General features: G+C 69.7%; 42 protein-coding genes and 7 pseudogenes (1 of these 49 running past the window's edge). 11 read left to right on the forward strand and 38 right to left on the reverse strand.

Going from position 1 to position 57,671, the window contains the following annotated elements; genetic code table 11:
• Positions 1-607: 607 nt before the first annotated feature.
• Complete coding sequence (locus tag ACIQFZ_RS32880; protein WP_402692938.1) at positions 608-985, forward strand: SMI1/KNR4 family protein; 378 nt, start codon at positions 608-610, stop codon at positions 983-985.
• 41 nt (positions 986-1,026) lie between these two features.
• Positions 1,027-1,596, forward strand: coding sequence for an AAA family ATPase (locus ACIQFZ_RS32885; protein ID WP_402692939.1), 570 nt, complete (start codon positions 1,027-1,029; stop codon positions 1,594-1,596).
• Positions 1,597-2,381: 785 nt separating this feature from the next.
• Here the strand turns inward: ACIQFZ_RS32885 and ACIQFZ_RS32890 are convergent.
• The 8 genes and pseudogenes from ACIQFZ_RS32890 to ACIQFZ_RS32925 form a co-directional block, all read right to left on the reverse strand.
• Positions 2,382-2,876 (reverse strand): hypothetical protein, encoded by a 495-nt coding sequence (locus tag ACIQFZ_RS32890; RefSeq protein WP_402692940.1) that lies wholly within the window; start codon positions 2,874-2,876, stop codon positions 2,382-2,384.
• Positions 2,870-3,037 (reverse strand): hypothetical protein, encoded by a 168-nt coding sequence (locus ACIQFZ_RS32895; RefSeq protein WP_376651633.1) that lies wholly within the window; start codon positions 3,035-3,037, stop codon positions 2,870-2,872. Before ACIQFZ_RS32895 ends, ACIQFZ_RS32890 begins: the two co-directional genes overlap by 7 nt.
• Before the next feature lie 411 nt (positions 3,038-3,448).
• Positions 3,449-3,981: pseudogene (locus ACIQFZ_RS32900) on the reverse strand (VOC family protein).
• Positions 3,982-4,160: 179 nt separating this feature from the next.
• The gene (locus ACIQFZ_RS32905; protein ID WP_402692941.1) at positions 4,161-5,474 is read right to left on the reverse strand and encodes an MFS transporter; all 1,314 of its coding nucleotides are present in this window, start codon (positions 5,472-5,474) and stop codon (positions 4,161-4,163) included.
• Positions 5,471-6,076, reverse strand: coding sequence for a helix-turn-helix domain-containing protein (locus tag ACIQFZ_RS32910; protein WP_365430136.1), 606 nt, complete (start codon positions 6,074-6,076; stop codon positions 5,471-5,473). Before ACIQFZ_RS32910 ends, ACIQFZ_RS32905 begins: the two co-directional genes overlap by 4 nt.
• 1,288 nt (positions 6,077-7,364) lie before the next feature.
• Positions 7,365-7,625, reverse strand: a complete 261-nt coding sequence (locus ACIQFZ_RS32915; RefSeq protein WP_365776047.1) for a hypothetical protein — start codon at positions 7,623-7,625, stop codon at positions 7,365-7,367.
• The gene (locus tag ACIQFZ_RS32920) at positions 7,622-7,918 is read right to left on the reverse strand and encodes a DUF6247 family protein (RefSeq protein ID WP_402692960.1); all 297 of its coding nucleotides are present in this window, start codon (positions 7,916-7,918) and stop codon (positions 7,622-7,624) included. The genes ACIQFZ_RS32915 and ACIQFZ_RS32920 overlap by 4 nt, the downstream gene beginning before the upstream one ends.
• 92 nt (positions 7,919-8,010) lie before the next feature.
• Entirely contained in the window at positions 8,011-8,187 is a 177-nt protein-coding gene (locus ACIQFZ_RS32925) for a hypothetical protein (RefSeq protein ID WP_402692942.1), read from the reverse strand.
• A gap of 151 nt (positions 8,188-8,338) precedes the next feature.
• Between ACIQFZ_RS32925 and ACIQFZ_RS32930 the strand changes: the two genes are divergently transcribed.
• From ACIQFZ_RS32930 to ACIQFZ_RS32940, 3 genes are all read left to right on the forward strand, one after another.
• Entirely contained in the window at positions 8,339-8,722 is a 384-nt protein-coding gene (locus ACIQFZ_RS32930; RefSeq protein ID WP_383063651.1) for a hypothetical protein, read from the forward strand.
• A gap of 32 nt (positions 8,723-8,754) precedes the next feature.
• Positions 8,755-9,747, forward strand: coding sequence for an IS3 family transposase (locus tag ACIQFZ_RS32935; protein ID WP_402692943.1), 993 nt, complete (start codon positions 8,755-8,757; stop codon positions 9,745-9,747).
• A 78-nt stretch (positions 9,748-9,825) separates the two neighbouring features.
• Entirely contained in the window at positions 9,826-10,095 is a 270-nt protein-coding gene (locus ACIQFZ_RS32940) for a DUF6193 family natural product biosynthesis protein (protein ID WP_402692961.1), read from the forward strand.
• A 108-nt stretch (positions 10,096-10,203) separates the two neighbouring features.
• Here ACIQFZ_RS32940 and ACIQFZ_RS32945 read toward each other — a convergent pair whose 3' ends face one another.
• The gene (locus tag ACIQFZ_RS32945) at positions 10,204-11,049 is read right to left on the reverse strand and encodes a hypothetical protein (protein WP_402692944.1); all 846 of its coding nucleotides are present in this window, start codon (positions 11,047-11,049) and stop codon (positions 10,204-10,206) included.
• Positions 11,050-11,175: 126 nt separating this feature from the next.
• Between ACIQFZ_RS32945 and ACIQFZ_RS32950 the strand changes: the two are divergent.
• Positions 11,176-11,328, forward strand: a pseudogene (locus tag ACIQFZ_RS32950) (IS5/IS1182 family transposase); the annotation flags it as partial.
• Between the two features lie 20 nt (positions 11,329-11,348).
• Here ACIQFZ_RS32950 and ACIQFZ_RS32955 read toward each other — a convergent pair.
• Positions 11,349-11,591, reverse strand: a pseudogene (locus tag ACIQFZ_RS32955) (IS110 family transposase); the annotation flags it as partial.
• Between the two features lie 83 nt (positions 11,592-11,674).
• Here ACIQFZ_RS32955 and ACIQFZ_RS32960 point away from each other — a divergent pair.
• On the forward strand, positions 11,675-13,243 hold the full coding sequence (locus tag ACIQFZ_RS32960; protein ID WP_402692945.1) for an ISL3 family transposase: 1,569 nt from the start codon (positions 11,675-11,677) through the stop codon (positions 13,241-13,243).
• Positions 13,244-13,383: 140 nt separating this feature from the next.
• Here ACIQFZ_RS32960 and istB read toward each other — a convergent pair whose 3' ends face one another.
• Both istB and istA read right to left on the reverse strand, forming a co-directional pair.
• Entirely contained in the window at positions 13,384-14,175 is a 792-nt protein-coding gene (gene istB / locus ACIQFZ_RS32965; RefSeq protein ID WP_402692946.1) for an IS21-like element helper ATPase IstB, read from the reverse strand.
• Positions 14,175-15,714: pseudogene (istA, locus tag ACIQFZ_RS32970) on the reverse strand (IS21 family transposase). The gene istB and the pseudogene istA overlap by 1 nt, the downstream one beginning before the upstream one ends.
• Positions 15,715-15,877: 163 nt before the next feature.
• On the opposite strand from istA, the pseudogene ACIQFZ_RS32975 reads away from it, so the two are divergent.
• Positions 15,878-16,147, forward strand: a pseudogene (locus ACIQFZ_RS32975) (IS5/IS1182 family transposase); the annotation flags it as partial.
• Here the strand turns inward: ACIQFZ_RS32975 and ACIQFZ_RS32980 are convergent.
• The 4 genes and pseudogenes from ACIQFZ_RS32980 to ACIQFZ_RS32995 all read right to left on the reverse strand — a co-directional run.
• The gene (locus tag ACIQFZ_RS32980) at positions 16,148-16,885 is read right to left on the reverse strand and encodes a hypothetical protein (RefSeq protein ID WP_402692947.1); all 738 of its coding nucleotides are present in this window, start codon (positions 16,883-16,885) and stop codon (positions 16,148-16,150) included.
• Positions 16,886-17,079: 194 nt separating this feature from the next.
• Positions 17,080-17,301 (reverse strand): integrase core domain-containing protein, encoded by a 222-nt coding sequence (locus ACIQFZ_RS32985; protein ID WP_376651624.1) that lies wholly within the window; start codon positions 17,299-17,301, stop codon positions 17,080-17,082.
• Positions 17,302-17,438: 137 nt separating this feature from the next.
• Positions 17,439-19,691 (reverse strand): carbohydrate-binding protein, encoded by a 2,253-nt coding sequence (locus ACIQFZ_RS32990; RefSeq protein WP_402692948.1) that lies wholly within the window; start codon positions 19,689-19,691, stop codon positions 17,439-17,441.
• 438 nt (positions 19,692-20,129) lie between these two features.
• Positions 20,130-20,534: pseudogene (locus tag ACIQFZ_RS32995) on the reverse strand (conjugal transfer protein TraA); the annotation flags it as partial.
• Between the two features lie 427 nt (positions 20,535-20,961).
• Between ACIQFZ_RS32995 and ACIQFZ_RS33000 the strand changes: the two are divergent.
• The 3 genes from ACIQFZ_RS33000 to ACIQFZ_RS33010 all read left to right on the forward strand — a co-directional run bounded on the left by ACIQFZ_RS33000 (position 20,962) and on the right by ACIQFZ_RS33010 (position 25,501).
• Positions 20,962-23,415: a WD40/YVTN/BNR-like repeat-containing protein gene (locus tag ACIQFZ_RS33000; RefSeq protein WP_383059496.1), complete on the forward strand. Its 2,454-nt coding sequence runs from the start codon at positions 20,962-20,964 to the stop codon at positions 23,413-23,415.
• A gap of 267 nt (positions 23,416-23,682) precedes the next feature.
• Positions 23,683-24,951 (forward strand): PucR family transcriptional regulator, encoded by a 1,269-nt coding sequence (locus ACIQFZ_RS33005; RefSeq protein ID WP_402692949.1) that lies wholly within the window; start codon positions 23,683-23,685, stop codon positions 24,949-24,951.
• A 7-nt stretch (positions 24,952-24,958) separates the two neighbouring features.
• Complete coding sequence (locus ACIQFZ_RS33010) at positions 24,959-25,501, forward strand: GAF domain-containing protein (protein ID WP_402692950.1); 543 nt, start codon at positions 24,959-24,961, stop codon at positions 25,499-25,501.
• Between the two features lie 9 nt (positions 25,502-25,510).
• Here ACIQFZ_RS33010 and ACIQFZ_RS33015 read toward each other — a convergent pair.
• From ACIQFZ_RS33015 to ACIQFZ_RS33120, 22 genes and pseudogenes are all read right to left on the reverse strand, one after another.
• Positions 25,511-25,649, reverse strand: a pseudogene (locus ACIQFZ_RS33015) (RNA-guided endonuclease TnpB family protein); the annotation flags it as partial.
• Positions 25,650-26,371: 722 nt separating this feature from the next.
• Positions 26,372-27,217, reverse strand: a complete 846-nt coding sequence (locus ACIQFZ_RS33020; RefSeq protein ID WP_383059492.1) for a thioesterase II family protein — start codon at positions 27,215-27,217, stop codon at positions 26,372-26,374.
• Between the two features lie 110 nt (positions 27,218-27,327).
• Positions 27,328-27,936 carry a hypothetical protein gene (locus ACIQFZ_RS33025; protein ID WP_365434902.1) on the reverse strand — a complete coding sequence of 203 codons (609 nt, stop codon included), beginning with the start codon at positions 27,934-27,936 and terminating at the stop codon, positions 27,328-27,330.
• Positions 27,890-29,218, reverse strand: a complete 1,329-nt coding sequence (locus tag ACIQFZ_RS33030) for a methylaspartate mutase (RefSeq protein WP_402692951.1) — start codon at positions 29,216-29,218, stop codon at positions 27,890-27,892. Before ACIQFZ_RS33030 ends, ACIQFZ_RS33025 begins: the two co-directional genes overlap by 47 nt.
• Complete coding sequence (locus tag ACIQFZ_RS33035; RefSeq protein WP_383059488.1) at positions 29,215-29,688, reverse strand: cobalamin B12-binding domain-containing protein; 474 nt, start codon at positions 29,686-29,688, stop codon at positions 29,215-29,217. The genes ACIQFZ_RS33030 and ACIQFZ_RS33035 overlap by 4 nt, the downstream gene beginning before the upstream one ends.
• Positions 29,689-29,704: 16 nt before the next feature.
• Positions 29,705-30,433: a 2-hydroxychromene-2-carboxylate isomerase gene (locus tag ACIQFZ_RS33040; RefSeq protein ID WP_402692952.1), complete on the reverse strand. Its 729-nt coding sequence runs from the start codon at positions 30,431-30,433 to the stop codon at positions 29,705-29,707.
• Positions 30,430-32,280, reverse strand: coding sequence for a serine aminopeptidase domain-containing protein (locus tag ACIQFZ_RS33045; protein ID WP_402692953.1), 1,851 nt, complete (start codon positions 32,278-32,280; stop codon positions 30,430-30,432). The genes ACIQFZ_RS33040 and ACIQFZ_RS33045 overlap by 4 nt, the downstream gene beginning before the upstream one ends.
• Position 32,281: 1 nt before the next feature.
• A complete protein-coding gene (locus ACIQFZ_RS33050; protein ID WP_365431951.1) occupies positions 32,282-33,256 on the reverse strand; it encodes a beta-ketoacyl synthase N-terminal-like domain-containing protein in 975 nt (324 codons plus the stop codon).
• Positions 33,253-34,389, reverse strand: a complete 1,137-nt coding sequence (locus tag ACIQFZ_RS33055) for a beta-ketoacyl synthase N-terminal-like domain-containing protein (protein ID WP_402692954.1) — start codon at positions 34,387-34,389, stop codon at positions 33,253-33,255. The genes ACIQFZ_RS33050 and ACIQFZ_RS33055 overlap by 4 nt, the downstream gene beginning before the upstream one ends.
• Positions 34,364-35,551: a beta-ketoacyl synthase N-terminal-like domain-containing protein gene (locus ACIQFZ_RS33060; protein ID WP_376651614.1), complete on the reverse strand. Its 1,188-nt coding sequence runs from the start codon at positions 35,549-35,551 to the stop codon at positions 34,364-34,366. Before ACIQFZ_RS33060 ends, ACIQFZ_RS33055 begins: the two co-directional genes overlap by 26 nt.
• Entirely contained in the window at positions 35,548-36,756 is a 1,209-nt protein-coding gene (locus ACIQFZ_RS33065; protein WP_365431942.1) for a beta-ketoacyl-[acyl-carrier-protein] synthase family protein, read from the reverse strand. The genes ACIQFZ_RS33060 and ACIQFZ_RS33065 overlap by 4 nt, the downstream gene beginning before the upstream one ends.
• A gap of 5 nt (positions 36,757-36,761) precedes the next feature.
• On the reverse strand, positions 36,762-37,019 hold the full coding sequence (locus tag ACIQFZ_RS33070) for an acyl carrier protein (protein ID WP_365776067.1): 258 nt from the start codon (positions 37,017-37,019) through the stop codon (positions 36,762-36,764).
• 64 nt (positions 37,020-37,083) lie between these two features.
• Positions 37,084-37,560, reverse strand: a complete 477-nt coding sequence (locus ACIQFZ_RS33075) for a 3-hydroxyacyl-ACP dehydratase (RefSeq protein WP_365776068.1) — start codon at positions 37,558-37,560, stop codon at positions 37,084-37,086.
• The gene (locus ACIQFZ_RS33080) at positions 37,547-37,981 is read right to left on the reverse strand and encodes a 3-hydroxyacyl-ACP dehydratase FabZ family protein (protein WP_402692955.1); all 435 of its coding nucleotides are present in this window, start codon (positions 37,979-37,981) and stop codon (positions 37,547-37,549) included. The genes ACIQFZ_RS33075 and ACIQFZ_RS33080 overlap by 14 nt, the downstream gene beginning before the upstream one ends.
• Positions 37,978-38,718 carry a 3-oxoacyl-[acyl-carrier-protein] reductase gene (fabG, locus tag ACIQFZ_RS33085; RefSeq protein ID WP_365776069.1) on the reverse strand — a complete coding sequence of 247 codons (741 nt, stop codon included), beginning with the start codon at positions 38,716-38,718 and terminating at the stop codon, positions 37,978-37,980. Before fabG ends, ACIQFZ_RS33080 begins: the two co-directional genes overlap by 4 nt.
• A gap of 65 nt (positions 38,719-38,783) precedes the next feature.
• The gene (gene sbnB / locus ACIQFZ_RS33090; RefSeq protein ID WP_365424918.1) at positions 38,784-39,791 is read right to left on the reverse strand and encodes a 2,3-diaminopropionate biosynthesis protein SbnB; all 1,008 of its coding nucleotides are present in this window, start codon (positions 39,789-39,791) and stop codon (positions 38,784-38,786) included.
• Between the two features lies 1 nt (position 39,792).
• Complete coding sequence (gene sbnA / locus ACIQFZ_RS33095; RefSeq protein ID WP_365424916.1) at positions 39,793-40,797, reverse strand: 2,3-diaminopropionate biosynthesis protein SbnA; 1,005 nt, start codon at positions 40,795-40,797, stop codon at positions 39,793-39,795.
• Complete coding sequence (locus ACIQFZ_RS33100) at positions 40,797-41,336, reverse strand: DUF3995 domain-containing protein (RefSeq protein WP_365424914.1); 540 nt, start codon at positions 41,334-41,336, stop codon at positions 40,797-40,799. The genes sbnA and ACIQFZ_RS33100 overlap by 1 nt, the downstream gene beginning before the upstream one ends.
• Before the next feature lie 51 nt (positions 41,337-41,387).
• Positions 41,388-41,645, reverse strand: a complete 258-nt coding sequence (locus ACIQFZ_RS33105; RefSeq protein WP_365424912.1) for an acyl carrier protein — start codon at positions 41,643-41,645, stop codon at positions 41,388-41,390.
• 88 nt (positions 41,646-41,733) lie between these two features.
• Entirely contained in the window at positions 41,734-41,952 is a 219-nt protein-coding gene (locus tag ACIQFZ_RS33110; protein WP_365424910.1) for an MbtH family protein, read from the reverse strand.
• A gap of 29 nt (positions 41,953-41,981) precedes the next feature.
• On the reverse strand, positions 41,982-56,987 hold the full coding sequence (locus ACIQFZ_RS33115) for an amino acid adenylation domain-containing protein (protein WP_402692956.1): 15,006 nt from the start codon (positions 56,985-56,987) through the stop codon (positions 41,982-41,984).
• Positions 56,969-57,671, reverse strand: partial view of an amino acid adenylation domain-containing protein gene (locus tag ACIQFZ_RS33120; RefSeq protein WP_402692957.1) — the 3' end only. The gene runs 8,516 nt beyond the window's last position; only the last 703 of its 9,219 coding nucleotides appear in the window; the start codon falls outside the window, past its right edge; it ends in the stop codon at positions 56,969-56,971. Before ACIQFZ_RS33120 ends, ACIQFZ_RS33115 begins: the two co-directional genes overlap by 19 nt.

The raw sequence follows: 57,671 nt of genomic DNA on the forward strand, positions 1-57,671 counted from the left end.
CAAACGTTCATGATCATGGTGGCCGTACCCATACCCTCACACCACCCCCGCAAGCCGCTGACCAGCCCAGATGCCGGAACTACAGCTGCGGTGACAGTTGCCGGCCGTTCTTGCGCGACAGCGGCGCCAGCAACCCACGGATGCACGCCTGCGCCCGCAGTCGCAGCTCCCACCGGCCAAAGACGTGCCCCCACCTCCACGAGCAGGTCCTCCAGCCGGTCCGACCACTCCTCAGCCCACTCCCGATCGGTCACGACCGACGAGACATCCAGTAACCCAGCCCGCATACACTGCAGTTACCCGACACGCCAGACCACCGAACTACAGCGCCCTCAAGGATCTCCAACTGAAGGGTCTGATGGCGATGGCATTCCAGTTCACTCGCACAGCACCCAACGGGCAGGAATACTGGGCCTTTTCCAACCTGCCGCCGGGCTGGACAGTTGTAATGAGCGCCTGACTTGGCAGGTGAGCGCTCGAGGTGTCGAGCAGTGGCTTGAGCTGCTGATGATGGGACAGCCGAGGTGTCCTTGAGTCACTCGACCCATCGGTTTGGCGCGGCTAAGTTGGCGGCGCAGATCCCCGCTGACCAGTCTTGGAGCAGTGCATGTCCTCGTTGGATGAGTTGCAGGCCCTGCTGGGCGAACCCGTCGGCCGGCAACCGAACCTGGACGACTGGAACGAAGTCGAGCAATACGTAGGTTCCGCTTTGCCCAGCGACTTCAAGGCGTTCCTCAATGCCTACGGCAGCGGGTCCATCTCCGGTGAGCTCGTTGTCTTCCACCCACATGGATCAAGCCCGTTGCTGGAGCGCATGCGCAAGACGCACCAGACGTTCACTGAGCGTCGAGACAGAGCCCTGAGCATTGGGGACTCCGAGCATGTCCCGTACCCCATTCACCCCGAACCCGGTGGACTGATTTCGTGGGGGTACGCCACATTCGAAAGCGGTGTGCTGGTCGAACGTGGCACGGTGGCGGCATGAACCCGCCGCCCCTCTCCCGGACGTCCCCTCACCGCGGTCAGGTGATCACCCTGACCGGGCCGCCCGGAGCCGGCAAGAGCACCGTGGCGCAACTGCTGGCAGATCGCCTGACTCCCAGCGTCCACCTGCACAGCGACGACTTTTGGCGCTATATCAAGCAGGGCTGGATCGCGCCTTACCTGCCCGAAGCACATCAACAGAACCAGGTAGTCCTCCAGGTACTGGCCTCGGCAGCGTTCGGCTACGCCGACGGCGGCTACCAGGTGATCTGCGACGGCATCGTCGGGCCCTGGTTCATCGACCTCTTCCGCCTGACGGCCCGGGAGCGCGCCCTGCCGCTGAGCTACGTCATCCTTCGGCCGGACCAACACACCACACTGGAACGGGCAACGAGCCGGGCCGGCGACGCTTTGACCGACCCCGAGCCGATTCGCTCACTGCATGGCCAGTTCAGCAACCTGGGCGCCTATGAGGCCCACGTCCTGGATTCCACCAACCTGACCGCTGAGGCAACCGCCGACAGCATCCTGCAAGGCGTCGCGAGGGGCGCCTACCTCCTCAACCCGAGCGACAGCGTCACCGACGCGAACGACTCGAACCACAACTCTTGACCATGGCTCAAGGTTGCAGGCTAAGGGCAACAACCTCGGCTCAGCGCACATCCCGGGGCACCGTGAATGATCCGTAGGCGGGTGCAGCGTCATCGCAAACCGCTCCTCCTGTTGGCTAGTCCACCGATTGCGGAAGTGCCACCGTGCTTGGCGGTACGCCTCTGGTGCGCGGGACAGCTCCCAATCGGCCGATGACCTGCACTTACACCGGGGGACGGGGCCAGGCGGTAGCACTGTTGGCCACAGGATGGCCGCGAGGTGCTACGGCTCGCCCGACGGGAGTCAGTGGCCAGCCTGCGTGTCACCACCCACGGGTCGTGTCCTCCTGTGGAGGGTGATCGCACGGTGGGCACACGCAACCGCCAGGAGCGCAAACCAAGTTCCTCCCAGGCATGGCCCGGGAAGAGCCCACCAGTCCACTACCGGCTCCGTAAGAACCCCCACGGCCCTCCAGACGTCGTAGGTCACGATGCCGGTCAGCACCACAGCCAGGAGAGCCGTCGTCCACCAACGCTCAGGCCAACCCTTGCTCACGTTTCCCCCGCCAGAATCGCCACTGCCGACATCGCCCCGTGTGCCGTGCCCCCCGCGTGCCCGTTCAGGCACGAGACTGTGGGGACCCACGGTGAATCACGAGTCCAGCCGCATTCTCTCCCTGCTCAAGCACTTGGCAGCTCAGCAGGGACCCGCGTACGCGATCTTCCAAACTGGTGCTCCAGGGTCCGAGTGCGGCAGCGCTTGACTGGGTCATTGAGACTCCACCGACCTCACTATCCGCTGCTGCGTCATGACCGATGCAAGGTCCTGTCACTGCGCAGCGGCATGAAGTCCCAGTACAGCCTCTGCTCCTCGTCGACTGCGGGCGTGTAGTCGTTGAGGGGCTGGTTGGTCTCGAGAGAGGCGGCGATCGCCTCCATGAGCACCGGCATGGACGCCCACATCTCGTGCGATTTACGCATAAGGCCTTGCTCGGCATCGGCTTCGTGGACGCGCCCCCGGTCGATCTCGGGGCGGTGGTCCAGTACGAGGCAGCCCCCGCGGACGTCCCGGGCGATGGGGATCAACTGCGGATGTCCGTACAGGACTTTGCTGGCCCCAATCTTCGTGAAGTCGTAGTCCGCCTCCTCTCCTTCCTCATCCGCCGTGCGCTTGTCGTAGAAACTGGTGAAGCGTTGCCACTCAGCCGCTATCTCGCGTGCACTCATCGGTCTGTAGAACCCTGGCATCAGCGAGAATCGCTGGTCGAGGAGACCGTCGTGCCGCGACAGCGACATCACCAAGGCATCACCAAGGGCTTCAGGAGTGGCCGACCGATGACGCGTTCGGCTGCAGCGATGTCCGCCGGATCCGCGGGCGGCGCCAACACGGCGTAGGTCGCCGGGGCACGCTCGGCCAGCCAATTCTCGATTCGCGTCCACGACTCACTGATCGGTGCGATCATGGCACGGCATCCTCCCACCTGGTGCTGACAACCTCCTGGGAACAGCCAGACGGTGGCCATGACGCCGATACATCCGACTGGGGCCGTCTCTGGGCCGTGCGAGGGGACTCTACGATGACAGGCGACGACGGCCGCCGACCGCTGACCCGCAGGTCAGAAGGGCGGTGGCTGGAGTGCGTGCAGGTCAGCAAGATGCCGCGTCACTTCCAGAAGAAGTGATGTCCTGGCTCGGCAACCTCGGCGGATTACAGGTACCACTCTCCTGACCAGCAGGGATGCTGTCGTTGTCTGTCGTCGTTGGTCGTTGCAGGCCTCCCTGGGGCGGCCCACAGACAGCCCCGCTTCGCCCGGGGTGGGGTGGCGTCAGGGGGTTTTCACGTACGCCTCGCCGGATTTGAAAGCGCTCATCGCTCAGCTCGTCGTCTTGACGGGTGCGCTGCTGCGCCCATGACGTCGCCCGCTGAGCTCGGCGTCGAGCGTCTCCTGAGCTACGCGCATGGCCTCGGCATATACGGGCGTCTGCAGCCGCTTCCACATCTCTTCCTCAGAGACGTCCTCAACGCAGCTGATTACCCACCAGATGTTGCCGAACGGGCCCTTGATACGCCCTCCGCGCTGCCCGAAGGCGTCGTCCGCGAGGGAAGTGACGGCCTGACCTCCGGCTGCGATGGCTCGCGAGAACGCCTCGTCCGCGTCGGCGACGAACACGCGCAGCAGGCTCGGCGTGGGGGCCAGTCAGCATGTCGGTCGAAGGCCAGCACGACGGTGTCGCCGACCCGGATCTCACCGTGGCCGATCAAGCCATCTTCGGTCGACACCCGCCCCAGCTCCTCACCTCCGAAAGCCTGGGTGACGAAGTCGAGGAAGGCCCCCGTGTCGTCGGTTACGACCCAGGGCGCAACGGTGGTGTAGCCCTCGGGAGCGGCGTTGGTCTGCTCGGGCATCGCGGTCCTCTCACTGATGTTGGTCGTCAACAGCGACGCTAGGTGCGATCTAGGCCAGTTACTCTCCTAGATAACGGCCGGGCTTCGGAGCGCAACCGGTCCCTTCCTCACAACTGCTCGCGCTACTCCCGCTCCATCCCTTGCCCCAACCTGGCCGCGTCACCTGAGGTTGAAAAGGCTCAATGACGAGGTAGGACCGGCTCGCCATCAGAATCCAGCGGAAGTTTGGAATTACTCGTTGGCTGGCGGGATGTCGGCAGGTCTCGGGACCGCCGGATCGGGGAGAAGAGCAGGATCAGTGCGGCGAGCGGGACCCCCGCTGTTGTAATGGCCATGGCGGTGCGGAGGCCGAGTGCGGTTCCGAGCGCGCCGCCGAGCAGTGCTCCGATGGGGATCGTTCCGTAGCTGAGGAATGCTGTGCTTGCGGTGAGGCGACCGAGGAGATCCGGCGGGCAGTAGCGTTGCTGGAAGCTCGCCTTGATGATGTTGCCGGCCACGACGCCCGCGGAGACGCTGAAGCCGCCGGTCACAAAGAGCAGGATCCCGGCTCCGCCGACAGTCAGCGGGATGAGTAGAGCGAGCATGGGAAGTCCCAGTTCGAACAGCAGTGTTGCGCGGGCTGTGCCGATCCGGTCGGCGACCCGGCGTGCGGCTAATGCCCCGGCCACGCCTCCGGCACTGGTAGCCGCGATGAGTGCGCCGACCGTCCCTGGGGGCAGGCCGACGCTCCGGACCAGGAAGACCACCTGGATTGACTGGTATCCCATAAGGGCCAGGTTGGAGGCGGCTCCGAAGAGTGTGAACGTGCGAAACCAGGGGTCGACGGCGATCAGCCGCAGGCCTTCGCGGACTTCACTGACCAGTGCTTTGGGGCGATGTTCGGTTCCGGTGACGCGTGGCTCGCGGTGCCGGATGCCTGCGAGGCAGAGGAGGGAGACGAGGAATGTCGCGGCGTTGGCGAACATCCCGTTCACCGCACCTGCCAACTGTGCGATCAGGCCGCCGGAGCCGAGCCCTGCAATCTGCGCGGCGGACGCGCTGCCGTGCAGTTTGGCGTTGCCCTCGGGCTGGTCATCGGGTTCCAAAATGCTGGGGAGGTAGGCGCTGTAGGCGGTCTGGAAGAACACCGCTGCCGTGCCCGTCAGCAGGGCGACGGCCAGCAGTAGTCCGATACTCAACCAGCCGGACCATGCGGTGACCGGAACGCTGGCGAAGAGTAAGAGGGAGACCGCGGCAGCGGCCAGCATGATCGGTCTGCGCCGCAGGCGGTCCACCCAGACACCGACTGGCAGACCGATGATCATCCAAGGGGCCCAGGTGGCGGCGCTCAGCAGGCCGACCTCGAACGTGCTGGCGTGCAAGGTGGAGACAGCAACCAGCGGCATCGCCACCCCGGTGACGGACGCGCCGAACTTGCCGGCGGTCTCGCCGCACCACAGCAGGCGGAAATCGCGGTGGCGGCGCAGGAGGCCACCGCGTATGCCATGGCTCATTCGGTGCCACGCTTCTTGCGGGGGAAGGACTGGAGTTGCACGACGACAGGGAGCGCGTCCGGGGCGGGCTCGGCGTCCAGCGCAGGGGTGTGGCGGGCGATGACAGCCATCAGCTCCGCGTTGAGTGCCTCCAGCTGATTCGGGGTCATCCGCAGGTCCCTCCAGTCCGAGACAGTGCCGGCGTTCCGCCACCTGTCGTCCCAGTCCTCGCTGATGTAGTTCACGACCCGACTGAAGTACTGCTGCACCAGTTCGTGCAGGTAGACCGACAGCGCGCCGCGGGTATCGGGATCGTCACGGAAATCGGCAGTGTTCAGCTCATTCGTGACGCCGACCCTCCTCCACCAGCGCTCGCGTTTCGTGCCCCGCCCGGTTTCCTCCTCGATGAAGCCGTGCTCGGCGAGGTGGCGCAGGTGCCAACTGATGGTGCCGGTGTTCTCCCCGAGGCGTTCAGCGAGCCCGGTGGCGGTGGCGGGGCCGTCCAGACTGAGCAGTTCAAAGATGTTCATACGCAGTGGATGGGCCAGCCCCCGCAGGCTGCGCGCATCAATGCGCCGCGTGGGCTTGGCGGGCTGTGGTGTGCACTCGGGTTCGTCGGACATGCCAGCAGCCTATGTTGCAGAGCCTCCTCTGCATAGGATTCTCTGCAGAGAAGACTCTGCAAATTTTCATCGCGGCTCGACGCGGTCTCCCTGCTGGCACAGTGGGGCCGTTCCGGCGGCAGTGGCCCTCGGGGAATATCGGCGCGGTGGGTAGCGGTTGGGTGTTCAGTTCGCTGAATGGCGAACCTGGCAGCTGCGGCTGGTGAGGGGCGACTGGCTGGGGAAGCTCCGTCGGGAGCGGCGGGTGCTGGCGCGGGTACGGCGGGCCGCGTGGCGGCTGGAGCAGGCCGAAAAGGAACGGGACTGGGCGCTCGCCTCGGCGCGGGCTGGTGGACGAGGTCGGCTGGATCCGTCAGTGCGCGGAGTGGATCGACCACCTGGAGCGGAAGCACTATCCGCCAGTGGCGAACCTGCGGCCGGAGGCCGATTTCCCGGACCGGCACCCGGTGGTGGTCGATCTGCCGCAGGTGGCGGCCGCACTACGGCGCATCGCCTACGACGTCGAGCTCGCCCGCGCCCGCAGCATCAAGGACCTCGACCAAGCGCGTACCCGCGACGATCCGCGGGCGGAGCGGCGCCGGCGCCTGGCCGAACCGGAGCTGACCTTCGCCGAGTTCTGCGCCCGCACCGAGACGCCGTCCCAGTCCATCCGCCAGGGCGAGGATGCCTGGGCCGCCCACCAGGCCGAACGCCGCCACCGCGGTGAAACGGACGAGGACCCCTACACGGCGTACAACCCCTTCCGCGACAGCAGGCTGGAATTACTGCCGCTCGCGACCTTCGTAGCCCACCGGCCCGTCGGCGCAGGCTGCACCATTCGCAAGAGACCGCGCACTGGGGGCCTGGCCGACGGCAGGCAACGCAGCCTTCCGCCAGCCAGCCCGGATGTTCACTGCCTCGCTCGCGCGCGACACGCGCGCACCTTGGGGCGGCCCGCAGCGCCAAGGCGAGGCGGTGAAGAAGAAGTTCCTGCCGCACCGCGAGAATCGGGCGATGACCGACCCCCGCCCGCTGGGCACCGGACCCGACCGCGCCGACGTCTCCCGCACGCGAGACACCGAGCTGCCGCCCACGCCACGCGCCCAGCTCGCCGCCGAACGCCTCCCCGCCACCCCGGACGCCGAGCCGAAATCGCGCCCACCGGCCGGGCGCCGCGTGCTCGGGGCCGGCCCCGCCGCGCCCGGACAGGCGACCGACACGGTGACACCGGATGGCTTTGTACGTGAGAACGAACGGGGTGTGACTCGGAGCGGAAGACCCACCGGGGTCAGGCCGCCTGCGCGGGTGGCTACCCGATCCAGATGATGTCCAGGACGGACAGGTGCCGGGTGAGCCGGTTGATCACGTAGACGACGGACATCTGTCCGACGGAGGCGGCGCGGACGTCCTCGCCTTCCGGGTCGCCGGTGTTCCACTGGGGCCAGCCCCACGGGGAGCGCAGTGCGATGTCCAGGACGTCGCGGACCGTCTCCTTCGCGTGCTCGGGGAGCGGGGTGAGCGTCTTCGCGGCCTGCGGGGACAGGCGCACCGCCCAGGCTTCACCGGTCACCGGCGGGCACCGAGGACGTCGGGCAGGTCCACGAAGCCGGTCTCATCCCGGCCGGATTCCATGTAGGCGTCGACGGCCGGAGCCGCGGCGAAGCGGACCTGCCAGGTGCGGACGACGTCGTGCAGGGGCGTGAGGCTGTAGGTGTGGCGGGAGTCCTCCAGAGCCTTGGCCCAGTCCCGCTCGAAGGCCGGCACCCACGTGTCGGCGCGGCGGTCCTCGCGTAGCTGGGCAAGCAGTTGGGCGGCGGCGGCCGGGGCCGGCGGGGCGGGGGCTTCATCGGGCTGCGCGCTCATCGGCACCTCCTGGCGGGTCGTATCGCCACCGTACGCGTGCTGCGGGACGGTGGGGACAGACATGCGCTGATCCCTTCCCGTGCTCGTGGGTGTCAGTCGACGCCGTAGCCGAAGACATCGTCGTCGATGTAGTCGTCGAGGATCTCGCCGACGGCCTGACGCAGCCGCTGGGCGATCTCTTCGGCGCCGTCGGGGCTGTACACGATCTGGCAGCCGATGTTGCGGAAGCCGGGGTCGTCGTCAGCCGGTACCTCTTCGGGGGTATCCATCAGCGCCGCTCCGGCTCCTTCTCCCAGTCGAGGGAGCCGGCGCCTTCCTCCTCGTGACGCTGGTAGTCGTTGGCCCTCTCTGACACCGTTGGGTGAGACGCCCTGAAATGATCAGATATTGTGGGCGGGCACGACAGGAGCATCACCCGCAATGGCCAGTACCAAGCCTTCCGAGCAGGATCCCGCGCCGCGGCCGAAGCGTCGCCGCTTCTCGGCTGAGTACAAGCTGCGCATCGTCGCCGAGTACGACGCCGCCCCCGCCGGGGAAAAGGGCGCGATTCTGCGCCGGGAGAGGCTGTACCACTCCCACGTCATCGAGTGGCGCCAGGCCAGAGACGCCGGCGCGCTGGAGAAGCTGACCGACCACCGCACCAGCCCCTCCCGCCCGAAGAGGCACCCCGCCGAGGCCGAGAACGACAAACTGCGGCGGCAGGTGGAACGGCTGGAGAAGGAGGTTGCGAAGCGGGATGCCGCGCTGGAGGTACTGGGAAAAACTCACGCGCTCTTGGAAGCACTCTCCAAGAGCGCGGACTGAAGGACGCCCTGGAGCTTCTCCTCCACGAGGCCGTGGAGGAGCTGGCCCCGCACCTGGGCATCGTGGCCGCGTGTCGGATCACCGGACGTTCCCGGGCCACCCACCACCGGCGGCTGAACCCGGCCCCGCCCGCGCCCAGGGCACCGAGGCCGGCACCGGTCAACGCTTTGTCGGACGCAGAGCGGCAGGCGGTGCTGGAGCTGATGAACCGGCCCGAGTACGTGGACCTGCCGCCCGCGCAGATCTACGCCCGGGAACTGGACGAAGGCCGCTACCACTGCTCCGAACGCACCATGTACCGGATCCTGAAGGAGGCAGGGCAGGACGGTGAACGCCGCCGTCAGGCCACCCACCCGCCCCGCACGGTTCCCGAGCTCGTGGCCGACGGCTCCTCGCAGGTGTGGAGTTGGGACATAACACGCCTGGCCGGCCCGGCGAAGGGGATCTGGTACCACGGCTACGTCATCCTCGACATCTACTCCCGCTACGTCGTCGGCCACACCGTTGAGGCGGCCGAATCCGCCGCGCGGGCCGAGGAGTTGATCCGTGAGGCGATCGACCGCAACGGGATCGTGCCACACACCGTGCACGCCGACCGCGGCACCTCGATGACCTCCAGGCAGGTCTCCCAACTCCTCCTCGATCTCGGCGTGACCCGAAGCCATTCCCACCCCAGGGTCAGCAACGACAACCCGTTCAGCGAGAGCCAGTTCCGCACCACGAAATACCAGTCGGACTATCCGGAACGCTTCGAATCCCTCACCCACGCGCGGGAGTGGATGGACGCGTTCATCTCGCACTACAACCATGTCCACCGGCACTCGGGGATCGGATATCACACCCCCGCCAGTGTCCACTTCGGCACCGCCGAACTGGTCCGCGAGCAGCGGGCGGCCACCCTCACAACCGCCTACGAGCGGCACCCGGAGCGCTTCAACCGTCGCCCCGCGCCACCGACGATTCCCCAGCAGGCGTGGATCAACGACCCCGCCAGGCGGCATGAACCACAGCAACACAGTTCATAGCCGCACATCCGTTTCATTTGACTTGACAGCTATCGTGGCGGCCTGCCGGTTCGCGGTGGGTTCGGCCGCGCTGGAGAGCTGCACTTCAGTCGATGCACGGAGTCACGGTGGACGTGGGATATTCCCTACATCATGCCCGCAGCAGGAGGCAAGTACCTCGTCGCCGGGCCCCTGCGGATCGAGTCTGTAGGTCCTGCGGCGACACCAGAACAGGCTGTCGCAATGGTCGTCGATCGCCTTCCTCCCGGCTGCGGCCCTGCGTTCGTTGGGACCCCCGAAGAACTTGCGGCCCACGAGGCCGCGCTCCTGTCAGTCGATCCGAAGGACACCAAACACTCCACGGGCTGAATTCGCCGGCTCCAATCGTTCCAGCCAACTTGTCAGGCCGCAGCCACGCCCTCGACGCCGAGCACTCAAACGGCCAACTTGAGTGCTGGCCCCGGCCAACTGAAGCACTCACAGGCACTTGCTCTCGGGTTGACTGTCAGGCAGGTCCATTGCGTCGTGGCGCGCCTGTATGCGCGCGATGACGCGCTCCTGTCCCAGCCTCTTGGCCTGGCGGAGCTTGGCTTCGGCAACGAGCACGGGGACCCAGAACAACCAGCCCCACAGGCTGAAGTCCTGCACTCCACTCCACACCAGTGCCTTGTTCAGGCCGAACGATGCGACGAACGTCAACACATACGCTCCGACCCGGTGCGCGAGAAGCAGGCGCAGCGGTGCGTTCCGGGCCCCCTGCAGCAGCTCAACCGCCGCGGCCAGTTCGGCGGTCCGGAGGTCTTCCCCTGTGTCCTCGCCGGACTCGCCACGAGCGGCTCGCCGCAGCGCGTCGGTGACCAACACGCTCTGCTCCGCGAGGGCTGCCTGCTGAGCTTGCCCGCGAGCAGCGCCTGCGTTCAGGTCGTCCCAGTAACCCCGTCCGGCCCAGCCAGTCGCATCATCGACGCGCTCGCGTTCAGCTGACCCGGGCGGCGCCAGCTCTTCGATTCTTTCTTGCAGGACCACCGCACGGCGCGCCCGCTCCGGGTATTCGAAGGAGTCCGAGCGAAGGCACAGCTCCAAAAACGACACCAGGAGCCCGAGATCGTCCGCTGTTAGTGCGAGGCCCTTGCGATACGCGGCCTCAGCCTCACGGTCATGGTCGTCCTCATCCTCCGCAGCGTGCGCTTGTCCGAGCCAGCGGAAGAGAACCGGATCCGGCCCGAACTCCTTGAGTCCCGCCTCTGCCGCTGCTCTCACAGCGGCATAGCCACCCACCGCGAAAAGCTCTGAGCACCGCTCCACATACTGCTGCCGTTCCACGTTCCCACCCCTGCCGTCCGAGCAAGCACCTTCTGACGTACTCAGTGCCGCTGTCAATCACTGCTTGATCACGAACACGCTCGTGCTCCTGATCAGAAATCCAGGTCCAGGTAATCGATTTCTTGAGGGCGACGTCCGACAGTCCCATGGCACGCGCTCCGCTGTCCTGGAAGGTGGGGAGGCAGCCCACAGCTGGTCCCGATTCTGGAACGCATCCGGGTCAAGCGCCTCGGCGGTGGTCGTTCGCGCACGCGTCCCGACCCCCTGGGCGGCGATAAGACATCCCACGCGGTTAAGCGTCAAGCTGCGGCGGTGGAAAGGTGTTCCGGTAGCGGGTTCGGGAAGGCCTGAGTCTCGTCGTAGGCCTGGCCGTGCTGGAGGCAGTGGAAGAGCATGCCCATGAAGCGGTTCAGCAGGTTGCGCTGGGCCGCGACGTGGCGGTCGCCGGCGCTTCTGCGGCGGTCGTAGTGGGCCCTTGCGCCCGGTGATTTGGTGAGGGAGACGAACGCCCACACATAGCCGACTGCGGCCAGTCGCTGGTTTGTCAACGGCCATGTAGTTGTGGCTCTGTCGCGAGTTCCGTGATTCTCAAGAAGTTGATCTATCGCGGGCATGATCATGCCCAATGTCTGTCGCTGAGCTCTTCGCTGCCCTGTTCCCGCACTTCGCGCGTCTGCACGTCGAGTTCGTTCGTGTCATCGGACGTACCGTCTGTATCCGGGCCCGAGGACGAGAGGCGTCGGCGGTCTGCCCCGGGTGCGGGGAGGCGGCGACGCGGGTGCACAGCCGGTACGAGCGCAGGCCCTCGGACACTGCAATCTCGAACCATCAGGCCGTGCTTCACCTGCAAGTCCGCCGGTTCTTCTGCGACCGGGCCGACTGCGAACGCCGGACCTTCGCTGAGCAGATACCCGGCCTGACGTTCCGGCACGGGCGGTGCACCGTGCTGCTGCGCACGGTCCGCGAGCAGATCGCCCTCGCGCTCGGCGGTCGGGCCGGTGCCCGCCTCACCGAACTGCAGGCCATCGGCCTCGGGAAGGACGCCTTACTACGGTTGATCCGCGCCCTGCCCGACCCGGACGTCAAGACGGTTCGCGTGCTCGGAGTCGACGACTTCGCACTGAAGAAGGGGAACCACTACGGAACGATCATGATCGATCTGGAAGAGCGACGCCCCGTCGATGTACTGGCCGAACGCTCCGCCGACGCCCTGGCCGACTGGCTCACCGCCCACCCCGGCACAGAGATCATCTGCCGCGACCGTGCCGCCTGCTACGCCGAGGGAGCCGACCGCGGAGCAGGCACCGCCACCCAGGTAGCGGACCGATTCCATCTCTGGCAGAACCTCGCCGACGCCACAGAACGCCTGGTCAAGCGGCTCCGCGCACAGTGGGAACCACCCCCGGCGGCGAAGCCGGAGGCCGCGCTGCCCGACATGCCCGAAGGCACCCGCGCCCAGCAGACCAGGCAACGGCACGCTGCCGTGCACGCGCTCATGGCCAAGGGCGTCAACCACTCCAGCATCGTCGCCGAGCTCCGGATGGACCCCAAGACCGTGCGCAAGTACATGCGCGCGGCCGCCGCCGACGAGCTGGTCAGCGGCCGTCCGACCGGGCGACGCAGCGTCCTGGACGAGCGCACGGCCTACCTCCTCGCCCGCTTCAACGAAGGCTGCACCAGCTCCGAACGCCTCCACAAAGAACTTGTCGAACGTGGCCTGAAGGTCAGCGAGCGCACGGTCCGACGCTTCGTCCGCAGCCTCAAACAGAACAACTCGTCCAACGCGGGCCCACCGGTTCCCAAGGCCCGCGAGGTCACCACCGTCGTCCTCACCCACCCCGACAACCGCACCGAGGACAACCGCGTCACCCTCAAGGAACTCCGTGACCGCTGCCCGGACCTCGACGCCGCCTGCGACCTCGTCGCCCGGTTCGCCGAGATGCTCGTTCACCTCCGAGGCGAGGAGAAGCTCGCGACATGGACCATGGATGCTGAGAACAGCCCCCTTCCTGAACTGCGGGGATTCGCCGCCGGACTGCGCAAGGACTGGGGCGCCGTCATGGCCGGCCTCAGCCTGCACTGGAACTCCGGCCCGGTCGAAGGCCACGTAAACCGGGTCAAGATGCTCAAGCGACAGATGTACGGCCGGGCCAAAACCGACCTCCTCCGCAAGCGCGTACTCCTCTGCCGCTGAAGATCAGCATCCCGAGAATCACGGAACTCGCGACAGAGCCGTAGTTGTCCCCAGAGGCGGCCAGTAGTTCTCCCCACCGACGGCCAGCAGAAGTTCCCCGGTGGCGGCCAGATATCTCCCCGCCCTCGGGTGGTGTGGGGTCAGCTGAAGGGCTTCACTCCCTTGCCGGTGGTGGCCTCGGTGAATCTGAACGAGTCACCCTGAGTGACCGTGACGTGGGCATGATGGAGGAGCCGGTCGACGGTCGCGGTGGCCAGCGTCTTGGGCATGATCTCGTCGAATCCAGAGGGGTGGAGGTTGCTGGAGACGGCGATCGAGCGTCGCTCGTAGGCGGCGTCGACCAGGCGGTAGAAGCCCTCGGCGGCGTCCTCGGAGACGGGCAGCAGGCCAATGTCGTCAACGATGATCAAATCCGAGCGGACGATCTTCGCCAGAGCCCGGGCGATGGAGTCGTCCGCTCGGTGACGGCGGACCAGAGCGCCCAGGTCCTCGATGGTGAACCAGGCGACGGTCAGCCCGGCCTCGACCGCGGTCTGCCCGAGCGCCTCGGTGAAGTGGCTCTTTCCCGTGCCCGAGGGTCCACAGATGCAAAAATTCTCCCGGCGCCCGACCCACTCCAGGCTCTTGAGTGCGTCCTGGGTGGCCCTGGGGATAGAGGACTTGGACTCGTGGCAGTCCCCGAAGGTCTTGCCGGTGGGGAACCCCGCCCGCTTGCGGCGGGTGTGCAGGTTGGCGCGGTCGCGGCCGGCGGCCTCCTCCGCGAGAAGGACGCGGACGACCTCGGCGGGATCCCACCGCTGGGCCTTCGCGGTGGGGATGATGTCGGTCAACGACCGGCGGATGTGCGGGAGTTTGAGCCGGCGGGTCAGCTCGATGGCCTCGGCGAGCGGGTCGCCGTTGGTGCCGGGGACGGTGCGAAGAGGGGTGGCCATCAGACGAGGTCGCTTTCGTCGTACTCGGAAAGATCAGCAGTGCTGGCGGTGGGGGCGCCGAGGGCGGACCAGGCGGAGGTGCCGGGCTGCAGCGAGTGGTCCTCGCTGCGGCGGACCGGCTCGGCCAGGCCGTGGACGGCCTGGTAGTCGAGGATCGACATGAGGTCCTTGTCCGCGAAGCGGGCAGTGACCGCGGCGGTGCCGAGCGCCCGGTCAACTTCCGCTGCGGAGTAGAGCTTTGACAGGGCCACGGCCTCGGCCATCTTCGCCTTGATCCTTCTGACGCCGGCCGCCCCGGCCTCGATCAGCCAGAACGCGGCGCCCGGGCCGAGCTGGAGGAACGCGGCCTCCTCGGCGGAGGTGGCCCTCGGGGGCCGGTCGGCTTCCTTGTCCTGGCGCGGCGGGTAGTGGGCGTCGTCCAGGACCGGGCTGCCGGGGCTCGCCGCGCAGATGGCGGGCGACCTCGCGGGCCGAGCCGTCCTCGTCGACGGCGGTGACGATCAGTTCGTCGCCGTGGAAGCGGGCCCAGACCCGGCTGTCGATCAGCTCGTGCGGGACCGAGTAACGGACCGCTTCAACCGAGATCGTCGACTCCCAGGTGACCCGGCGGGTGGTGCCGAAAGTGGCGGTGAACGGACTCTTCGGCAGCGGGTGAAGACGCTGACGTTCCTCGGCGAGCCGGTCAACAGGCTTGCTCCGAGTCACCCTGTGAATACGGGAGTTGACCTCCTCGCAGAAGCTGCGGCAGGCGGCCTCCAGCTGACCGAAGGTCTGGTACTCCTCCCGCAGGTTCACGTCCTTGGGAACCAGGTCGGCCTTCGCGAGCTTCACCGTCGACTCCGACCCGCCCTTCGTCTCGGGATCCGCCGGCACGCAGGTACGTATGGTCGTGCCGTAGTGCCGGGCGACCTCGACGATCTCCGGGTTGCGGACCGCGATCCCGGCGACGTGGTCGGTGGTGACCGTCTTCTCGTTGTCCGTCAGGACGTAGGCCGGCACCCCGCCGATCCGGCGGAAGGTCGCGTCCAGCGCCGCGGTGACCGTCGGCAGCGTCTTGTCCCAGATCGGGATCACGACGCGGAAGCGGGACCAGGCCAGCCATGCGCAGAACAGCGTGGTCTTGCGGCCCTTGATCACCGGACCGTCGCCGAAGTCGTACTGGATCCAGAGCCCGGGCTCGGTCACCCACGGCCGGTAGATCCGGCGCCGACCGGCCCTGAACTGGGCTTTCGCCTCAGCGACCGTGCGGCGGGTGGTGCGTTACCCGCCCGTGAAGCCCATCGCGGTGATCCGCTTGTGGACCACGTCCGCGCGGACCTTGCCCTGCGAGCGGACCACCAGTTCCTCGATCTTCGGCAGGTAGTCGTCGATCGCGCGGGACCGATGACGGTGCTGGCCGGGGTTCTGACCGGCGGCCCGCATCTTCACATACCGGGCCACCGTGTGGTGGTCGCACCCGGCCAGCTCAGCCGCGGCGCGGTAACTCCCCGTGAGGTCGTATGCCTCAAGGATTTCCATGATCTCCCTGCTGTTCTTCACCCGCTCGAGCGTCGCCGAGCAGGACCTGTCGGGGCGAGCGGGGAGAAATCTGGCCGTACGCGGGGAATCGCGTGGCCATCAGTGGGGCTCGCTCCGCGCCCTGAAGGGTGGTGAGGCCCCAACCATGATCGGGGCTCGCCTACCGACCTTCGGGTCCCATTAGGCGTACAGCTCCCGCCGCAATCGCCGTTATCTGCGCAGACGCCAGATCAAGCACACCATTCCGGAGCCGAAGGACCAGCGGGCCAATCGCCGGCGCCGGGGCAGCCAAGGAGGTAGGCCCACCGGCTTCGACGAGGAGATGTACAAGCGTCGGAACGCGGTCGAACGCACGATCAACCGGCTGAAGCACTCCCGAGCCGTGGCCACGCGCTACGACGTCGTCCACGGTACGGTCACCGCCGCGTCGATCCGTCTTTGGCTCAGACTGTGATCAGTCTGCTTCCTGAGCACTGGCCCGCGTTGTCAGCTCGGCAGCGACTTGGCGCAGCAACACCGTTGGCGACGCCATGACGGCGTACCAAGTGTTCGCGCTCTCGTCCGCGACCGGGGCCCAGGCGGCCACCACCGGAAGTTCACAGTGGTCGCCGGCCTCCAACGGAGGCAGCGTCCAGGACATGCCGTGGTTGTCGCCGAAGTCCACGCCCCATGTGCTGAACGAACGGTCGTACACCTCATCGCTCAGCGCCGCCCACCGCCGGGGTGCCTCGCCCGCGTCGGCCGCCCCGCAGATCGCCTCCTCGTCGTTACCGCCGACAGTGAGCCGGGTCTTCTCGCCCTCCACCGTGATCGCCGCCAACGCCTGCCCCCCGTCCCACCCCGCGTCGGCATCCTCCGGAAGCCGCACCGGCAGCCCTACCGAGAACTGCACCTGCCGGAGCGGCGCAAGGGCGTCGATCCGCCAGACCGCCGCATGGCAGTCGGTCAGCGGCCCCCAGACCTCAGGATCGAGTTCGGCATCGTACGGGGTCAGCAGCAGCTCGACGCGGGCTGCGGGACGGATCCAGCGACCGACCGTGCGGCCGCCCGGCAGCTCGAAAAGCTCATCGGGCAGTGGCGGAAGGCCAGTGTCCCCGATGGCCGTGGCGAAGGTCAGCGGGCCGAATGGCGTGTCGATAGCCGGCCGATCGGCGGACCGCAGGCGGGTACGCGGGGCGGTGGGGAGCAGCATCGCCCCAGCCTACTGAGGCCCGTCCCGCGGAGCTTGTCGGATCCGACCACACCCGCCGCGCGGCTGATGTCTCCGTTGGGTGCGTGCATCGCAAGGCGGAGGAGGGAGTCAATGCGGAACATCGACAACCGGCGACTACCCGACGAAGCGTGGGCCCGTGTGATGCGAGCCTGTCAAGATCCGCCGGACAATCCTTAGGTGTATTGGCCCGCAGCGTTGTTCACGCGGCTGATGGGTGGCTGGCCGCCGAGTGCGGTGTGGCAGCGGTGGTGGTTGTAGGTGTGGAGGAAGTCCGCCAGGGCCAGGGTTCGCTCGGTGCTGCTGGTGTAACCAACGGAATCGTCGCAGCGAGCCTGCCGGCCTCCACCACACACAGACGTGCGGTGTCCTCTCTCCTGACCACGCGCGCCTCTCAACTATGTGATATGCGCGTGAATCCCCTCCAAGGCCTCCTCACGGCGCCGGGTGCCGCGATCGTCCCACCCGCGGAAGTGGGAAGGTGCAGCGGACGTGGGACCATCGCAAGGGCACCCGGCTGTCGGAAGACGGACGGCTACTCGGTGAAGCGTAGGTAGTCCAGGTTGAAGCCGCCCGTTTCGCAGTAGACGGTGATCGTCTGTTCACCGGCTGCGAGCGTCACGGGCACGTGCACGGACTGGTAATTCCCCCAGCCACCCGTGGCAGGTACCGACACGGTTGCCAGCGTGGCTCCGCTCTGGTCACGCAGGGACAAGGCGTTCGGTGCGGTGGTCCCGGTGCCGTTGGCGACGCGCAGCTCGAGATCGTAGGTGCCTGCCTGCGCCACGTCGATGCGGTACTTGAGCCAGTTGCCGGCGGCCGTCCAGCCCACGTTCTTGCCTCCGCTGGCCGCGGCGTTGCTCTCGATGAAGTTGCTGCCGTCAGCTGACCAGCCGTGCTGATCGATGTAGCCCTCCGCCTCGATCTTCTCGCCCATCGGGACGGCGTGCGGCCGCACGGTCAGGTGGACGCTCACCTGGTCACGCGCCCTGCCGTCGGTGACGTAGAAGGTCATGTCCTGCTCACCGGCTGTCGTCGGGTGGATGGTGACCAGGCCGGTGGCCGGGTCTACGGTGACGCCGTCGGGCAGTTCGGTGGCGTAGTAGGCCAGCCGGTCCCCGTCGCGGTCGGTGGCCTGCAACTGCAGGCGCACGGTGCTGTACTGGTCGGCGACCACATCGGTGGTCGGGCCGAGGTCGGGAGCGTGGTTGTGGCGGCCCGAGGGAGCGTTGCCCTGCCACCGGTAGGTGGCGAAGGAGCCAGCCGGGACGGTCACCACGAACGACTGGCCGGCAACGGCGATGCGGACCTTGCTGTCGGTGCTGTTCCTGTTGCCGAGGACGGCGACGAACCTGTCGGCACCGGAGCGGAAGACCACGTTGCTGACGCCGTGTTCTGAGGCGCTGGACTCGACGCGCACGTCACCGGGGGAAAGGTACTTGGCGAACTGCCCCATGCCGTACAACTCGTCGCGGACGGTGAAATCCTTGGTCATCGTGTTCACCGTGACCAGCCGGTCCGGCCACTTGGTGGTGGCGGCGACCTTCTCCCAGTCGATGTTGTTGTCCCGTGCGGGTGTCCAGTGCAGTGTCCCTCCGTCCTGATCCGTGGCCTGGGCCCACAGGATGTAGGAGCCGGCATCCAGGCGGAAGTCGCTGAGGAGCGTCGAGGGCGAGAGGTCGCTCGTCTCCGTGAGGTGGACCGGCTTTCCAGTCTGTTCGTAAGCGTCGCGCATCACACGCGGGTCCCCCCAGTAGGGGTGGAAGGCGATGGCGTCTGCCGCGTTCTGGACCTGCTTGCCGGCCACTGAGCCGTCGGGGGCGTCGTCGAAGATGCGGTGGTAGTTCTTGGTCGCGGTGCTGTTGGGATCCCGCCAGTCCCAGAAGTTGAAGTCGTGGACGTAGAGCTGGGTGTTCAGCCGCGCAGCCCGGATTTCACGTTTGATCGTCAGGGTCAGCTTCTGCTGCTGGGCGACGCTGATGTCCATGGCCGGGTAGACCACGTCCATGCCCGGCTCGTTCAGCAGCGTCAGGGCGTCGACGCGGATTCCGTGCTTCGCGTAGGCCTGGACGAACTTGACGTAGTAGCGCGCGAACACATCGATGCAGTCGTCGCGCAACTTGCCGACCTGGTAGTAGTCCGTGGTGCTCCCAGGCTTGAGCGCGACCTCGCCGGTGAACCGGTTGTTCGTCTTCATCCACGCCGGTGCGCTCCACGCGGAGGCGAAGAACGTGGCCTTCGGGTTGTAGCGCTGAATGAGCTTGATGGTGTCCACGATGTGAAGGTCGATGTCCCGCTGGATGGAGAAGTGCTTGAGGGCGAAGTCCTCCGTGACGCCGGCGGGGAGGTCGTCCTCCGACCAGAACGGGAGATGTTCGATGAGGTCGGGGCTGCCGATCGTCAACCGGAACCGGTCAAGACCCGCGCCGTTCTTGGGGTCGACCAGCAGCCGGATGGCCTCATCACGCTGGGCGGGGGTGAGCTTCCACAGGTTGGACACGCTCGTCTCGTCCAGGGAGAAGCCGATGCCTGAGTAGTTCTGCCGGGTGGTGCTCGGATCCACGACCACGGTGGCATCGGCAGGGGAGCCCGCGTCGTCACCCATGCGGACACTCGGCAGCGGCCGCCATGCCTGCGCGCCGCCGGTGGAGTAGGTGCCGGTCACGACTCGGCTCTCCCCGGTCGGTTCACGCCCGGCCTGGTCCGCGTGCGCGGTGGGACCCGTGCCGACCAGTGCGGTCAGTGCCGTGACCGCGACGGCGGCGATCGCGGTGCGAGGACGTCTCACAGCTTCTCCTGGAGTCTGGGGGTATCGAGGTTCGGTGCCGTGCCAGCGCGGTGGCTCGCTGCCGGTTCCGACGGAAACCGCACGCGTGGTTGCGGGGCTTGAGACTGCTGGCCGTTACGGCGGGAACCTCCCTCGGTGACGCCGCACGGCTCCGCTTGGGAACCGGAGTCGGCGAGGCTTTTGCCCGCAATTCGGGCGCCCGGAAAGGGCTGCCGGCTACGTGTCCTGACGTGGCGACAGCCACCGCATCGCCCCCTCCCGTCTCACCGATGGGTTGGATCCAAGCAATTTCATTGGCATTAAGTCAAGGCATGAAGTAAGTAAGCTTCAGTCAAGTCCCGTCAGGAAGGGGGGCGTTCGAACCGGGGGCCGTCACCGCCGGCGTCAACGTGCCTGGCCGGAGTATTGCGGCAGCGCCTCTTCCCTAGATGATCAAGGACGGCGTACCGCGTGGACCCGGGCGGTCAGCGCGCCGGCGGCGAGGCGGGCCTGCTCGTACGGGGACGCGAACCGGTTGCGGGTCAGCAAGTGCAGCACGGCCTGGTCCTCGGTGTCGCGCGGGTACAGGGCGCGGAGGTGGGCGGTCATCATCCGTCGGCCGGCCGGACGGGTGTAGTCGTCGACGGTGGTCTGCACGATCTGTTCGTTCAGGCCGGGCTGGTGGGGTCGGCCGCGCAGGGCGTAGGCGAGGTGGCGGCGGGCTTCGGCGAGCAGGTGCCGGCGCTTGAAGGCGCCGCGCATCACGTACACCACGGCGACGGTATCGACGGCGGCCAGCGCTATGTCGACCACCGGACGGACCCGCGCCCATGCCGCCGCTGCGTGTGCCGCCCGCGCCCGCTCCAAACGCAGGCCGTGGAAATCATGACCGCCACTGCCAGAGCACCCACCGTTGAGGGGCAACTCAGCCCTACAGCGATCCGTCGTCCACACCCGTCACGCCCCAGGCCCACCGTCCAGGCCCCCGGAAAGCCACCGAGGCTGGGTGTTGGCTGACGTGCTCGCGCTCGCAGGCGGCGCACGCGCAAGGCTGTCGGTGACCTGGCGGACCTTCCGTTCGCCACGGCACCGACGATCGGCGAGCCGGCCTGACGGGAACTCCGTCAAACGTACGGCCGAATATCCGTCAACGTTCGACATCTGCTCGAAGACGCCCACCGAATCGGATTAATACAGTCCGGGCAGCCGCGTGCTCCCGGTAGCCGCGCGGCTGCCCCTGGATCGCCAAGAAGGTGGTGAACACATGCAGATGTCGCCCAGGCTCTGGCGTTTGAGCATCTTCATCGTTGCCGCAGGCACGGTGGCGGGCGTGACCCCCATGGTCATATCGAGTTACGGCGCCGACCAGGATCGGACCGCGGTGCAGGATCGGGACAAGGCGGCGGGCGAGTCCGAAGGAGAGGAGGAAGAAGAGGAGGCCCCCGTCGACTACCTTGCCGTGAAACACAACTCCGGCCACCCGGTGTCAGCAGGGCAAGTGACGCTGGCCCGGAGACAGGCGGCACGCATCCCGACCGGCGACGCCAGTCAGCCATGGCAGACCGTGGGCCCCACCAATGTCGGGGGTCGCGTCATCGACCTGGCCATCGACCCCACGACCTCGCCGAGCACCGTGTACGCCGGGGTGTCCAGCGGCGGGATCATGAAGAGCACCGACGGTGGCGTCAACTGGAAAGCCGCCTGGCCGTCCGACACCCAGCAGGCGATGGGAGCACTCGCCCGGGGCTCGGACGGCACGCTGTGGGCCGGCACCGGCGAGGCGAACCCGTCCGGCGGCGGTACCACGTTCTTCGGTGACGGCCTTTACAAGTCGACCGACGGCGGCGACAGCTGGGACAAGTGGGGTCTGCCGGACAGCGGCGCGTTCGGCCGTATCGCGGTCGACCCGAAGGACCCGAGCCAGGTGTGGGCGGCCGCGACGGGGTCACTGTCCTGGAAGTCCGCCCAGCGCGGGCTCTACCACCTCAACAATGGCGGCAAGGACTGGAAGCAGGCCCTCGCGCCCACCAACGACCACACAGGCGCGATCGACGTGGCCATCGATCCGGACAACCCGAAGATCATGCTGGCATCGCTGTGGGACCGCTCCCGGAACAACGGCGCGTTCCAGTACGGCGGTACCGGCTCCGGGCTGTACCGCTCCACCGACGGCGGCGCCACCTGGACCCGGCAGGACAACTCGAGCATCAACGGGTCGGTGTGCTCGTGGGACCAGACCAAGAGCGGGCTGAACAAGGACGCGGACCTCGGCCGCATCGGCATCGCGTTCGCCACCAGCGACCCGAACCGCGCCTACATCCAGTTCGCCGGCGCGAACGGCCCGGACAAGGGCTTCTACGTCTCCAACGACGCCGGTAAGACCTGGACCTGTGGCGGCGGCGAACCCGGATCGGTCACCGGCGGCTACGAGTGGGTCTTCGGGCGACTGTGGGTCGACCCGGTCGACGAGAACCATGTGTTCGCCGCGGACGTGAGCCTGAGGGAGTCGACCGACGGCGGCAACACATGGAGCAACTCGAGCGGCCCGCACGCCGATCACCACGCCATGGTGTGGGACCCGAAGGAGCCTGGCCGGGTCTACAACGGCGACGACGGCGGCGTCTACCACTCCACCCGGAACGGAGCCACTCGCACGTGGACGCACTCCAAGGTCGAGCCTTGGAACCAGTCGTACCACTTGTCGGTGTCGCAGCAGGACCCGAGGCGCATGGTCACCGGGCTGCAGGATCAGGGCAGCATCCGCACGTGGACGCCCGGCGCCGATCCGACCGACCTGACGCAATGGAACTCCTACGGCGGCGGTGACGGACACTGGGTGCAGATCGACCCGGACAACCAGCTCCGCTACTACCAGTGCCTGCAGCCGAGCCCGCCGAAGATCAGCTGCGGACGCCGGGTGGACGACGCCGCGAGCGGCTCGACGGGAAGCACCAACACGAGCTTCTCCAGCCCGCCGTGGCCGTCCGACACCCGGATCACGACCGACATGCCGATAGTGCCGGACCCGGCTGACCCGGACTACGTGTACGTCGCGGGCACGTCGATCGCGCGCTCCGGGAAGGGTGTCGTGTCGGGTAGCAACGCGTGGAAGCTCATCAGCCCGGCCACACCCGACAGCCCGGAGAGCCTGCCCGGCAAGGTCCCGGAGGATGAGATCAACCCCGACCTCTACTACGCGAACGAGTACGGCGCGGTCACCCAGATCGCCCCGGCCAAGACCACCGGCACGTCGACGTCACCGTCCAGCACCATCTACGCCGGCACCGACACCGGCAAGCTCTGGAAGACCACCGACGCCAACGCCGACAACCCCACCTGGACCCAGCTCGGCAAGAGCGTACTACCGGAGCGGTGGGTCACTGCGATCGTCGCCGACCCCACCGACGCCGACCACGTCTACGCCTCCTTCTCCAACTACAGGGAGGGCGACCTGGCCGCGAACGTATGGGAATCGACCGACGGCGGCAGCACCTGGACCAACATCAGCGGCAACCTGCCCAACGCCCCGGTCTGGATGGTCACCTTCGACCAGGCCCACGACCAGCTCTACGCCGCTACCGACTACGGCGTCTTCAACCTCAAGAACGGCAAGAAGAACTGGGCCCGGCTCGGTTCGAAGCTGCCGAACTGCCCGGTCCTGGACGTCAAGCTCAGCGCCGACGGCGGCACCGTGTACGCGGCTACCTTCGGCCGGGGCATCTACCAGCTCCCGGTCAAGCAGTAACGGTCGCTGTCCGCTGTTTCAGCGGCCGTTGCCTTCGAGCCGAGGCGGTATAGGCCCGGGGTGCGCCGATACGCAGGTCGAGCGTGCCGCATGGTCACCATGCGGCGCGCTCGACCATGTCCGGCATCCAGATGACCCGTCCCTACGACCACACCAGCAACAGCCCCGCCCGCAACCTCACCTGCACTGTGGCCACCTACTGCCGCACGCGGTAACTTGACATGCACCGAACGTGATCAACCGGTCGACGCGACGAGAGTCGAGGCGATGGTGTCTGAGCTCCAGGCGATCGTGGATTCAATAGCCACCAGGGCCGGTCGGGCAGCCTTGATCGAGGACCGGCTGCAGCGGGTCGTGGTCTACAGCGAGCAGATCGAGCCGATGGATGAGGTGCGGAGGCTGTCGATCCTGCGTCGGCAGACGACTGCCGAGGTGATCGCGTTCTTCCGGGAAGTCGGTGTCCAGCAGGCGACCGGTGCGATCCGCACGCCGGCCTGCCCGCGGCTGGACATGCTGTCCCGGGTGTGCATCCCCATCCGGCACGGCGGCCTGCTGCTCGGGTTCCTGTGGTTCCTCGATCCGGACGAGTCGATGACCGACGACGAGATCGCGAACGTGTCACCGACCACGACCGACTTGGCGCTCGCGCTGTACCGCGAGAACCTCTCCGGCGAGATCGCGTCGCAGCACGAGACCGAGGCGATCCGGCTCCTGCTCGCCGATGAGCCGGACGCACGCCAGCACGGAGCGTTGGCACTGCTCGACGAGGGCGCGCTGGCCGACGACGGCCCGGTGGTCGCGATGGCCGCGAAGCTGAGCCTGCGTCCGGGCGGGCGCCTGGACAAACCGGCGCGCATGGCGGTAGAGCAGGCCCTGCTGGAGAGCCGACGCTGGATGGGACTACGCCGGGCCGTGCACATGTCGCGGTACGACCACGGCGTGCTGCTCGTGCGCTGCAAGCGGCGCCGCACCTGCATCGAGGTGCGCGACATCGCCGACCAGCTGAACGCAAGCCTGCAGAGTGCGGTCCGCGGGCTGCCGTCGGTGTCCGGCGCGGTGGTAGGCGTCGGCCAGGTCCGCTCCAGGCTGGCCGAGGTGCGCGAGTCCTACGATGAGGCCGCGCTCGCCATGCGAGTCGCGCTTCAGCTACCAGCGGTCGGCCCGATCGCCCGGTGGTCCAAGCTCGGCATCTACCGGGTGCTCTCGCAACTGACCAGCGAGGACATAGGCGGCGCGAGCATCCATCCCGGCCTGGAGAAGCTGCTCGACAACCCACTCCACCTGCCCCTGCTCGAGACCCTGGAGACCTACCTCGACCTGGCCTGCAGCGCCGGCGCCACCGCCCAGCAGTTGAACCTGCACCGCACATCGCTGTACTACCGGCTGCAACGGGTCGAAGAGCTCGCGGACACCAGCCTCAAAGATGGAACCGAGCGTCTGTCGCTGCACCTCGCACTCAAGGTGGCGCGACTGACCGGCCGATACCAGCCGGGCGCCGACACGGGGGGCGTGGTCGAGCGCGCGAACGCCGGCTGAGCGGACCATGCGGCCACTGCCGACCCGCGCGGACACCCACAGCCCCCACTGGACAAGCAAGATCCCACAACTAGCACACGAGAGCGCTGCTGCTCCAGGCTTCGGTGAGGAGGTCGGCGGTCGGTGCGTCAGGGGGGCTTCTGCAGCTGCACCGGGCCCGGTTGGGCCTGACGGCGGTACGGGTCCACGGCGAACGGATCGGCGGTCCTCGCCTGAGGAGTTCATCCGCGAAAATCCTCACATGCTGGGAGTTCCCGAGGCGAGCGGAAAGCAGGCCTGGGCGTTCATGCCGATGGTCACCTCTGGGCGTTCGGTCGGCGTCTTCGTCGTCTCCTACGCGCAGCCGCACACCTTCACCACCGAGGAACGCGCCCTCTACACGGCGCTGAGCGGGCTGGGGGCCCAGGCCCTCGAGCGAGGTCGGCTGTACGACATCGAGCACCGCAGGGCCCGTCAGCTGCAGCGCGGCCTGCTCCCCCGCGACCTGCTGGCCAGGCCCGTGAGTACATCCGGGACCAGCTCGCCCGGTGGGGCCTGGAGGAGCAAGTGATGACCACAGAACTGGTAGTCAGCAGGTGGTCCAGTCCCACGTCGATCCCGACCGCCGCGTCCGCGGCCGGCAGCGGACGCACGCTGGGGTCCTCGCACAGCATCGACACGAACCAGCGCTCCGCGCCGTCCTGGGAGACGGTAGAAGTCGTGGCCGGTGACGACGTCGGCGGCGAGGATCGCCGGCCGTGCGGTGCCGTACCGGTGGGTGTCGCGGGGTTGTTCGATGAAGACGCAGTCGACTTGGTGGTGCAGGTGTGCGAGGGGCTCGTACTTCGCCTGCCGGCCGCGGGAGGCGAAGTAGTCGCGCAGGGCGTGGTCTTCGGTGCGGTCGTGGCGGACCTGGCGGCCGCTTTCGCCTGCTGCGGTGACAATGGCGATCTCACGTACTCCGGCGGCCAGGCAGTCGGCGACCGCGTAAGCGAGGACCGGCTGGTCCAGCACCGGCAGCATGCAGCGGCCGGCCCGGCCGGGGCTCGTCGGCCAGGCCGTCCAGCCGCTCAGCGAGGAACCGCCGTTGCCCACTTGCGCACAGTGTCCGCGGAAATCCGCAGGCCCCGGGGCCACCTCGACGATGGGCGGGACATCAGGTCCGGCACACGCCAGCACGATCCGCGCCCGTAACGCCAGCGCCTGAGCGGAGTTCGCCCGCCTCGTCCAACGCTCCAGCACAGCACGCTCAAACGGATCCCACCGATCCCTGGTCTTGAACAACGGCACGGGCGGAGATGCCGGTGCGGCGCGTAGCTTCCGTCAACACGTCCTGGTCGGGATAGACCTCGGTGCCCGCTGCGATGAGGATGCCCCGTGCGCGGCCGGCCTGCTGTGCGCTGTCCAGCGCCAAAAGGGTCGTCCTAGGGCAATCTTCGGATCAGCCGCTCGGCCTGGATGTGGACGAGGCCCCTGTCCCGAGCGGTGCGTTTGTCGCCTTCCGCGGCGATGAGGCTGTTGACGTCGCCCTGCTTGGAGGGGTGGGCAGCCATCGGCACACGGCCTCGACGACCGGTTCTGGATGGTCCGAGAGGTAAAAGTGGCCGCCGGGGAAGGTCAGCAGTTGGAAAGGACCCGTAGTCCACTTTTCCCAGCCCTCGGCCTCTTGGGCGGTCACCTCCGTGTCGGCGGTGCCGAGGAGTGCGGTCAGGGGGCACGGCACGGGGCCGTCGGGGTTCGCGGCGTAGGTCTCGATGAGCCGGTAGTCGCCGCGTACGGCGGGCAGCACCAGTTGTCGCAGTTCGGCCATGGCCAGGACTTCCCGGGAGGTGCCGCCGAGTCGGATCAGGTGGTCGGAGAGGGCGTCGTCGTCCAGGAGGTGCGCGGTGCCGCCGCGGTGGTGCTGCGGCGCCCTCCGTGCGGACAGGAAGAGGTGCTCCGGTGCTCGGTGCCCGCGCTCGAGTAGCCACAGGACCAGTTCGTGCGCGACGGTGGCCCCCATGCTGTGTCCGAACGCCGCCCATGGCCGGTCCAGCAGGGGCGCCGCAGCCTGACCCAATGCCGCCACCAGTTCGGGCAGCTCAGTGGGGAGCGGTTCGTCCAGCCGGTGCTCACGCCCCGGTGGGCAGACCAGGACCGGTTCGATCGCGGGTGGCAGCAGGTCCTTCCAGCGGCGGTAGAGGGCTGTGGAGCCACCGGCGTGGGGCAGGCACAGGAGTCGGACGGCCGGGTTCGGGTGAGGGCGGGGGCGGCGCAGCCAGGGAGTGGCGAGGTGGGTCACGGTCACGATCCGGTTCTCTCACGGGGCGTACGGCGTGTGCAGCTCGTCCGGTGTCGGGTTCGACAGCTTCGGCAGGGTGGTGGGGAGTTCGGAGGACGCCCGGTGCTCGGGCTCCGCTACGGCGCTTTCGACGGACCAGGGTTTTCGGGGCCCCCTCTCTGGACGGGTGCCACCTTTTTCGCTATCGCCCGCAGGATGTCGTGGCGGATCACACCGCTGCCCGCGCGCATGAGACCCCAGTAGAGGGTGAAGGCGCGGCGCGTAGCGGGGTCGGTGTTCAGGACCCGGGTTTCGGTGGACAGGAGGGTGCCGTCGCGTTCGGGGGCGAGGCGGAAGTTCATCACCGCCTTGGACCAGCCCGGTTCGTCGAACTGTGCGAAGGCCTCCGGATCGCCGCGTTCGATGTCCGGGCGCGAGGGGCGCAAGGCGGCGTAGCGGGCGATGTCGCCGAGGACCACCTCGCGTGGCGGGTCGGCGGCCATCTCGCGGGGTGCCATCGACTCCAGGACGCGCAGGTCCATCCCCTCGTGCGCGCCCTTGTCCACCCCTTTCACCCAGGCGGTGGGGCCGCCTCGTGCCCGCATCAGGCCCAGGGTCACGGCGAGGTCGCCCGCGCGCAGTTCCATGAGTTCGTGCCAGACCCGCTCGGGCGGGGCGGCGATCCAGCGGCTGTGGTGTTCACGCTTGTCGTAGGTCGGCAGCAGTCGTTCCAGCGTCCAGTGCATCGCTTGTCCTCGTGTCCTGGCTCCGGAGGGCCAGCAGGTCGTGTTTGCGTTCGACGTACGACAGCGCCGACAGCAGTTCGGAGCTGCCGACGGAGTGGTCGCGTTCGCCGCCGGTGATGCCCCGGATGGGCATCGCGCCGACGGAGGCCCAGCGCAGTCGTCCCGTCTCGTCGATGTAGCCGCGGGCGCGTCCGCGGTTGTCGGAGTGCAGGCAGTAGGGCACATCGAGGTAGCCCTTGGCGAAGGCGCGCAGCAGGGCCTGGCCGACGTCGGGGTGGAGGTCGAGTACGGCCTCGACGAGCTGCCAGGCCTCGGTGGCGATGCCGGTGTCCTCGGGCGGTGCGTGGGGCGTGCCCGCGTGTTCGGCCGCCGCTGCCGCGGCGGCCGCGTGTTCCAGGGCCTCGACGTTCTCCTTGATCGTGGGGATGCGGTGCGCTTCGGCCGGGGTCTTGACGATGAGCCGGGTCGCGCCGGTGCGGACCGCTAGTTCCGCGGCCGCGCGCAGTACCAGGAGGGCGCCGTCGCGCGTACGCGGGTACTTGCCCATGTACGTGTACAGAACGATGTGCCAGTCGGTGTCGTCCGGAATGAAGGCGGTGGCCAGCGACCTCAGCGCCGCCACCGCCTCCTCGTCCTGGCGGACATGGGTCTGTTGTGCGTAGCTGAGCGAGACGCTGCGCAGTCCGTGCTGGTGGAAGAAGAGCGCCTCCAGGACGGTGATGGCGATGAGCAGGCCGGGCGGGCACATCTGGCCCATCATGCAGCCGCCGAAGCTCTCCAGATGTGGCTCGATGCCGCGGTTCCTGAGTTCGGCGAACCGCCGGCAGGAGCGAGCCCAGCTCGCGGTAGCCTCCTGAAGGGGTACCCGGCCGTAGGGCAGGCAGTACGAGACGGGCCCGCCCTCGGTGGCGTCGAGGCCGGCCTCGACGAGGGCGGCGATGATGTCGTCGGGCACCGCGGAACCGTGTCTGACCTGGACGGGCAGGTCGGGTCCCGGGATGCCGTCGAGGACGGCGCGGGTGGTGGCCGGGCCGTGTGTGACGAGGGGGTAGCCGTTGAGCGGGATTCCGTCGGTGAGCGCGCGTTCCACCGAGGCGTAGTCCTTGACCCTGGTGTAGCTGTCGAGGGTGAGGGTGGCGACGGTGGCCGCGCGCGCCTGACGCACGGCCAGCAGGCCCGCGCGCATCTGCCGCGGGTCGCTGAAGCCCATACGGGGCTGGACGAGCAGGCCCTGCGAGCGCCGGAGGGCGGCGAGCCCCGCGAACGAGCCGGTCGCACTCATGAGGCGACGACCTGCCGGTGCGGCCTGGGGAGGTCCAGGGAGGCCAGGAACCGGCCCAGGGCGGCCGGTTCGGCGTCGTCCGAGAACACGGCGCTGAATCCGGCCGAGACGAGCCGGCGCGCCGTGTCCTCCTGGGCTCCCCCGGTGATGCCCAGCTTTCCGCCGATCACCACCGGGGTGTGCCGGATCTCCGGCCGGGCCCGGACCTTGCCGATCAGCCGGCGGCCGTCCACCTGCCCATGACCGTTGACCGTACTGATCACCACCAGGTCGGGACGGATGGCGGAGCACTCCTGGATCAGCAGTTCGTCCGGCACGCACGCACCGAGGTTGACGACGCGGTGACCCATCTCCTCCATCAGCAGCTGAAGGAAGACGAGATTCCAGGTGTGGGAGTCCGAGGACACGCTGCTGAGCAATACGTTGCGGCCGCGTGGGACGACGGCCGCGGTGACGGGATTCATGAGCATGGGATCTCTCCTGGCCTCAGCCGCAGCCGCCGGCGGAGTCGGAGTCATAGGCACCGACCCGGTCGAGCAGTGCGGCCGGTACCTGCTCCGCGGCGGGCTCGGTGGGCTCGGTCACGGGCACGCCGGCCTTCCGCAGGGCGGGGATGAGCTCGTCCAGGAAGGCGTCGACCCGGTCCAGACCCCAGAAGCGGTGGCGTCCGACCTTGAAGTACGGGATGCCGAACACGTCGTCGTCGTAGGCGGCGGCGAGGGCGTCCACGCCTTCGGCGCGCAGTTCGGCGTCGTCGACGGCGGCCACCATCTCGCCGCCGTCGAACCCGGCGGCCTCGGCGATGCGGTGCAGCACCTCAGGGTCGCAGATGTTCTCGCCCCGCTCCCAGCGGGCCTCGGTCACGGCCGTGTAGAAGTCGCGCTCACGGCCGAGGTGACGCGCCTTCAGCCAGGCCAGGTGTGGCACCTCCCACCACGGGTCGATGTCCACGGGCCAGGCCATCTTGTAACCGAAGCGGGTCGAGAGCCGCTTGGTGTCCTGAAGGATGTACAGGTGCTTGGCCTTGCTCATCTGGGTGTAGTGGAAGCCGGAGTCGCGCTCCTCGAGCGCGGCCCGCGTCTTGTCGTCCGGGTCCCAGTACGGGTAGTACTCGATGGCCTCGGGGGCCTGCGGGAAGCGTTCCTCGAGCCGCTTCAGGCCCATCCAGCTGAACGGGCTGCGCAGGTTGAAGTACAGGCGGGGCGGCCGCTTCATCGGGCGCCTCCCAGCAGCGCGGCGCGCGTGGTGTCGTCGAACTCGGCCAGGGAACCCGCCTGTTCGCCGCGGCTGACCGCGTAGCCGTGCATGATGCTTCCGGTGGCGGTGTGCACCAGCCGACCGTCCCGGTGGACGTAGGTGTCGAAGGCGGCGGTGTACATCACGTCCTTGATGATCTCCTGGACGGTGAACACGGTGTGCAGGGTCTCTTCCATGAAGGCGTCGGCGAGCATGTGCACGCGGGCCCGGGATACCACGGGGATCCAGCCGCGTTCGTCGAGCATGGTGCGGATGGAGATGCCGCGGTCGTCGAGGAAGCGGTCCACGACCTCCTCCATGGCCCGGACGTAGCCGGAGTGCTGGAGCCGGTCGGAGAAGTGGCAGTAGAAGTACGGGATCCGCCAGGACCACAGGAACGCGTTGGAGCCGGACGGGGTGAGGACGGCCTGCAGGTCGCCGTCGGCAACGGCCTCGGAGTCGTGGCCGGCGGCGTCCGAGAGCTCGGCCACCTCGGCGACGACGTACGGCTCCAGGTGGGCGGGGACGGGCAGGACGTCGGCCGGGGCGTCCTTGAGGGTGACCAGAGCGACGCGGGTCTTGCCGGTGAGGACGGTGACGCTCTCCCCGTCCCGCTGCACGGTCAGCCTGACCTTGAACGGGGCGCCGTGGCCGGGCTTGGGCTTGGCCGGTTCCACGATCGCGGTCACGTCGTCGTCGATGCCGAGAGTGGCGGGCAGGCTCACCGAGTGGTCGACGATCTCCAGGCCGAGGCCGTAGGTGTGGTACAGCGTCTCGGCGCCGGCCCCGCGCTCGCGGAAGTACTGGAGGATCGCCTCCTCCGTCAGGTACATGAAGTGCTTGAACCCGATCCAGGTACGGATGTTGGCGCCCTCGTAGCGGGGCCGGCCCACGGGGGTGGTGAGGGTGCCGTCCAGAAGCTCGGTCATGGGTGGTTCCTTTTGTGATGAGAAGGGTGATGAAAAGGGTGATGAGAAGGGTGTGTCGGTCAGGAAGGCGGTGATGTCCGCGCCGACGTCGGCGGACTGTTCCGCATGGCAGAAGTGCGTGTAGTGGGGACGTCTGCGGACCCTCGCCGCGGGCATGGCGGCGGCCAGGGCCGCGGCCCGGTCCTCGGACAGGGACGTGTCGTTCTCCCCCGCCAGGACGAGGGTTGGCACCGTCACGGCGCCGAGGTCCAGCTCGGTGGTGCCGGTGAACTGGAGGAACAGGCTGAGGAATCCGACGGGGCCGATCCGCTCGACCGTGGTTTCGGCCATGGCGGTCAGCACGTCGGGCTCCAGACGCCGGGCCCGCTCCCCCAGCCCGACCCGTACGCCGTCGGTGATGATCTGGCGGAAGCCCGCGAACGCCGCGTCGTACAGGGGCCAGTCCACCCTGAAGGTCTCGGGGCGGAAGAACGGGGCGAGGAGCACCGCGGCGCGTGGCCGGGGTGCGCCACCCGAGGCGGCCAGGTGTTCCAGGACGGCGTTGGCGCCGAAGGAGTGACCGATCACGACATCAACGGGCTCGGGGACCATGGCGAGCGCCTCGCGCAGCCAGTGGGCGGGGGTGCCGTGGTGCCGCCACCGATAGTGGTTGCCGGCGCGCCAGGGCAGGTCCAGCACGTAGGTCCGGCAGCGGTCTCCCAGATGTCCCGCCAGTGAATGCCATCCGGTCCAGTGGCCCTCCAGCCCGTGGACCAGGACCGCCACGGGGGCGCCCGGGTGCGGTGCCGGGGAGGCGGGCCCCAGCACCGTCAGCCGTTCGCCCGCTGTGCGGGTTTCGACGACCGGGGTCCACCCGTACGGACCGGACACCGGGTGTTCCCCGTTCGGTTTCGCCATGTCAGCGGGCTCCCGCGAGGACGGGGCTGTCCGCCGGATCGAGACGTACCGAGGCGTAGCCGTCCTCGCCGTCACCGCAGGTAATGAGTGCCCCGCCCGGCTCGCGGCGCTGCCCGGCAGACAGCCAGGCGGCGGCCGCTGCGAGTTGGACCACGCCGAGCGCCCCGTAGACCTCGCCCAGATACGCGGTGAGGTCGATGCCACCTTGAGCGGCGGCGCCGGGGGCGGTCAGCCGGAGCGCGGTGGACGCCGTGGGATCCTCCGCGGCCTCGTCCGGCCGCGGGTGGCGGCGTACGTCGCCGAGGCGCGGTCCGTCCCCGCCGGTTTCCAGTACGACGCAGGCGGCTGCCGGCCGGAGCGGCGCGGCAGTCGCGTCCGGGTGGAGCGCGGCCAGGGCGCGGGCCGTGTCGTCGCCGGGTTCGACACCGACCACGACGACCCGCCGGGCGCGCTCGCCGCGCAGCAGCAGGGCGCCCAGCCGGACGGCGTCGAGGCCGGAGGTGGCACCCGAGCAGACCATCAGGTTCGGCCCGGTGAAGCCGTAGCGGATGGCGAGGGTGCTGGCGATCACGTTGCTGGAGGCGTTGGGGCCGTTGAGCGGGCTGACATCGTGTGCGGAGCCCGCGCGCATCCCGACCGCGATGTCGCGGACGGTCTGGACGTTGCCGAGGTTGGAGCTGACGACGACCGCCGTGTGCTCCGCTGCGGGCAGCGGCTCGGTGAGCTTGCCCGGGGGCAGTCCGAAGGCGCGATGGACGGCGCACAGCGCCAGCCGGGTCGAGTCCTCCTTGAACAGCAGCCCCTTGCGGCCGAGTACGGTGTGCGCCTGGTCCGGGGCGCAGGCGGGTTCCGGGGCCACGCGGTCGAACAGGTCCCGTGCCGTCGCGGCGGCGGCACCGCCGGCCGGTGCGTCGGCCAGTGAGGGGACATGGAGGGCGTGCGCGGTGACCGTCACGCCGTCCGGGTTCATGGTCATCGCTCCACCTTGATCACGCTGACGGCGTTGACTCCGCCGAATCCGAAGGCATCGACCTGGGCCACCCGCGCATCGCAGGAGGCGGGTTCACCGATCACCAGCCGCAGCCCGGCGGCCGCCTCGATCGGCTCGGTCAGCCCCACCGTCGCGGGCACCGAGCCGGACCGCAGCGCCTCGGCGGCCACGAGCAGGCTCATCAGTGCCGCGCTGCCGGAGGTGTGCCCGATCGCCCCCTTGATGCCCGTCACCAGCGGACCCGGCGCGGCACCGGCGAACACCGTGTCCAGGGCGGCGGCTTCGGTCGGGTCGTTGAGCGCGGTACCGGTGCCGTGGGCGAGGACGAGGCCGATGTCCTGCGGGGTGACACCGGAGCGGCGGTGCGCGTCACGCATGGCCGCGACGATGCCGCCGACGTCCGGGGCGGTCTCGTGGTGGGCGTCGCAGGACAGCCCGGTACCCAGGACGGTGGCGAGCGGAGCGGGTCCCGCGTCGGTGGCACGGCGCAGCACGACCGCCACGGCGCCCTCGCCCAGCAGGACTCCGGCGCGGCCCTCCTGGAAAGGCTGAAGCGCCGGCGTGGGGGCGTCGGCCACCCGGCCGATCATGGTGAGCATGGACTCGCTCATCGCGTCGCAGCCCGCCGCCACCACCGCGTCGGCCTCGCCCGCCGCGAGCAGGTCCTGGGCGAGTGCGAGGGCGTGTCCGGACGCGGAGCACGCGTTGGACAACGTGATGACCTCAGCGGCCTCGGGCAGCACCTCGCGTACGGCGGTGGTGAAGTGCAGGTCCCTGCGGCGCACCGGGACGCCGTCCAGGGCCCAGCGCTCGACGGCCCGCAACTCGCGCAACCCGGTGCCGACGATGACGGACACCCGCTCGCGGGCCGGGTCCACCCCGGCCTGGCGGACGGCGCCCAGGACGCAGCGGGCGAGCCAGCGCCCGGCCCGCAACAGCAGTTCGTCGCCGCCGTCCACGTCATCGTCCACGTAGTAGCCGCGGGTGACGTTGATGCGGTCGCTGTCGTAGAACCGCAGCGCCTGGCTGCCGTCGACGCCCTTGGCCAGGGCGGCGTAGGTGGGCTCGGTGCCGCCGTGGCAGGTGAGCAGGTCAGCCCCGGTGATCGCCACGTGCACGGTGCCACCCCCTCAGTACGGCCGCGCCGACATTGCCGTCGGGGGAGACCGAGGTCACCACGGACACCGCCCCGTCCAGCTCCGGGTGGTTGCGGTGGCCGGCCAGCAGGGCCGCGATCTGCAGCGAGCCGGAGGCGCTGTGGCATTCGCCGACCCACTCCTTGGCCTGCACCCGCCACACCGCGGTGCCGAGCGCGGCGTCGGTGCCGCGGCGCTCGATGTCGTCCAGGCGGGCGATGCCGCACTCTCCGGTGGCGAGCGCCCGCACGTCGGCCGGCTCCACTCCGGCGCGCTCCAGCGCGCGGCGGATGCAGCCGGCGAGCCCGGCCCCGGCGTCGGGTTCCCGGCCCGGGGCGGCGTAGGTGCCCACCTCAACGGCCAGGACCTCGGCGTCGGGCCGGCGTCCCTGTTCTCGTACCGTCGAGGCGTCCTCGACGACGAAGACGGCGGAGCCCTCGCCGACCTTGGCCCGGCCATCGTCGGCGGAGTGCTGACGGTGGGTGAACCAGGCGGTGTGCGGGCTGAACTCCTCGACAGAGCCGACGAGCAGGGCGTCGGCGTAGCCGCGCCGGATCTGGTTGCGGGCGTAGCGCAGGGCGCTCAGTCCGGCGAGCTGGCCGGCGGCGACGGTGGCGTTGACGCCCTTGAGCTTGTGCCAGATCGCGGACTGGCCGGCCGCGCAGTTCATCACGGTGTTGGGGAACAGCACCGGGTTGACCAGGTACGGCCGGTCGTTCTCCAGGGTCTCGCGGCTGTAGTCGCTGGTGGCCTTGATGCTGCCGGCGGTGGTGCCCAGGACGATGCCTACCCGGTCGCGGTTGTCGTCCGTGACGGTCAGGTCGGTGTCGTCGAGGGCGAGGGTGCAGCCCAGCAGCCCGAGCGCGGTGCTGCGGTCGAAAAAGCTGGTGCCCTTGCGGCCGAGATGGTCGCGAACCTTGAAGTCGGGCAGGGCGAAGGCCTGGTCCTCGGGCAGGTCCTCGTCGAACATACCGGTGACGTCGCGCAGTCCGCTGCGGCCTTCGCGGAGGGCCGCGGTGAACTCGTCGGCGCCGATGGCCAGGGAGGAGACGACGCCCCAGCCGGTGATGGCGAGGGTGGTGTCGCGGGTGGTGCGGGAGCGGGGGCCGGTGGGATCCGGGGCGAGGGCAGCTGTGGTGTTCATACGACCTGTCCGAGGATGGTGATGGCGTTGTTGCCGCCGAAGGCGAAGCCGTTGTTCTGCACGACCTTGGGGTGTGCCGGGCGGCTCTCGTTGGGCACGGGGTCGATGGCAGGCAGTTCGGGGTCGGGCGTGTTGTAGTTGGTGGTCGGGGGCAGGAAGCCCTCGTCGATGGCGAGCGCGGAGGCGATCGCGCCGAATCCGCTGGCGGCGCCCATGGTGTGGCCGAGCATGGACTTGATGGAGCTGATCGGCGGGGGCCGGTCGCCGAAGACCTCGACGACGGCCTGGGCCTCCATGGCGTCGTTCGCCGGGGTGCCAGTGCCGTGGGCGCAGATGTAGTCGACGTCGGCGGGGCTGATGCCGGCGTTGCGATGGGCCCGCCGCATGCACTCGGCAATGCTGACGGGGTCGGGGGCGACCATGTGGTTGGCGTCGCAGTTGAGGCCGTAGCCGAGCACCTCGGCGTAGATGTGCGCGCCGCGTGCGGTGGCCGACTGCAGGGTCTCCAGGAAGAGGGCGGCGCCGCCCTCGCCGGTGAGGATGCCTGAGCGGTCCTTGTCGAAGGGCGAGCAGACCTTCTCGGTGAGGGCGCCGAGCCGGTAGAAGCCGGCGTGGGCCCAGCGGCATACCGAGTCCGCGCCTCCGGCGATCATGTAGTCGGCGTCGCCGGTGACGATCTGATCGTAGGCGTAGCCCAGCGCGTAGTTGCTGGCCGAGCAGGCCGTGGACAGGGTCACGGCTTCTCCGGTGAGGCCGAGTTCCTGGTTGACGGCAGTGGCCAGCCGGGCAGCGGGGACCTGGGCGACGTGAGCGGGGGTGACGCCGGACAGCCCGCCGTCCACCCATTCGGCGGTCAGTGCCTCGATGACCTGGGACTCGCCGCTGGTGGTGCCGATGCTGGAGCCGGCGGCGGCGTCGGCCAGCGTCTCCTCGTCCAGACCGGCGTCCTCGACGGCCAGTCGCGCGGCCGCGGCCGCGAACAGGCTGGATCGGCCCCACTCGAAGGGCGAGATGGTGTGCAGCAACGCGCGGGGATCGAAGTCTGCGACCTCACCGGCCATGAAGTGCGGGAAGCCGGAGGAGTCGAAGCTGGAGATCGGGGATATGCCGCTGGCGCCGGCGCGCAGCGCCAGACCGAAGGCCTTGACGCCGATGCCGATGCTGGAGATGGGTCCGAGTCCGGTGATGACGACACGTCGGTCCATGGTGATCAGTCCTGCCAGCCGGCCTGCTCGGCCACGACGTCGTAGACGGCCTTGAGGTTGCCCATCTCGGGCAGTGCGGACTGCGGGATGTCGATCTTGTACTTCTTCTCGATCCTGGCGAGGATCTCGATGGCCCGCAGCGAGTCCGCCTCGTGCTCCTCCACGAACGAACCGGTCTCGGTGATCTCCTCCGGCTCGGCCTCGAGGACTTCGGCGACGATCTCGCGCAGCTCGTCCAGGTGCTGGTCACGGGCTTCGGACATGGGTGTTCTCCTGAGTCTGGCTGGGGATGGGGCCGGTGGTGTGCGGCTTTGGGGGTGGGGTGGGTCAGGTGCCCTGGTCGAGGCCGTCGCGTACGACGGCGAGGACCGAGCCGAGGGTGGCGATCCGGCGGTCGCCCACCCAGATCTCCCCGCGCATGAAGGCGTTGTCGCCGATGATGCGGTCGATCTCGACGACGTGGCGCAGCACGTCGCCCGGGTATGCGCCGCCGGTGATCGTCACGTCCCGGGCGGAGCCGAAGATGAGGGTTCCCCCACGCTGTTCGCCCTTCGCGGCGGCGGAGTACAGCCACAGCACGGCACCGCTCTGCCCGAACGACTCCACGAGCAGGGAGGCCGGATATGCGTACGCGGACGCGGGAAGGTCCTCGTCCAGTCCCGCGTAACAGGGTTCGCTGCCGGTCACGGTCTTGGTGGCGACGAGGCGCACCCCAGGTTCAATCTCCAGGACGCGGTCCACGAGCAGGACGGGGTGACGGTGCGGGAGGATGCGCCGGATGTCGGCGTGTTCAAGCGTCGTCATCGTCGTCCGTCCGCTCGATGCGCAGTTCGAGGGTCATCCGGGCGGACAGCGCACCGTCCCCGCGGTGGCAGCGGACCTTGGCCCGGACCGCCCCCGGGGTGTCTTCATGTTCGGACAGGTCGCAGCCGATGCGCAGGGTGTCCCCAGGCAGCAGCGGGGCCGCGAAGCTGATCGAGGTGATGGCGGTCAACTCGGCCACCGTGCCCGGACCGTGCCGTCGCGTGGCCCAGTGGCGGATGGCCTGCTGCACGGATTCGAGGGTGAACACGCCAGGGTAGATGGTGAAGTCCGGGTAGTGTCCGGCCAGATACGGGTCGCCGGCGACGATCCGCTTGACCGCCTCGACCCGCCCGCCGGCCGCGGTGTCCGCGACGTCCACGGTGTCGACCGCGGCCAGCGGGGCGGCGAAGGAACGGCTCACAGGACGATGCCCCCGTCGACCTGGAGCACCTGCCCGGTGATGTAACCGGCCCGGTCGGAGACCAGGAACGACACCAGTTCGGCCACGTCCTCGGGGACGCCGAAGCGGCGCAGCGGGACGAGATCAAGCGCCTGGGCGCGCATCTTGTCGCTGAGGCCCGCGGTCATGTCGGTCTCGATGAAGCCGGGGGCGACGACGTTGACCCGCAGGCCGTAGGGAGCGAGTTCCTTGGCGAGGGCCTTGCTCATGCCGTTGATCCCGGCCTTGGCGGCGGAGTAGTTGGTCTGGGCCCGGTTGCCGTAGACGCCGGCCACCGAGGAGATGTTGACGATGACGCCCTGTTTGCGCTTCATGAAGCCGAACGCCATCGACCGGCAGAAGTTGAATGCGCCGGTCAGGCTGGCGTCGATGACGGCCGCCCAGTCCTCCACCGGCATCAGCACGAGCGGGTTGTCACGGACGATGCCGGCCGAGTTGACGAGGGTGTCCAGGGGGCCGAGTTCAGTCTCGGCCTCCTTGATGAAGGACTGGACGGCCTCGAAGTCCGCGACGTCGCAGGGGGCGTGGAAGCAGCGCACGCCCGTCTCGCGAATCCGCTCGGCCGTTTCCTGGGCGCGTTCCTTCTCGCTGCGGTAGCAGAAGGCGATGTCCATTCCGTCCTGGGCGAGGCGGAGGGCGACGCTCGCGCCGATACCGCGCGATCCCCCGGTGACAAGAGCACGGCGTTGTGTGGGCATGGGAAGTTACCTCGTGCTTCGGGTGCGGATGTCGGTTCAGTGGTGGTGCGGGGACGGTGGGAGGCTCACCAGCGGGTGGTCTCGCCGAAGAAGTCCTCGATGGCGGTGGTTTCCTTCTCCTCTCGGGCTTCGCTGTACACGAACGCGCCCACGGCGAGGTCGAGGACGCCGAGTCCGAAGGGGGAGAAGATGACGGGCTGGTCGCGCAGCACGCGCCGGCGGCCGCGGATCACGTCCGCGAGGGTGCCGTTGACGAAGTCGCGGTGGCCGAACTTCTGCTCGGCCAGGTGGGGTGAGGTGTTGGCGGTGAGGCAGTGGTCGATGTCGTCGAGGAAGTTGTAGGAGCCCGCGATGATGTCCGGGCCGATGTCCCGCAGCGAGATGTTGAGGACGACCTGGCCGGAGGTGAAGGTGCTGGGCCGGGTGAGGTAGGGCTCGGCGGCGGTGGTGGCGAGCACCACCAGATCGGCTTCCGCGATCGCCTCGTCGCGGGCGGGCGCGGTGCGTGCCGGGCGTCCGAGGGTGTTGGACACGTATGCGGTGAGGGATTCGGCGTACCGCGGGTCCTGGTCGTGCACCAGTACCTCGTCGATCTGCCAGTCGCGGTCGGCGAAGAACTCCAGGATGTTGCGGGCGATGATGCCCGCGCCGATGACCAGCAGCCGTCGGGCACTGCGGCCGCCGGTGAACGTCTCGGCGGCGAGCACGGCGGAGGCCGCGGTGCGGGCGGCGCTGATTTGCGCGGCCTCCAGGCAGGCGAAGGGGTAGCCGGTCTCGTAGTCGTTGAGTAGCAGGACGGCCGAGGCGCGCGGCACCGAGTGTTCGATGTTGGCGGGGAAGCTGGCGATCCACTTGATGCCGGCGACCGAGTGCCGGCCGCCCAGATAGGCGGGCAGGGCGATGATGCGGCTGTCGGGCTTGTCGGGGAAGCGCAGGAAGTAGCTGTTGGGGTTGACCGAGTCACCCAGGTCGTGGGTGAGGTAGGTGTCGCGTACCTCGTCGACGATTTTCGACCGGGAGCGGTCGATGACGCGGCGGGCGGTTTCGCCGCTGACGACGTGGAAGTCGAACATGTCAGCCTTTCAGGAGCAGTGAACCGTCGGAGTCCGGGTGGTCTCCGGCCTCCGGCGGGGTCAGCGCCTGGTGTCCGAAGTGTTCGGCGACCCAGGCGTCGTTGTAGACGGTGTTGAGGTAGCGGTCCCCGGTGTCCGGTGAGATGGCCACCACGGTGGATCCGGGCGGCAGTGCGGGTCCCTTGCGTGCCACGGCCGCGAGGACGGAGCCGGTGGAGCCGCCCACGGCGATGCCCTGGCTCCGGGCGATGGCGCGGCACGTGCGGACCGCGTCAGCCTCGGGGACGATGACGATGTCGTCGACGAGTTCGGGGTCGCACAGCTCGGGCCTGCGGCTGGTGCCGAGGCCGGGCAGGTGCCGTTTTCCGGGCGGGAAGCCGAAGGTGACGGAACCGGCGGTGTCCACGGCGACGATCCGGGTGCGCGGGGAGCGGTCGCGGAAGTAGGCCGCGCAGCCCATCAGGGTGCCGGTGGTGCCGGCGCCGATGAACAGGTGGTCGACCTCGGGGACCTCCTCGAGGATGGCCACGGCGGTGCGTTCCCGGTGGATGCGGGGGTTGGCCTCGTTGGCGTACTGGTTGGGCCAGAACAGAGAGGTGTCCTGCTGGAGCCGGTGGTGGATGTAGTCGATCCTCGACTGCAGGTATCCGCCGTTGGCGTCCTTGGTGTCGACGACCACCACCTGCGCGCCGAATGCCCGGATCATGGCGGCGTTCTGCGGGGAGGTGTTCGGGTCGGTGACGCAGGTGAAGTGATATCCCCTGGCGGCGCACACGGAGCTGAGCGCCACGCCCAGGTTTCCCGAGGACGACTCGATGATGTGGCCGCCCGGGCGGAGGAGGTTCCACCGCTCGGCGTCCTCGATGAGGCCGATGGCGGTCTTCAGTTTGATCGAGCCGGCCGGGTTGAATCCCTCGATCTTGAGCAGCAGCCGGATATCGGGGACGAGTCCGTCGAGCCGCAGGAAGACGCGGTCGAAGACCAGGTCCTGCGCGGTGTCGTACATCAATGTCCTACGCGCCTTTCTGGGCGCCGCGGATGGTTGATCACGTAAGTCCGGGTGGCGAGGAAGAGCAGGATTCCCCACACCAGGAACGACATGTCCCAGACGAACAGACGCCACAGCAGCGGCTTCCATTCGACGGGGTCGGAGGGGGTGAGCACGCCGAGCGCCACCAGGAGCAGGCTGCCGACCTGCAGAGCCCCGTAGACGCTCAGCAGTGCCGCGCCGCCCCAGCCCGCCGTCAGCATCAGGGGGCGGGGGACGACGCGGCCCCACGGCCGGACGAGCGACAGCGAGAAGAGACCGCCCGCGATCTTGAGTGCGCCGGTGATCCAGACGACGGCGATGAATCCGGGGTCCCGGCGTTCAGCCATCCGCTGGATGGCGCCGCCGAGGGTGTCGATGGCGAAGGTGCCTCCGGCCGCCCAGTAGAAACTGAACAGGCCGAAGACGATGGCCAGCACCGCGGCGGCGTGGCCGGCCCAGGCCTTCTGCCGTTTGCCGGTGCGTCGACCGGTTTCCCGAGCTGTTGCAGCACGCATGTCCGTCGTCCGTCTTCTTTCCTCGTGACGTCGTCGCCTGGCGGAAGAGGGTCAGTCCTGCCAGCCGGCCTGCTTGGCCACCACGTCGTAGACGGCCTTGAGGTTGCCCATCTCGGGCAGCTCGGACTGCGGGATGTCGATCTTGTACTTCTTCTCGATCCTGGCGAGGATCTCGATGGCCCGCAGCGAGTCCGCCTCGTGCTCCTCCACGAACGAACCGGTCTCGGTGATCTCCTCCGGCTCGGCCTCGAGCACCTCGGCGACGATCTCGCGCAGTTCGTCCAGGTGCTGGTCACGGGCTTCGGACACGGTTAACTCCTTCAGGTGGGTTCCGCTTGGTGCGGTGTGTTCTTCGATGGGTGTTGCGGTGTGGGGGGTGGTGTCTACGGGACCACTGTCAGGAGGCGGCCTGGTCCATGGCGTCGACAAGGCTCTTGGGGCGCATGTCGGTCCAGTTCTCGTTGATGTGGTCCAGGCACGCCTGGCGGCCGTCGGGGCCGTGGGCGGTGGTCCAGCCGGCCGGTACCTCGGCGAAGTTGGGCCACAGGGAGTGCTGGCCCTCGTCGTTGACCAGCACCAGGTAGGTGGCGTCGGCGTCGTCGAACGGGTTGCTCATATCGTTCTTTCTCTCTGTGCGGAGGTGTCTCAGGTGAAGTCACGGAGCCGGGCGGCGAGGATCCTGCCGATCTCGGCGAGCGGCTCCGGCTGGGTCATGTCGTCGTGGGTGGAGCGCACGGCATGGCTGTCGATGGATCCTTCGAGGAACGGCGCCCAGATGTCCGGGCCCGGAGCGTGCTCGGGCGTGCCGAGCGTGGCCTCGAAGAAGAGCACGTCACCGACGTAGGTGCCGGGTATGTGGCCGCGCGCGAGGCGGGAGTTGTTCTCGAAGACCTCGTACAGGGCGGCCACATGCCGCTCCTCGAGGCTGCCGAGCACGCCGCCCTGGCCGCGGAGGATCTCGGTGACCCGTGCGTACGCCAGTGGCTCCCCGTCCCGGCTGCCGCGGTCGTAGCCGGCAAGGTCGAGCATGCCGGTGAGGAACTCCTGCTGGGACAGAACCGCGTCCTCCTCCCCCGGCCGCACCGGGCCCCCGTCGCCGGCGGGGAGCCGCGGGAAGGAGTCGAGCATGGCCAGCAGGTCGACCTTCTCTCCCGCGCGCTGGAGCTGTTCGGCCATGGCGTGGGCGACCAGGCCGCCGAAGGACCAGCCGAGCAGCAGGTAGGGGCCGGTGGGCTGGACGCTGCGCACCTGCTTCAGGTAGTCGGCGGCGATCTCCTCGACGCTGGTGGGCAGTTCGCAGGGGTCGGCGATGCCTCGCGACTGCAGGCCGTAGATCGGGAAGTCGGGGCTCAGGTGACGCATCAGCCCGGCGTAGGACCAGCTGAAGCCGCTGGCCGGGTGTACGCAGAACAGTGGCGGGAGGCTGCCCCGGCGGCGCAGCGGCAGCAGGACGTCGAAGGCGCCCGGGCCGTCGCCGTCCTCGGTACCGAGCCGTTCGGCGAGCTCCGCCACGGTGGGGGCCTCGAAGAGGGTGCGGATGGCGATGTCCGTGCCGAAGGTGGCACGCACCCGACCGATGAGGCGGGTAGCCAGCAGGGAGTGGCCGCCGAGGTCGAAGAAGCCGTCGTCGATGCTCACCCGGTTCAACCCGAGGACTTCGGCGAACAGTTCGGTGAGCAGCCGCTCCTGGCGGGTGCGGGGTGCGCGGCCACCGCTCACCGCGGAGGACTCGGGGGCGGGCAGGGCCCGGCGGTCCAGTTTGCGGTTGGGCGTCAGCGGCAGTGCATGCAGTTCCACGAACGCGTTCGGGACCATGTACTCGGGAAGGTCCGCGGCGGCGTGGCGGCGCAGTGCGGGGCCGGCCGGGAGGTCGGCGCCGGGTGCGGGCACCACGTAGGCGACCAGCCGCTGGTCGCCGGGGCGGTCCTCGCGGACGATCACCGCGGACCGGGCGACGGCCGGGTGGCGGTCGAGGACGGCCTCGACCTCGCCGAGTTCGATCCGGAAGCCGCGCAGCTTGACCTGGTCGTCCACGCGCCGCAGGAAGGACAGGGTGCCGTCGAGGTTCCAGCGCACCACGTCGCCGGTGCGGTACATCCGGGCGCCGGGGGCGCCGAAGGGGTCGGGGACGAAGCGGGCGGCCGTCATGTCGGGGCGGCCCAGATAGCCGCGGGCCAGGCAGTCACCGGCGACGTACAGCTCTCCGGCCGCTCCCGGCGGCACCAGTTCGAGGTGGTCGTCGAGCACGTGGAAGCGGGTGTTGGGCATCGGGCCGCCGATGGGCAGCGGGCCCGGCAAGATCGGTGTGCCCGGCTCGATGCGGTACTGGCTGCAGTTGACGGTCGTCTCGGTGGGTCCGTACATGTTCAGGACGGTGGTGCCGGGGTGGTCCTTGCGCCAGGCGTCGACCCGCTCGCCCAGCAGCAGCTCTCCGCCGAGCAGCAGTTCGGTGGTGGGTGCGTACTCCTCGGGCAGGGTGTGCAGGACCGGCAGATGGCTGGGCGTGGCCTTGAGGAAGGTGCAGGGGCGCCGACGCAGCGCCTCGGCCGTCTGCGGGTCCGGGTCCTGCAGGTCGCTGACGACGTGGACGGTGCCACCCACCGTCAGCGGCACATGGGCGGCGGTCACCGACAGGTCGAAGGAGATCGACGAGTGCAGGAGCGCCGTGCCGCGGACCCCGTCGTAGTCGCCTGCGGCGAAGACGAGGTAGTCGGTGAGCGAGGTGTGCTGGATCACGACGCCCTTGGGCCGCCCGGTCGAGCCGGAGGTGTAGATGACGTAGGCCGGGTTGGCCGGTCGCAGCGGTGCCGACCGGTCGCCGTCGTCGGGGTCGGTGGCGTCGAAGGCGGCGATCCGTTCGTCGGTGGCCACGTCGTCCAGCAGGACGCGCTCGACGGCCTCGGTGCCCTGCGGCAGTGCAGCTGCGGTGGCCATGTCGGTGAGCAGCAGCGCCGGGTCCGTGTCGGAGAACATGAACGCGATCCGCTCGGCCGGGTACGCCGGGTCGACCGGCACGTAGGCGCCGCCGGCCTTGAGGACGGCGAGGAGCGCCACCACCAGCCGCGCCGACCTGGGCAGAGCCACGGCGACGAACCGCTCCGGGCCCACTCCGCGGTCGATGAGGAAGCGTGCCAGCCGGTTGGCGCCGGCGTTCAGCTGCGCGTACGTCAGCTCCTCGCCGCCGAAAACCACGGCGGGCGCGTCGGGGGTGCGGGCCACCTGTGCCTGGAACAGTTCGGGCTGTGCCACGCGGGGGACGTCGGTGGCGGTGTCGTTCCAGGTGACCACCATGCGCTCGCGCTCGGCGGCATCGAGCAGCCCGACCCGGCCGATCGGCTGGTCCGGGGCGGCGACGGCCCCCTCCAGCAGCCTCACCAGCCGGGCGACGAAGGCGCTGACGGTGTCCGCGTCGAACAGGTCGGCGCTGTAGACGACCTGGCCTTCGATGCCCTGGCAGCCGCCGCTGTCGTCCCGCCGGTCGCTGAGGCTGACCGAGAGATCGAACTTGGCGCCGCCGTTGCCGAGCGGTTCGCCGGTCACGGTCAGTCCGGTGACCTCCTGGCCGACCACGGTGGGGTTCTGGAAGGCCAGGGCGATCTGGAAGAGCGGGTGCCGGGACAGGGAGCGGGTGGGGTTGAGGACCTCCACCAGCCGCTCGAACGGCATGTCCTGGTGGGCGTAGGCGGCCAGGTCGGTGTCGCGGACTCGGGCGAGCAGTTCGCGGAAGGTGGGGTTGTTTGAGGTGTCGGTGCGCAGTACCACGGTGTTGACGAAGAAGCCGACCAGTTCGTCGAGGGCTTCGTCGGTGCGGCCGGCGATGGGGCTGCCCAGCGGGATGTCGGTGCCCGCGCCGAGCCGGGTCAGCAGCGCCGCCAGCCCCGCCTGCACCACCATGAACAGGCTGACCCGGTTGTCGCGGGCGAGTTCGGTCAGGCGCTGGTGCAGCTCCGGGCCGATGACGACGGGGATGGTGCCGCCCGCCCCGGTGGCGACCGCGGGGCGGGGGCGGTCGGTGGGCAGCTCCAACTCCTCCGGCAGTCCGGCCAGATGGCCGCGCCAGAAGTCGAGCTGCCGGGAGATCGGGCTGTCCGGGTCGCTCTCGTCGCCGAGGACCTGGCGCTGCCAGACGCTGTAGTCGGCGTAGGTCACCCGCAGCGGTGTCCACCGCGGCGCCTCGCCGGCCCGCCGAGCCTCGTAGGCGGAGGCCAGGTCGCGGGCCAGCGGGGCCGACGAGGCACCGTCGCTGGCGATGTGGTGCATCACCAACAGCAGCACATGCTCGTCCGCGGCAAGCGAGAACAGCCTTGCACGCAAGGGGGGTTCGCGAGTGAGGTCGAATCCGGCGGCGGCCTCCCCGGCCAGCAGTCCGGGCAGAGACGTCTCGTCGGTGTCGGTGACCGGCAGCGCGGGCCGCGCGGTCTCGGCGTCCATGATCGCCTGGTGTGCGCCGCTCTCCGCGTCGAGGCCGGTGGCCTCGGGAAAGACGGTGCGCAGGGTCTCGTGGCGGGCCACCACGTCGCCGAGGGCCGCGCGCAGTGCCTCACGGTCGAGGTCGCCGGCCAGACGCAGGGCCAGCGGCACGTTGTAGGCGCCGCTGTCTCCGTCGAACCGGTTGAGGAACCACAGCCGGCGCTGGGCGTACGACAGGGGGATCCGTCCCGTCCGCTCGACCGGGACCAACGGGGCCCGGCCGCCGGTGCCCACGCTGAGCGAGGCGGCGATCCCGGCCACGGTGGGTGTTTCGAACAAGGACCTGACCTGGAGTTCGACCCCGAAGACTGCCCGGATCCGATTCACCAGGCGGGTGGCGAGCAGGGAGTGGCCGCCGAGGTCGAAGAAGTCGTCGTCGGGGCCCACTCGGGGCAGGCCCAGCACTTCGGCGAACACCTCGCACAGCAGCTCTTCCTGCGGGGTGCGCGGGGCCCGTCCCGAGCCGGTGGCCAACGCCCCGAAGTCCGGGGCCGGCAGGGCCTTGCGGTCCACCTTGCCGTTGGGGGTCAGCGGCAGTGCGTCCAGGACCATGAGGGCCGCGGGCACCATCGCCTCCGGCAGCGCCCCGGCGAGTTCGGTGCGCACCTGGCGGGGGTCGACCGCGCCGACGATGTGGCCGACGAGCCGGCTCTGTCCGGCGGGGTCGGTGCCGACGGTGACCACCGCGTCGGTCACGGCCGGGACGGCGCGCAGCGCGGCCTCCACCTCACCGAGTTCGATGCGCTGCCCGCGGATCTTGACCTGGTGGTCGAGCCGCCCGAGGAACTCCAGCTGTCCGTCGGGCAGTCGGCGCACCCGGTCGCCGGTGCGGTAGAGCCGGCGACCGGGCTCGTCGGCGAACGGGTCGGGCACGAAGGTGACCGCGGTGCGCCGTGGGTCGCCGACATAGCCGTATCCGACGCCGGTGCCACCGACGTACAGCTCACCCGGGACACCGACCGGGACCGGCTGGAGCCGGTTGTCCAGGACGTACAGGCGGGTGTTGCGGATCGCGGCGCCGATCGGCACCCGCACGTCGCCGAGCGCGGTGGCGGCGTCGATGACGGCGTGGGTGACATCGTCGGAGCACTCGGTCGGACCGTAGGCGTTGACCAGCGGAATGTGCGGGTAGCGGGCGAGCCAGCGGCCGCACAGGTCCGGCGCAAGGGCCTCGCCGGTCACCATCAGCCACCGCAGCGCGGGCAGTTCAACGGGTTCGGCGCCCGACCCCCAGGCGTCCAGTGCGGTGCGCAGCAGGGAGGGGACGACCTCCAGGACGGTGATGCGCTCGTCGGCGACCCGGCCGAACAGGGCCTGCGGGTCCAGGGCGGTGTCCTCACCGACCGGGCGTACCCGGCCGCCGGCGACCAGTCCGGCCAGCATCTGCCACACGGAGATGTCGAACGTCAGCGGGGCGTTGGCCACGACGCTGTCGGCGTCTGTCAGCTCCAGGTCCTCGATCTTGGCCAGGAGGTGGTTGACCATGCCGCGGTGGTGCACCATCGCGCCCTTGGGGCGACCGGTGGAGCCGGAGGTGAAGATCACGTAGGCGAGGTGGCCGGGGCCCCCGACGAGGGGCATCAGCTGGTCGACGTCGTCGGTCGCGTCGTCCAGTGCCAGCACCTCGACCGGGTTCGCGGCGGCCGCCGCCAGTTCCCGGGCCGCATCGAGGTGCTCGGGCGCCGCGAGCAGCAGGCGGGCACCGCTGTCGGCCAGCATTCCGGCGCTGCGCCGGTGCGGGGCACGCGGGTCGAGCGGCACGTAGGCGGCGCCGATGCCGAGGACGGCGAGGACCGCGACGGGCGCCCGGACGGTGCGGTCGGAGAGGATCGCGACGATGGAGCCGGCGTCCGCGCCGCTCGCCAGCAGCCTGCGGGAGAGCGCGCTCGCGCGGCCCGCCAGGGTGGCGTAGTCGACGCTTTGGTCGTCGTCGGTGAGGGCGGTGGCGTGCGGCGTCCGGGCGGCGATCTCCCGGACGCGTTCCACGACTCCGATTGTCTCGGTGTCCCGGTCGGTGCGGTTCCAGTCCAGGAGCAGTTGCCGCCGCTCCGCGGGGTCGATGATGTCCAGGTCGGAGACTGGGAGGTCGGGCTCGGCGACGGCGGCCCGGAGGAACTGGACGAAGCAGGCCAGCAGCCGCTCGGCCGTGCCGGGGTCGAACAGGTCGGTGCTGTAGTCGAACCGCCCGTCCAAGCCCTGGGGCGCGCCCTCCTCGGTATAGCGCTCGGTGAGGTCGAAGGAGAGATCGAACTGGGCGGCGTGGGCGCCGGCCGTCTCCACGGTGACGTCCAGCCCGGGCAGCCGCAGATCGGCCTGCACGTTGTTCTGGAGCACCAGCATCACCTGGAACAGCGGGTTGCGCGCCATCGAGCGGGTGGGGTTGAGGACCTCCACCAGCCGTTCGAAGGGGATGTCCTGGTGGGCGTAGGCGGCCAGGTCGGTGTCGCGGACGCGGGCGAGGAGTTCGCGGAAGGTGGGGTTGTTTGAGGTGTCGGTGCGCAGTACCAGGGTGTTGACGAAGAAGCCGACCAGTTCGTCGAGGGCTTCGTCGGTGCGGCCGGCGATGGGGCTGCCCAGCGGGATGTCGGTGCCCGCGCCGAGCCGGGTCAGCAGCGCCGCCAGCCCCGCCTGCACCACCATGAACAGGCTGACCTCGTTGTCGCGTACCAGTCCGAGCAGGCCGTCGTGCAGCTCTTCCTCGAGCCGGAACATCAGGGTGCCGCCCTGGTAGGTGGCGGCGGCGGGCCGCGACCGGTCGGCCGGCAACTCCAGTTCGTCGGGGATCCCGGCGAGGGCGCGCTTCCAGAAGTCCAGCTGCCGGGAGACGGTGCTGTCCGGGTCGTCCTCGCGGCCCATGACCTCGCGCTGCCAGATGCTGTAGTCGGCGTACTGGACGGGCAGCGGGTCCTGCCCGTGCGCCTCGCCCTTCATCCGGGCGGTGTAAGCCAGGCAGAAGTCGCGGGCCAGGGGGCTCATCGACCAGCCGTCGCCGGCGATGTGGTGCAGGACCAGCAGCAGGACGTGGGTGTCGGGGCCGAGTTCGTACAGGGTGGCCCGCAGGGGCGGGTCGACGGCGAGGTCGAAGCCGGGCGCCACCGCGCCGATCAACGCCTCGGGCAACTCCTCCTCGGTGACGGTCCGCGTGGTGAGCACCGGGGTGGCGGTCTCGGCGTCGAGCACCACCTGGTAGGGGGTGCCGCCGGTCTCCCGGAAGACGGTCCGCAGGGCCTCGTGCCGCTCCACGATGTCACCCAGTGCGGCCTGCAGGGCCTCGCGGTCGAGGTCTCCGCGCAGCCGCAGCGCGATCGGAATCTTGTACGGGGACGCGGCGCCTTCCAGCCGGTTGAGGAACCACAGCCTCTGCTGGCCGTACGACATGGGGATGAGCTCGGGGCGTTCGGCGGGCCGCAGCGCGGCGCGGGCCCGGGAGGCCTGGGCGATGGCCTCCATGAGCCGGGCGGGGGTGGGCTGCTCGAACAGGCTGCGCACTGCCAGCTCCACGCCGAACGCCGAGCGCACCCTGCTGACCAGGCGGGTGGCCAGCAGGGAGTGGCCGCCGAGGTCGAAGAAGCTGTCGTCGATGCCGACCTCGGCCAGGCCCAGGACCTCTGCGAAGATCGCGCAGAGGGTGCGCTCCTCGGGGGTGCGCGGTGCCCGGCGGGTGGAGGCGGCGCCGTAGTCGGGCGTGGGCAGGGCCCTGCGGTCGAGCTTGCCGTTGGTGGTGACCGGCAGGGTGTCCAGGGCGACGAAGGCGGCGGGGACCATGTAGGCGGGCAGCGCGGCCGAGGCCTGGTCGCGCAGGTCCGACAGGTCCGGTGCGGCGCTCGCGCCGGCCGGTACCACGTAGGCGACCAGGCGCTTGTCGCCGGGCTGGTCCTCTCGGACGACGACGGCGACCTGCGCCAGGTCCGGGAAGCGGGCCAGGACGGCCTCGATCTCGCCGAGTTCTATGCGAAAGCCGCGCACCTTGACCTGTTCGTCGGCGCGTCCGACGAACTCCAGCACTCCTTCGGGCGTCCAGCGCGCGAGGTCGCCGCTGCGGTACATCCGCGCTCCGGCGGGCCCGAAGGGGTCGGCGACGAAGCGCTCCGCGGTCAGCCCGGGCCGGCTCAGGTAGCCGCGGGCGAGTCCGGCGCCCGCAATGTACAGTTCGCCGGCCACTCCGGGCGGGGTGAGGGTCAGGGTGTCGTCGAGGACGTAGAGCCGCATGTGGTCCAGCGGCCCGCCGATCGGCACGGTGTCGGGGACGGTGTCCGCGGCGCGCATCCGGTGGTAGGCGGCGAACGTGGTGGTCTCGGTCGGGCCGTAGCCGTCGCCGACGACCAGGCCGGGGCAGGTGTCCAGGACCTTGCGCACCATGGCCGCGGGGACGATGTCGCCGCCGGACCACACCTCGCTCACGCCGGCGAAGCACTCGGGCCGCTCCTCGGCCAGGAGCCGGAAGAGGCCTGCGGTCAGCCACAGCCCGGTGACCCGGCGTTCCAGGATGACGCGCGCGAGGTCGCGGACGTCGAGTTCGGCGGGGGGCGCCACCACGATGTGGCCGCCGCGCAGCAGCGGCACCCACAGTTCATAGGTGGAGGCGTCGAAGGCCTGGGGCGAGTGCAGTAGCACCCGGGTGTGGTTGCCGCTGTCCCAGGCGCCGTCGAAGGCGAGGCTGAGCACGTCGCGGTGAGTGACGGCGACGCCCTTGGGGGTGCCGGTCGACCCCGAGGTGTACATGACGTAGGCCAGTTGCTCGGGGTGTCCGTCGATGCCGGGATCGGTGTCCGGCTCGCCGTCGAGGGTGGCGTCGTCGACGACCAGCAGCCGGGCCTGGTGCGGGAAGGCGCGGGCGTCCTCGCTCATGGCACGGTCGGTGAGCAGCACGGTGGCGGCGGTCTGTTCGACGATGAGCTGCAGCCGGGCCTGCGGATAGCGGGCGTCCAGGGGCACGTAGGCGCCGCCGGCCTTCAGCACGGCGAGGATGGCCACCACCAGCTCGACAGATCGCTGCTGCATCACGGCGACCGGGGTCTCGCGGCCGACCCCGAGGGCGATCAGCCGGTGCGCAAGCCTGTTGGCGCGGGCGTCGAGTTCCCGGTACGTCAGTTCCCGGCCGTCGTCGGTGCTCAGCGCGACGGCGTCGGGCGTGCGGGCCGCCTGCTCTGCGAACCGGCGCTGGACGGATCCGTTGGCGGCGGGCCGGGGCCGGGCATCCCCGGTGCCCTGCGCCAGCAGCCGGACGCGCTCGTCGCCGCCCAGCACATCGATCCGCCCGACCGGCCGGTCCGGGTCCGTGGCGATCAGTTCCAGCAGCCGCAGCAGCCGGTCCGCCATCTCCCGCACGGCCGCCGGATCGAGCACGTCCACGCGGTGGTTCAGGCGCAGTTCGAGTCCCTGGCCGGGCAGTCCGGGCAGGGCGACCAGGGTCAGCGGGTAGTGGGTGGCGTCCCGGCCGTCGATCCCGAGGACGGTGAGGCCGGTGCCGGGCAGCTCCAGGGCAGCCGGGTCGAGGGGGTAGTTCTCGAACACGGTAAGCGTGTCGAAGAGTTCGCCGGTGCCGGCGATGGCCTGGATGTCGGTGAGGCCGAGGTACTGGTGGTCGGACGGCAGCGACTGCTGCTCCTGTATCCGGGCGAGCAGCGCGGACAGCGGTTCGTCGGACCGCAGCGCGATCCGGACCGGCAGGGTGTTGATGAACAGGCCCACCATCGTCTCGATGCCGGCGATCTGGGGCGGGCGTCCGGAGACGGTGGCGCCGAAGACGACGTCCTGGCGTCCGGTGAGCCGGCCGAGCAGCACCGCCCAAGCGCCCTGCACGAGCGTGTTCGTGGTCAGCCCGAGGCGCCGTCCCCGCTCGGTGAGCGCGGCGGTCAGCTCCGGGGACAGCTCGACCGTGACCTTCTCCGGTATCGCCGCCTCACGGCCGGCGTCCACGGGGGCGAGCAGGGAGGGCTCGGCGCCTTCGAGGGCCTGCTTCCACGCCTTCTCGGCGGCGCTGCGGTCCTGTTCCGACAGCCAGGCCAGGTAGTCGCGGTAGGGGGTGACGCGGGGCAGTGCGGTGTCGTTTCCGCCCGAAGCGTAGAGCGTGAACAGTTCCTGGGCCAGCAGCGGTGTGGACCAGCCGTCCAGCAGGATGTGGTGGTTGGTGAGCACCAGCCGCCAGCGGTCGGCGCCGAGCCGGATCACGGTGATGCGCAGCAGCGGCGGCGCGGTCAGGTCGAAGCGGCGGGCCCGGTCCTCGGCGAGCAGCCGCTCCATGTCGGCGTCCTGCCGTCCGGCCGGGACTTCGGACAGGTCGTGCTCGTACCAAGGCAGCTCGACCTGGTCCGGGCGGGGCACGAACTGCACCGCCGTGCCAAGTCCTTCGTGCCAGAAACCGGCGCGCAGATTGGCGTGGCGCTCCAGCAGGGCCTGGGCCGCGCGCCGCAGCGCCTGCCTGTCCAGCGGCCCCGTCACATCCAGCAGCAGCTGCACGGTGTAGACGTCACGCGCCTGCTCGTCGTAGAGGGCGTGGAAGAGGAGCCCCTCCTGCAGGGACGACAGCGGCAGCAGATCGACGACACCGGGACGGGCCCGCTCCACGATGTCGATCTCCCCCTGGCCGAGGGCGACCAGGGGCAGGTCGGACGGGGTGTGCCCGCCGGCCTCCGCCCCCTCGCCGTGCGCCGCGAGGACGTCCAGCGCACGGCTCCAGGTGTCGGCCAGGTCGCGGGCGGCGTCCTCGTCCAGCAGGTCGCCGGGCCAGGAGAGGGTCGCGGTCAGCCGCGGCCCGTCGGGGTGGTCCTGGGTGAGCGCGTTGATCTCCAGGGCGTGCGGGATGGGCATGGCCGGGTCGACACCGCCGCCGAGGCCGTCCGCCTCCGGGGCCGGGGTCCAGTCGGCGGCCTGATCCGCGGCGGAGGCGGCGGGGAAGCGTCCCAGGTAGTTGAAGCCGATCTGCGGGGTGCGCAGTCGAGCGAGCGCCGGACCGGTCTGCGGGTTGAGGTGGCGCAGCAGCCCGTAGCCCATGCCGTTGTCGGGCAGGGCGCGCAGCTGTTCCTTGACGCGCTTGAGGGCCGCTCCGGCCTGCGGGCCGCCGGCCCACAGCTCGGCCCAGTCCGTCACACCCGCGTCGAGCCGCACCGGATGCAGGTCGGTGAACCAGCCGACGGTGCGGGAGAGGTCGACGCCGTCGGCGATGTCCTCGCGGCCGTGGCCTTCGAGGTCGACCAGGAGCGGGGCCGCCGCGTCCTCGTTCCTGCGTCGGCGCCAGTCCGCGACGGCAAGCGCCAAGCCGGTCAGCAGGACGTCGTTGACTCCGCCGTGGAAGGCGGCGGGCACGCGCGTCAGCAGCGGCTCGGTGCGCTCGGGCGGCAGCGTGAGGCTGACATGGCGGACTGTGGCCACGGTGTCCCGTGCGGGGTCCAGGGCGCGGCTGCCCAGCAGCGGGTCCGGGACGTCGAGCACGCCCGTCCACAGCGGCAGTTCGTCCAGCCGGGCCGGGTGCTGGGCGAGCGTGGTGAGCTGCTCGGCCCAGCGCCGCAGCGAGGTGCCCACCGGCGCCAGGCGCGGGGTGCCGCCCACCCTGACGGTCTCGCAGGCGGCGGCGAGGTCGGGCAGCAGGATGCGCCAGGACACACCGTCGACGACCAGGTGGTGCAGGACGAGCAGCAGCCTGCCGCTCTCCTTCGGCCCGGCGTCGAACCACACGGCCTGCACCATGGCGCCCTTCTCGGGCGAGAGCCGGGCCTGTGCGATGCCCTGGTGTCCGGCGACCACCGTGCGCAGCGATTCGCCTCCCAGTCCGGCCGCGTCCACGCGAGTCAGGCACCCGGCGGCGTCGACTGCCCCGCGCCCGGCCACCTCCAGGCTCCAGACGATGCCGCCGGTCCGGGTCAGCCGCAGCCGCAGGGCGTCGTGATGGTCGAGCACGGCCTGCAGCGCCGCGGTCAGCCGCGCCTGGTCGAGCCCGGCCGGAGTGCGGACCAGCATCGACTGGTGGAAGCTGTCGACGGGCCCGCCGCGCTCGCGCAGCCAGTGCACGATCGGGGTGAGCGGCACCGCGCCGATGCCGGAGTCGTCCGGTTCGCCGGTCGCCGTCGTCTGCTCCTGCGGGGTGGCCATGGCGGCGAGCGCGGCCACGGTCCGCAGCCGGAACACATCGCGCGGGGTGAAGACCAGTCCGGCGGCACGGGCGCGGCCGACGAGCTGGATGGAGACGATGCTGTCACCGCCCAGATCGAAGAAGTCGTCGTCGACGCCGACCCGTTCCACTCCCAGCACGTCGGCGAACACCGCGCACAGGGCCTCTTCCTGTGGCGTGTCGGGGACCCGCTCGGCGGCCACCGGGCCGTACTCCGGGGCGGGCAGCGCCTTGCGGTCCAGCTTGCCGTGGGGGGTGAGCGGCAGCGCGTCGAGGCGGACGAATGCCGAAGGGACCATGTGGCCGGGCAGGACACCGGCCGCGTGCTCGCGCAGTTCGGCCGGGTCGGCCTCGCCCACCACGTAGGCCACCAGCCGGCGGACGCCGGGCCGCTCCTCGCGGGCGATCACGGCGACCTCCCGGATGCACGGATGGCGCGCGAGTACGGTCTCGATCTCGCCCGGCTCGATGCGGAAGCCCCGGATCTTCACCTGTTCGTCGGCGCGCCCGAGGTAGTCCAGGGTGCCGTCGGCCCGCCAGCGCACGACATCGCCCGTGCGGTACATCCGGGTGCCCGGGGCACCGAAGGGGTCGGCGACGAACCGCTCCGCCGTCAGCCCGGGGCGGCGCAGATAGCCGCGGGCCAGTCCGTCGCCCGCGAGATAGAGCTCTCCCGCCACACCGACGGGGACGGGCCGCAGCCCGGCGTCGAGCACATACACCCGGGTGTTGACAACCGGGCTGCCGATCGGCGGCGTGTCCTGCCCGCTCAACGGGCGGCTCATGGTCGCGGCGATGGTCGACTCGGTCGGGCCGTAGGCGTTGACCATCCGGCGGCCGGAGGACCAGCGTGCCACCAGCTCCGCGGAGCAGGCGTCACCGCCGACGACCAGGGAGCGGAAGTCGGGCAGCGGCGTCTGGGCCGGTACGGAGGCCAGGGCGGCCGGCGGGATGAGAGCGTGGCTGATGCGCTGCCCGGCCAGCACCTCGGCGAGGGTCTCCCCCGCCAGTGGCCCGGGCGGCGGAACGACGAGCGCGGCCCCGCAGGTCAGAGCCATGCACAGTTCCAGGACGGCGGCGTCGAAGCTGGGCGAGGCGAACTGCAGGACGCGTGCCCGGGCGTCGACGGCGAAGTTCTCGACAGCCGCGGCGGCGAAGGCGGCCAGACCGGTGTGAGGGACCACGACGCCCTTGGGGGTGCCGGTCGAGCCGGAGGTGTAGATCACATACGCTGGGTGGTGCAGCCGTAGCGGGGCCGTACGGTCCGCATCGACCGGGTTGCCGGCCTCGAACGTGCCGAGCAGGGCGGGCAGTTCGGGGTCGTCGAGGTCGAGCCGCTCCCCTTCGGCCGTGAGGGCGGTGCCGCCGCCCGTGACGACGATCCGGGGACGGGCGTCCTGCAGCATGAACCGGATACGCTCGGCCGGGTAGTCGGGGTCGACCGGTAGGTACGCGGCCCCCGCCTTGAGTACCGCGAGCTGTGCCACCACCATGCCCACGGACCGGGGCAGAGCGAGGGCGACGATGCTCTCCGGGCCGACACCCCGCTGCATCAGCAGTCGTGCGAGCCGGTTGGCGCGGGCATTGAGCTGCGCGTAGGTCAGTGCGCCGCCGTCGAAGACCACGGCGTCGTTGGCGGGGGTGGCCTCGGCCTGGGCCTCGAACAGTTCACCGAGCCCGGCCCGGGGGACGTCGCGGGACGTGGCGTTCCACTCGACGAGCAGGCGCGCGCGCTCGGACGACTCCAGGATGTCGACCGCCGCCACCGGCTGGTCCGGGTCGGCGAGGACCGCCTCCAGCAGCCGTACCAGGCGGGAGACCAGGCGCTGGGCGGTGTCGTGGTCCACCAGGTCGGGGCGGTGGTCCAGCCGCAGGGTGAGCCGGTCGCCCGGGATCACCGCCAGGGTGAGCGGGTAGTGCGTCGCGTCGTTGACGTCGACGCCCTCGATGCGCAGCCCGGTGCCGGGCAGATCCAGGCCGGAGGGGTCCAGGGGGTAGTTCTCGAAGACGGTCAGGGTGTCGAACAGCTCACCGGTGCCGGCCAGCCGCTGCACCTCGTGCAGCCCCAGATGCTGGTGTTCCATCAGCACCGACTGCTGGTCCTGGACCCGGGCAAGCAGCTGCGCCAGGGTCTCCTGCGGCCGCAGCACGATCCGGACCGGCAGCGTGTTGATGAACAGACCCACCATCGATTCCACACCGGGGATCTCCGGCGGACGGCCGGAGACCGTGCTGCCGAAGACGACGTCGCTCCGACCGGTGAGCCGACCGAGCAGTATCGCCCACGCGCCCTGGACCAGCGTGTTCGTCGTCAGCCCCCGCCCGCGTACGAACGCCCCCAGTGCGGCGCTCAGTTCGGTGGACAGCTCCGTCATCACCCGCTGCGGCTGCACCGCGTCGCGCTCCTGCCCCGCGTCGGGTGCGATCAGCGTGGGCCCGTCCACTCCGTCCAGTGCCCGCTTCCAGGCCTCCTCGGCCGTCTCCCGGTTCCGTCCGGCGAGCCAGGCCAGGTAGTCGCGGTAGGGGGTGACGCGCGGCATCCCGGTCTCGTCGCCGCCGCGTGCGCAGAGCGTGAACAGCTCCCGGGCGAGCAGGGGCATCGACCAGCCGTCGAGCAGGATGTGGTGGTTGGTCAGGATGAGCCGGTACCGCTCGGCCGCCTGCCGTACGACCACGAAGCGCACCAGCGGCGGCGCCGCGAGGTCGAACCTGCGGGACTTCTCCTCCGCGAGGATCCGGGCGATCTCGGCCGTCTGCGCGTCTGGATCGAGGTGGCTCACATCCCGCTCGTCCCAGGGCAGTTCCACCTCACGATGGATGATCTGGACGGCCTCACCGGTCTTGCGCCTGCGAAATCCGGCGCGCAGGTTCGCATGGCGGCGCAACAAGGCAGCCGCGGCGGTCCGCAGCGCGTCCACGTCCACCGGGCCGACGAGGTCGAAGGTGAACTGCATGGTGTACACATCGGTTGCCTCGGCGTCATACACCGCGTGGAAGAGAAGCCCTTCCTGCAGGGGCGACAGAGGCAGAATGTCTTCGACCCTTGACTGCTGGCTCACTTCGGCATCTCCCACTCGGTTCCAAGTTCAAGCTCGTCTTCGAATGCGTCGATCTCGTCCTGGGTGAGGGAGACCAGGGTGAGATCGGAGGGGGTGTGTCCGCCGGCTCCCGGCCGTTCGGCGTGGGCGGCGAGGGCGTCCAGAGCGCGGAACCAGGTTTCGGCGAGGTCCCGCACGTCGTCCTCGGTGAGCAGCCCGTCCGGCCAGCTCCATACGGCGCCGAGCCGGGAGCCGTCCGGCCCGTCCTCGGTCAGCGCGTTGATCTCGAGCGCGTGCGGCAACGGCATCGCGTCGTCCGCTCCACCGCCGAGCCCGTCGGCTTCCGGCGCCGCAGCCCAGTCGGTGTCGGTGCCGGAGGTGAGGCGGCCGAGGTAGTTGAACCCGATCTGCGGGGCCGGCAGTCCGGCCAGCCGGGCCGAGGTCTCGGGATTGAGGTGACGCAGCAGCCCGTAGCCGATCCCGTTGTCCGGCAGGGCGCGCAACTGCTCCTTGACCCGCTTCAGCGCCTGCCCCACCTCCACGCCCCCGGCCCAGACATCAGCCCAGTCCACGACACCGGGCTCCAGCCGCACCGGATACAGGCTGGTGAACCAGCCCACCGTGCGGGACAGGTCGGCGCCCTCAACGACGTCCTCGCGGCCATGACCCTCCAGGTCGACCAGCACACCGGCCGCTGCATCCGTCTGGCGCTTGCGGCGC

This window comes from Streptomyces sp. NPDC093064 (assembly GCF_044754605.1).
Taxonomy (GTDB): domain Bacteria; phylum Actinomycetota; class Actinomycetes; order Streptomycetales; family Streptomycetaceae; genus Streptomyces.

Excerpts from the sequence above, each read along its gene's own strand:
- ACIQFZ_RS32880 (WP_402692938.1), top strand. The coding sequence starts at position 608 with ATGTCCTCGTTGGATGAGTTGCAGGCCCTGCTGGGCGAACCCGTCGGC.
- ACIQFZ_RS32895 (WP_376651633.1), bottom strand. The coding sequence starts at position 3,037 with ATGATCGCACCGATCAGTGAGTCGTGGACGCGAATCGAGAATTGGCTG.
- ACIQFZ_RS32905 (WP_402692941.1), bottom strand. The coding sequence starts at position 5,474 with ATGAGCCATGGCATACGCGGTGGCCTCCTGCGCCGCCACCGCGATTTC.
- ACIQFZ_RS32910 (WP_365430136.1), bottom strand. The coding sequence starts at position 6,076 with ATGTCCGACGAACCCGAGTGCACACCACAGCCCGCCAAGCCCACGCGG.
- ACIQFZ_RS32920 (WP_402692960.1), bottom strand. The coding sequence starts at position 7,918 with ATGAGCGCGCAGCCCGATGAAGCCCCCGCCCCGCCGGCCCCGGCCGCC.
- ACIQFZ_RS32925 (WP_402692942.1), bottom strand. The coding sequence starts at position 8,187 with ATGGATACCCCCGAAGAGGTACCGGCTGACGACGACCCCGGCTTCCGC.
- ACIQFZ_RS32930 (WP_383063651.1), top strand. The coding sequence starts at position 8,339 with ATGGCCAGTACCAAGCCTTCCGAGCAGGATCCCGCGCCGCGGCCGAAG.
- ACIQFZ_RS32960 (WP_402692945.1), top strand. The coding sequence starts at position 11,675 with ATGTCTGTCGCTGAGCTCTTCGCTGCCCTGTTCCCGCACTTCGCGCGT.
- istB (WP_402692946.1), bottom strand. The coding sequence starts at position 14,175 with ATGGCCACCCCTCTTCGCACCGTCCCCGGCACCAACGGCGACCCGCTC.
- ACIQFZ_RS32980 (WP_402692947.1), bottom strand. The coding sequence starts at position 16,885 with ATGCTGCTCCCCACCGCCCCGCGTACCCGCCTGCGGTCCGCCGATCGG.
- ACIQFZ_RS33005 (WP_402692949.1), top strand. The coding sequence starts at position 23,683 with ATGGTGTCTGAGCTCCAGGCGATCGTGGATTCAATAGCCACCAGGGCC.
- ACIQFZ_RS33010 (WP_402692950.1), top strand. The coding sequence starts at position 24,959 with ATGCGGCCACTGCCGACCCGCGCGGACACCCACAGCCCCCACTGGACA.
- ACIQFZ_RS33025 (WP_365434902.1), bottom strand. The coding sequence starts at position 27,936 with ATGCACTGGACGCTGGAACGACTGCTGCCGACCTACGACAAGCGTGAA.
- ACIQFZ_RS33030 (WP_402692951.1), bottom strand. The coding sequence starts at position 29,218 with ATGAGTGCGACCGGCTCGTTCGCGGGGCTCGCCGCCCTCCGGCGCTCG.
- ACIQFZ_RS33035 (WP_383059488.1), bottom strand. The coding sequence starts at position 29,688 with ATGCTCATGAATCCCGTCACCGCGGCCGTCGTCCCACGCGGCCGCAAC.
- ACIQFZ_RS33040 (WP_402692952.1), bottom strand. The coding sequence starts at position 30,433 with ATGAAGCGGCCGCCCCGCCTGTACTTCAACCTGCGCAGCCCGTTCAGC.
- ACIQFZ_RS33045 (WP_402692953.1), bottom strand. The coding sequence starts at position 32,280 with ATGGCGAAACCGAACGGGGAACACCCGGTGTCCGGTCCGTACGGGTGG.
- ACIQFZ_RS33050 (WP_365431951.1), bottom strand. The coding sequence starts at position 33,256 with ATGACCATGAACCCGGACGGCGTGACGGTCACCGCGCACGCCCTCCAT.
- ACIQFZ_RS33060 (WP_376651614.1), bottom strand. The coding sequence starts at position 35,551 with ATGAACACCACAGCTGCCCTCGCCCCGGATCCCACCGGCCCCCGCTCC.
- ACIQFZ_RS33065 (WP_365431942.1), bottom strand. The coding sequence starts at position 36,756 with ATGGACCGACGTGTCGTCATCACCGGACTCGGACCCATCTCCAGCATC.
- ACIQFZ_RS33070 (WP_365776067.1), bottom strand. The coding sequence starts at position 37,019 with ATGTCCGAAGCCCGTGACCAGCACCTGGACGAGCTGCGCGAGATCGTC.
- ACIQFZ_RS33075 (WP_365776068.1), bottom strand. The coding sequence starts at position 37,560 with ATGACGACGCTTGAACACGCCGACATCCGGCGCATCCTCCCGCACCGT.
- fabG (WP_365776069.1), bottom strand. The coding sequence starts at position 38,718 with ATGCCCACACAACGCCGTGCTCTTGTCACCGGGGGATCGCGCGGTATC.
- sbnB (WP_365424918.1), bottom strand. The coding sequence starts at position 39,791 with ATGTTCGACTTCCACGTCGTCAGCGGCGAAACCGCCCGCCGCGTCATC.
- sbnA (WP_365424916.1), bottom strand. The coding sequence starts at position 40,797 with ATGTACGACACCGCGCAGGACCTGGTCTTCGACCGCGTCTTCCTGCGG.
- ACIQFZ_RS33100 (WP_365424914.1), bottom strand. The coding sequence starts at position 41,336 with ATGCGTGCTGCAACAGCTCGGGAAACCGGTCGACGCACCGGCAAACGG.
- ACIQFZ_RS33110 (WP_365424910.1), bottom strand. The coding sequence starts at position 41,952 with ATGAGCAACCCGTTCGACGACGCCGACGCCACCTACCTGGTGCTGGTC.